This is a genomic window from Streptomyces sp. NPDC041205 (assembly GCF_055591765.1).
This window is the reverse complement of record NZ_JBVIZH010000001.1, coordinates 945,960-1,003,630: the sequence shown is the minus strand read 5'-3', so window position 1 is coordinate 1,003,630 and position 57,671 is coordinate 945,960. Positions and strand designations below refer to the sequence as shown.

Below are 57,671 nucleotides of genomic sequence, written 5' to 3'. Positions count from 1 at the left end.
GGGGCCGCGTAGCCCGTCGGCTCACGCCTGGAGACACAGTGAAGGCCCCGGAGCGAATCATCGCTCCGGGGCCTTCACTGTCGGCCGAGGGTCACGTTTCCACGGCGAGGCGGGTCCGACAGTCACTGGCGGGCGGGTGGGGAGAAGCCCCGCCGGGGCGACGGTTGCCGCCCCGGCCGAGGCCCACGGCCAGTTACGCCGACTCCAGCTCCTCCGCCGGGTCCGCGTCCATCGCGGCCTCCGCGGCGTCCACCGTGTCCGTGGACTCGTCGCGCTGGGCGGGGATCTCCGCCTCCTGGCGGGCCGCCGCGCGGGCGCGGCGGGCGTCGGACTTGGCGCACAGGGCCAGGGCCGCCGCGTTGAAGCGGACGATGGAGGGCGGGTCGGACGGGCCGAGGAGGTGCTCCTTCAGCTCGGCACGGGCCTCCGCGTACACGTCCTGCTCCGGGGTGCGCACGGCGTCCAGGAGGGCGGGCACGCCGTCCGCCTCGGGCGCGAGGATCGTCGCGGCCCGCACGGTCGGGAAGCCGGCCCGGAAGTCCGCCTCGGACATCCCGGAGGTGTTGGCCACCGCGTACGGCTTCTCGCTGCTCAGCCAGTCCGAGACGACCGAGGAGACATCGCTGATCAGCAGGTCGGCCTGGTTGAAGCAGGAGAAGATCGCCGGGCGGGACTCGGTGATGATCTGGTGCTCCCACTCGGGCAGCGAGGCCCAGTACGCCGACTCCCACGCCGCGGTCGCCTCCGCGATCGCGGCCCGGCTGTCGCCGTCGGGCGTGCCCTGGAGCATCATCCGCTCCTGCTCGTCCACGCTCCGGCGGAACTTCTTGGCGGTGAGCAGGTTCAACGCGTCCGTGCGGGCCGCGAGTTCGGCCGCGGCCTCGGGGCCGGGTCGGGCGCCGGAGCGCTTCGCGGCGGCCTCGCGGATCATGGCCTTGATGCGCTCGTTGGCGGCGCCCGCGGCCGGGTTCTGCGAGCCGGTCATCGGGTGCGGCTTGTAGATGAGGCGCACGGCGGGGTCGGCGAGCAGGTGCCGGACGATGTTCTCGCCCGCGAGCACGACCGAGGTGTTGCCGGGGTTGCCGTCCCAGCCCTCCCAGGTCGGGGCGTAGAGAACGGTCGTGTACGCGCCCGTGGGCGGGCCCGCGTACGGCCGGATCGGCGAGAGCTGGGGGCGGCCGACCTCGACCACGTCCTTGTCCTCGACGCCGATGTCGGCGAGCTGGTAGCGGTCGCGGGCGGCGGGACCGGCGACCCACACCTCGTCGTACGCCTTCGCGTACGGGTTGCAGGACGACAGCTTGTCGCTCTCGCCGTGGTTGATGAAGGCGTGCTTGAGCGAGGGGATGCGCAGGACCTGGGAGGTCTTCGCGGCGTTCGCCGGGTGCAGCATCATCTTCAGCGTCGACGTCTCCAGGGAGAACATCGTGGCGACCTTCGGGAAGCAGATGATCGGCACGTCCGTGGAGTCGATCTTCTGGACCATGAAGCGCTCACGCAGCACGATCAGCGGGTTCCCGTCGAGCTGGGAGAGCGTGGAGAGCCACATGTTCGCCTGGTACGCGGACGTGGTGCCGCCGGAGAAGTACATGGCGACCGTCGGCTGGTACTGGGCCAGCCACTGGTCGAGCCACTCCATGACGGCCTGGTCGTTCTTCGCCCGCTTCTTCGGCAGCAGCCAGGTCGCCAGGTACGCGGCGCCGCCACCCATCAGGACGACGGAGACGCCGAGCCCGGCGCCGCCCCAGTACGCGTCGGTGGTGGCCGCGGTGAGCAGCAGGCCGACCGTCGCGGGCACCGAGAACGTGAGCAGGCGGCGCGCCTGCTGGCGGGCCAGGATGCGCGGCGGCGCGGCGCTCAGGTGCAGCGCGGAGGCGTCGATGTTGCGGGTGACGATCGGCAGCGTACGGGCCCGGCGCACCATGACGGCGACGGCCTGGCAGAAGAAGTGCAGGGCGTAGAACGCGAGCAGCGTGACGGTCAGCGGCGACTGCTCGGCCAGCGGCTCGATGCCGTCGATGCGCAGCAGGCCGACGAGGACCAGCATGTCGCGCAGGAGCTGCCGGACGGTGACATCGAAGCGGATCTTGCCCAGGAGGGAGAGCAGACCCGGCTGCTTGTACTGCAGATAGATGTCGAGCGCGAGGTTCGCCGCCGCCGCGGCGACGAACACCGGGACGTACGGGACGAGCGCGGAAACGAGCTGTGCCGTGAAGAGCGCGACCATCGACAGCAGGGCAGTGAGCTGTACGACGCGGCGGCGGGGGGCGAGTCCGGCGGAGGGCACGGGCTTTGGCTCCTGGCGGGGGGCGTAACGGATGGGGGAGGGCGTTACGGGGCACTGCGAGGCAATGCCGGGTAAGCCGGTCATGCGGGGTCCGGACGTGTGGACGACACTCATCCGGATTAGTGGAAGACCCCTGACCGTATGACGCTCGGTGCCTCCGTAGCAATCTTCCGTGACGCTAATCACCGTATAAAGGGGCAAAGGTAATGGAACTCGGAGGCCTGAATTCGGCCTCTTGACGACTTAGGTCCCGCCGGGCAGGCCCTTGGGCCCTGGTACTCGCCCGCCGCCCGCACCCGCCCGTCCGTCCGGCGAAACGCACGGGCGCCCCGGCCGCGTCCTCACGTACATTGCTGGTCCACAGCACATGGGGACCATTGGGGAAGTACGTGACAAGGGCCGTGACAGGGGCAAAGGGACGGACGGACGTCGCGGGGGCCCACCGGGTCGTCGTCAAGGTGGGGTCGTCGTCGCTGACCACCGCGTCGGGCGGGCTCGACGCCGACCGCGTGGACGCGCTCGTCGACGTACTCGCCAAGAGCAGAAGCGGCGGGGAACGCGAGGTCGTCCTCGTCTCCTCCGGCGCCATCGCCGCCGGGCTCGCCCCCCTCGGCCTGCGCCGCCGCCCCAAGGACCTGGCCCGCCAGCAGGCCGCCGCCAGCGTCGGCCAGGGCCTCCTCGTCGCCCGCTACACCGCCTCCTTCGCGCGCTACGGCGTCCGCGTCGGCCAGGTCCTGCTCACCACCGACGACACCAGCCGCCGCGCCCACCACCGCAACGCCTCGCGGACCCTCGACAAGCTCCTCGCCATGGGCGCCCTGCCCGTCGTCAACGAGAACGACACGGTCGCCACCGACGAGATCCGCTTCGGCGACAACGACCGCCTCGCCGCCCTCGTCGCCCACCTGGTCCGCGCCGACCTCCTGGTGCTCCTGTCGGACGTCGACGGCCTGTACGACGGCGACCCGGCCGCCCCCGGCACCGCCCGCGTCGCCGAGGTCGCGAGCCCCGCCGACATCGCCCACGTCAAGATCGGCAGCGCGGGCAAGGCGGGCGTCGGCACCGGCGGCATGGTCACCAAGGTCGAGGCCGCCCGGATCGCCGCGGCCGCCGGCATCCCCGTCGTCCTCACCTCCGCGAGCCAGGCCGCGGACGCCCTCGCGGGCCGCGACACCGGCACGTACTTCCACCCCACCGGGCGCCGCTCCGCGGACCGCCTGCTGTGGCTCCAGCACGCCTCCGCGCCACGCGGCTCCCTCACGCTCGACGACGGGGCGGTACGCGCGGTCGTCGAGGGCCGCAAGTCGCTGCTTCCCGCGGGCATCGCCGCGGTCGAGGGCGAGTTCATCGCGGGCGACCCGGTCGAGCTGCGGGACACCGCGGGCCGCGCCGTCGCCCGCGGCCTGGTGAACTTCGACGCCAAGGAACTACCGCGCCTCTTCGGTCGCTCCACCCGCGAGCTGGCCCGCGAACTCGGCCCCGCCTACGAGCGCGAAGTGGTGCACCGCGACGACCTGGTGGTCCTGCATCCCTGACCCGCCCCGGGCCGTGCACCACCGGCCCACGGGGCAGTGCACCATCCACCCCGCCCGACGGTGCATCCCTAGTCCCGCCCGCCTCGGAGACACCAGCGCAAATCAGGCCGAAAACAGGCGCGAACGCCGTGTCACGGCTGGCTCGCCCGAGGTGAAACTCCGCAAAACCGCCCCGCGGGACCGCTTGTCCTGCTCAACTTTGTTGCAAGGCAGTTCCGCACGACCGTTGCACAACCGCACCACCACCGGTTGAAATCACTGGCTGAAGGAGGCCGTCGTGAGACGAGTGCGCCCAGGGGCGGCGTCCCGCGGGTCGGCTGAGCGTGCGTTGACGAGCGTCGCCGCGGGGGCGGCGTACGGCGGCGACGTGGCCGAGGGCCACGACCGGGAGGCACGCGAGAGCCAGGCACGGGAAGGCGACGGCGGCGAGCCGGCCGACGCGCCCCGCCTCTGGCACGTCACGCTGAGCGTCTCCGGCGCCAAGGCACCCCTCCAGGAGGTCCGGCGGAGCCTGGAACAGCTCGCCCACGACCACCCCTTCCTGCTCACCAGCCGCTACGCCCAGGACCACGCGGAGATCCGCTACTGGGAAGAGGCCCGTGACCTGCACGACGCCGCCGCGGTCGCGCTGCGCCTGTGGGGCGAGCACCGGCAGAGCGCGCAGTTGCCGCCGTGGGAGATCGTCGGCCTCGAAGTCATCGACCGCGACACGTATCACCACCGGATCGCGGAGGGGTACGGGCCGCTGCCCGCGACGCCGGTCGGCGTCCACCCCTTTTAGGGCCTGCCTTCCAGGGCCCGTCCGGCGCGTGGGCGAGGAAGACACGGGGCGCGACGAAGCGCGTGGTCGATTCCAGCCATCTCCGGCCCGGCGCCCACCACATTCCGCGGGCACGTCCCGCGGCACGTCCCAGGGGGCGTCTCGTACTGCGGAACAGCGTCTGGACGCCCTCCGACGCGCCGTTACGCTGCCCTCATGACCGCGCTCTCGCCCTACGACAACATGTCCCCGGTCGCCCAGGCCGCCTACCGGTCCCGCGCCGCCGCGGCCACCCTCGCGCCGCTGCCGCGCGCCGAGAAGGACGACGCGCTGCTCGCCATCGCCGACGCCCTCGAAGTGCGCACCGCGGAGATCGTCGCGGCCAACGCCAAGGACATCGCGAAGGCCCGCGAGGCCGGCACCAGCGAGGCGATCGTCGACCGCCTCACCCTCACCCCCGAACGCGTCCGCGCCATCGCCTCCGACGTGCGCCACGTCGTGGCCCTGCCCGACCCCGTCGGCGAGGTCGTCCGCGGCTCCACGCTGCCCAACGGCATCGACCTGCGCCAGGTCCGCGTCCCCCTCGGCGTCGTCGGCATCATCTACGAGGCCCGCCCGAACGTCACCGTCGACGCCGCCGCGCTCTGCCTGAAGTCCGGCAACGCGGTGCTGCTGCGCGGCTCGTCCTCAGCGTACGAGTCCAACACCGCGCTGGTGCGGGTCCTGCGCGACGCCGTGCACGGCGCCGGACTGCCCGCCGACGCCGTCCAGCTCGTCCCCGGCGAGGGCCGCGAGTCCGTCCGTGAACTGATGCGCGCCCGCGGCCTCGTCGACGTCCTCATCCCGCGCGGCGGCGCCTCCCTGATCAGGACCGTCGTCGAGGAGTCCACGGTCCCCGTCATCGAGACCGGCACCGGCAACTGCCACGTCTACGTCGACGCGCACGCCGACCTCGACATGGCCGTCGACATCCTCATCAACTCCAAGGCCCAGCGCGTCAGCGTCTGCAACGCCGCCGAGACCCTCCTCGTCCACGCCGACATCGCCGACGCCTTCCTGCCCCGCGCCCTCGACGCCCTCGCCGACGCCGGCGTCACCGTGCACGCCGACGAACGCGTCCAGACCTACGCCCCCGGCTCCAAGGCCACCGTCGTCCCGGCGACCACCGAGGACTGGGAGACCGAGTACCTCTCGTACGACATCGCCGCCGCCGTCGTCGACTCCCTCGAACAGGCCGTCGAGCACATCCGGCTGTGGACCTCCGGGCACACCGAGGCCATCGTCACCACCTCGCAACAGGCCGCGCGCCGCTTCACCCAGCTCGTGGACTCCACCACGGTCGCCGTGAACGCCTCCACGCGGTTCACCGACGGCAGCCAGTTCGGCTTCGGCGCCGAGATCGGCATCTCCACCCAGAAACTGCACGCCCGCGGCCCGATGGGGCTGCCGGAACTCACCTCCACGAAGTACATCGTGACCGGCGACGGCCACGTCCGGTGACCGTCGGGCGCGGCGCGCGTCACGTCGTGTGACCGCCGTGGGGGAGTGGGGCGTTGAGGGTCACAACCCCAGAATCGCCTTTGCGTCTGCCCAAATTGACCCGTCCAGGTCTACCCTGGACGGGTGCCGGAGGACGTGGGGGGTTCGCCGTTTCCCGACGGCTGGGAGCCCGACGACGACCGCGACCACGGGGATGCGGACGAAGAGTTCGCCTCCGTGGTCTTCGACGAGGATTTCGTGCGCGCCGCCGAGATCCATGAGCCCACCGCGGTGGAGCGGCTGCTCGCCGCCGCCCAGGCACGCGCCGAGGCGTCCGAGGCCGAGGCCCGCAGGGGCCGCGCCCGCCGCCGCGGCCCCCACGGCGCCGACGGCCCAGGACCGGACGACGACAGCGACGACCACCCCTACGGGGGCTACGGCACGGGCGAGTTCGGCCGCGACGGCGACCTCGACGACTACGACGACCTCGGCGACCCCGAGTTCCTCCAGGACGGCCGCGGGCGCTACGGCCGCCGCGGCGCCAAGGTCCGCTGGCACCGTCCGGTGGCCTGGATGCTCGCCCTCCTCCTCGGCATAGGCATGGTCGCCTTCGCCTTCGCCGCGGTGTACCGGGGAGCGGCGTCCGGCCGCCAGGACCGGATACCCCCGCCCGCCACCACCGAGGTCGAACAGAACGCGGGCCCCGGCGACTCCGCCGGCCCCTCCGCGTCGGCGGAGTTCGGCCAGTCCCCGGTCCCCGCCGAGCCCCGCACCCCCTGAGCGCCGGGCGCATCCGCCCAGGCCGGCCCCACCGCGACCGCCCGCGCACGCCGGCGCCCCCAACTGGGCAAGCGGCGTGAGGAGTTGTCGGAAGTTGTCGCGTACCAGGGCGTTTACCTGACGGCCCGGAGACCTACCCTGGAGGTATGGGCGGGCCAGGAGAACCACCTGCGGGGACACCCGAGGGCACTCCCGGTGGTGAGGACGAGTACCGATCCGTCGTCTTCGACGAGTCGTTCGTGCGCGCTGCGCGGCTGCAGGAGTTCTCCGCGCGGGAACGGATGGGCGATCACGCGCGCGCCGTGCGCCGCAGGCCCACCGCCCACCGCCGCCTCTCCCGGCAGGTCGTCGTCCTCGTCGTCCTCATCGCCGTCGCCTTCGGCACCGCGATCTACATGGGCGTACGACACCCGTACGGCACCCCGGCCGCCAAACGCCCCGACCCCCTGCGGATGACCGTCATACCGCTCGCCCCCCAGGGCCGCGTGCCCGGCTCCGCGAAGGTCGCCGACCTGTTCGCCAAGAGCCCCGCGGCGCAGTTCCGCATCGGCGCCGGCGGCATCAACCTGCCCGCGGCCCGCCGCACCGCCCATTTCTCCGAGGGCCAGGTCGTGTCGGCGCTCGCCACCGCCAAGGACTACCTCGTGCAGTCCGCACTCGACCCCGAGGTGCTCATGGGGCGTGCCGTGCGCCCCGCCCGCATCCTGCTCGACCCCGGCCAGCTCGACCAGTTCGACCGCAGCTTCGCCCGCCCCGCGGCCGACGGGCGGCACGCCTCCACCGGCTGGCTGGTCCGCTTCGACCAGGCACGGACGGCGCTCGCCGACCCCGGCGTGCGCGTCCAGGGCAGCCTGCGCGCCTCCGAGACCGACAAGGACACCCTCGAGGTCGCCTCGGACCACACCTTCGTCTACGCGCTGCGCCCGGCCCGCGCCGACGCCCACGCACCGGCATCCCTGTTCACCGTCCGGCGCGAGCTGCACTTCCGCTTCGACCGCGACGACCTGCGCATGCACCAGACCGAGCTGCTCGCCTCCTACGTCCAGGCCGGACCGCTCGCCTGCGCCGCCGACACCACCCGGCAACTGCGGCCGCTGCTCGCGGGCGAGAAGGCGAAGGCGGGCGGCCCCGCGGGCACCGACCCGTACGCGACGGGGGACGCCACGGCGCTGTGCGGGACCCTTGCGGCGTCCGCCCAGCCTTCGCTGTGAGTGGTCCTCGGACGGGCCGTGAGCGCTCGTCGCCGGACAGCGGGTTGTCGGACGGCTAGTTGTCGGACGGGCGGTCCGAGGTGCCGTTGGACGGGGAGCCGCCGTCGCCGCCGCTCTGGCCGCCCTGCCCGGTGAACTTCCCGCGCAGCTTGCCGCCCAGGTCGCCCGCGCCGCCCGCGATGTCGTTGACCAGCTTCATCAGCGGGTCCTTGCTGGTGCGGACGTTCTCCGCGTACGACGAGGCGGACTGGCGGAAGGAGTCGCTGACCGACGTGTCCTTGTCCTCCTCGCGGCGCGGATAGTGGCCGTCCATGATCCGCTGGTAGTCGCGGGTCGCGGCCCACTTCTTCAGCTCGGCGGCGCGCACGGTGGTGAAGGGGTGCGAACGCGGCAGCACGTTCAGGATCTTCAGGACGGAGTCGCGCAGGTCGCCGCCCGCCTCGTACTCCTCGGCCTGCTCCAGGAACGCGTCCACGTTCATCTCGTGCAGGTGGTTGCCGCCCGCGATCTTCATCAGGCCGCGCATCGACGCCTGCAGGTCCTGGCCGACAAGCAGGCCCGCGCGGTCCGCCGACAGCTCGGACTTGCGGAACCACTCGCGCAGCGCGGTCACGATCGCCATGATCGCGACATTGCCCAGGGGAATCCACGCGACCTTGAGGGCGAGGTTGGTGAGGAACAGCAGGATCGTGCGGTACACGGAGTGGCCGGAGAGGGCGTGGCCCACCTCGTGGCCCACCACCGCGCGCATCTCCTCCTCGTCGAGCAACTCGACCAGGCCGGTCGTCACCACGATGATCGGCTCGTCCAGGCCGATGCACATGGCGTTCGGCTTCGGGTCCTGCTGGACGTACATCGCGGGGACCTTCTCCAGGTCCAGGATGTAACAGGCGTCCCGCAGCATCGTGTGCAGGTGCGCGAACTGGGCGTCGGACACCCGCACCGAGTCCGAGAGGAACAGCAGCCGCAGGCTGCGCTCCGGCAGCAGCCCGCTGAGGGCCTTGAAGACCGTGTCGAAGCCGCTGAGCTTGCGCAGGGCCACCAGGGCCGAGCGGTCCGCCGGGTGTTCGTACGCCCGCGAGGAGATGCCGGGGAAGCGCCTGCGCTGCCGGCTCGGCACGTTCTCCTGTCCGTCCCCCGTGCCGTTGTTGGTGCCGTCGTGGTTGCCGTGGGTCATGCCGCATCCCCCATGTCGTGTCCTCGTTCCTGCCCCCGAGGTGGGGCCCAGCCTAGGCGGAGATACCGTGACAGGGCAGCGCACAGAAGGAGTCATCCGCCATGGAGCACATCTCCGCAGCTCACGCCCTCGCCCTGGCCGCAGGCAGCCAGGACGAGCCAGGCCTCGGCAACCTGCTGCGCGTCGTACTGATCGTGATGGTGGTGGGCTGCGTCCTGGTGGGCTGGCTGCTGCTGCGCGGGTACCGCAAGGACTGAGGCCGGTCGGCATCCGGTGGGCCCCCGGCAGGGCGCCGTGGCCGCACCCAGGGGCCCCGCATACGATGTGCCCAAGTCTTTACCCCGATCCCACACCGGATAGGTCCTGCTGACGATGAGCTTCCACAGCACCGCCGCCCAGTTGGTCACTCTCGCCTCCGAGGGCGGCGAGCACGCCGACGAGCACGCGAGCATCAGCCCCTACGTGACCGGCGGCGGCGCCTTCGTCGTGCTGCTCCTGCTGCTCTGGATCACCACCCGCTTCAACCGCGACCGCTGAGCCGCCCTGGCCCGGCCCCGGGCGGCTGAGACCGGGGCCCCTCGGCGGGGCCGGTAGTGTCTGCACCCATGGGAGAGCAGGACATGCCTACCGGCCCGCAGGGCGGCCCGGGCTCCGGCCCGGCCAGTGCCGCCAAGCGCCGACTCGGCGTCATGGGCGGGACGTTCGACCCGATCCACCACGGACACCTGGTGGCGGCCAGTGAGGTCGCCGCACAGTTCCACCTCGACGAGGTCGTGTTCGTGCCGACCGGGCAGCCGTGGCAGAAGAGCGACAAGAACGTCTCGCCGGCCGAGGACCGCTATCTGATGACGGTCATCGCGACCGCCGAGAACCCGCAGTTCTCGGTGAGCCGCATCGACATCGACCGCGGCGGCGCCACGTACACCACGGACACCCTGCGCGATCTGCGCCGCCTCAACCCCGAGACCGACCTCTTCTTCATCACGGGCGCCGACGCGCTCGGCCAGATCCTCACCTGGCGCGACACCGAAGAGCTGTTCTCGCTGGCGCACTTCATCGGCGTCACCCGGCCCGGCCACACCCTGGCCGACCCCGGCCTGCCCGAGGGCGGCGTCTCCTTCGTGGAGGTCCCCGCCCTGGCGATCTCGTCCACGGACTGCCGTACGCGAGTCGCCAAGGGGGATCCCGTCTGGTACCTGGTACCGGACGGTGTGGTGCGTTATATCGACAAGCGCGAGCTGTACCGCGGCGACTGAGCCGAGAGGGGCACCGGTGAACGACCGACAGTACGACCCCTACGCGGGCCAGGACCCGTACGCGGGTCAGTACGCGGGTGACGCGGCGGACCAGTACGAGGTCGTCGGGTACGACGAGTACGGGCGGCCGGTGTACCAACTGGTGCAGCAGCCCCAGGTGCCCCCGCAGACGGCGCCCGGCTACGACACGTACGCCGCGCAGCGGCAGCCGCAGGGGTACGGCTACGACCCGTACGCGGCGGAGGGCTCGACCGGGCAGCAGGCGGCGGTGCCGCCGTCGGCGTACGACACCCGGGAGCAGACCGGGTGGGTTCCGCAGCAGCAGTCGTACCAGTCACAGGCGTCCCAGCAGCCGCAGCATGCGCAGCCGCAGCAGTACGCGCAGCAGCCGTCGCATCAACAGCCGTCGCACCAACAGCCCTCGCATCAACAGCCGTCCCCCGAGCAGGAAGCCGGGCCGGAGCGGGCGCACGAAGGTGACGAAGCGCCCGAGTACCGCACCGAACAGTTCTCGTTCATAGAGGAACCGGACGAGGAATCCGAAGACGTCATCGACTGGCTGAAGTTCACCGAGAGCCGCACCGAGCGCCGCGAGGAGGCCAAGCGGCGCGGGCGCTCGCGCGTGGTCGCCCTCGTCGTCGTGCTCGCGCTGGCCGTCGTCGGCGGCGTCGGCTATCTGTGGTCCGCGGGCAAGCTGCCCGGCGGCTCGGACGAGAAGTCCGGCGGGCAGGCCGCCGCCGGGCCCCAGAAGCGCGACGTGATCGTCGTCCACCTGCACAACACCAAGGGCGGCGGCACCTCCACGGCGCTGCTCGTGAACAACACCACCACCAAGCGCGGCAGCACCGTCCTGCTCCCCGACTCCCTGGCCCTGACCGGTGAGGACGGCAGCGCGACGACGCTCGCCAAGTCCGTCGAGGACGACGGCTCGACCGGCACGCGCGAAGAGATCGACACGGCCCTCGGCACCCACGTCGAGGGCACCTGGCGCCTGGACACCCCCTACCTCAACAACCTCGTCGAACTCGTCGGCAACATCGACATCGACACCGACGCCGACGTCCCCGACCCGAAGTCGAAGAAGAAGGGCGAGGCGCCGCTCGTCAAGAAGGGCGAGCAGCAGACCCTCAGCGGGCCGATGGCCGTCGCGTACGCCACCTACCGCGCCTCCGGCGAGGCCGAGACCGCGCAGCTCACCCGGTTCGGACAGGTCATGCAGGGCGTGCTGCGCAAGCTGTCGTCCGACCCGCAGGCCGCGACCGTCACCGTGCAGTCGCTCGCGCAGATCCTCGACCCGTCGCTGAAGGAGAAGGACCTCGGCACCTTCCTCGCGAAGCTCGCCGACCGCGCCAAGGGCGGCGACTACGCCACCGCGCTGCTGCCGGTCCAGGACGACGGCACGCTGACCGAGAAGGCCAGCACGAGCGTGGTCAAGGACGTCCTCGGCGGCGCCGTGAAGAGCCCCGAGCAGGGCGCGGCCGTACGGGTCGGCGTGCGCAACGCCACCGGCGACAAGGACTCCACGGAGAAGGCCCGCATCGCGCTGGTCAACGGCGGCTACACCTTCGTCGACGGCGGCTCCGGCACTTCCGCGTCGGCGTCGTCGCAGGTCACGTACGCCGACGCGGGCAAGAAGGCGGAAGCGCAGGAGGTCGCCAAGACCCTCGGCCTGCCCGCCGGAGCGGTCCGCAAGGGCAAGACGGCCCCGAACGCGGACGTGTCCGTGGTGCTCGGCGGGGACTACTAGGCCGGGTCGGCGCGGGGGCCCTTCCCGGGTGGGGAGGGCGCCCGCGGTGCTCCCGGGGCGGGCCCGGACCGGTCCTGGCCTGCTCCCCGAGCAGTCCCGGGGTGGTCCCGGAGTGGTCGAAACAATCTTCTGGGGGCCCATGGGCGGTCCGTGAGACCCTTGACGGGTATTGCCCATCTGAAGGAAAGCTCTCTAGTGACCGCCACGGACCGCTCCACCGAGCTCATCACCGTCGCCGCCCAGGCGGCCGCCGACAAGCTCGCGCACGACATCATCGCGTACGACGTCAGCGACGTGCTGTCGATCACGGACGCCTTCCTGCTCGCCTCCGCGCCCAACGACCGCCAGGTCAAGTCGATCGTCGACGAGATCGAGGAGCGCCTCAACAAGGAGCTCGGCGCCAAGCCGGTGCGCCGCGAGGGCGACCGCGAGGCCCGCTGGGTCCTCCTCGACTACGTCGACATCGTCGTGCACGTCCAGCACAGCGAGGAGCGTGTCTTCTACGCGCTCGAGCGCCTGTGGAAGGACTGCCCCGAGATCGAGCTGCCCGCCGAGGCCAAGGCCACCCGCGGCAAGGCCGCCGAGTACGCCGACCGGCAGCAGGCCGCCGAGGAGGCCGGAGCCCTGCGCGAGCTGGGCGGTGAGCTGCGGTGAGCAACCGCGGCTGCCGGATCATCCTGTGGCGGCACGGCCAGACCGCGTGGAACCTGGAGCGCCGCTTCCAGGGCACCACGGACATCGAGCTGACCGACGTCGGCCTCGGCCAGGCCCGGCGCGCCGCCCGGCTGCTCGCCTCCCTGAAGCCGGACGCGATCATCGCGTCCGACCTCAGGCGGGCCGCGGCCACCGCCGCCGAGCTGGCCGCCGTCACGGGCCTCGACGTCACCCACGACGAGGCCCTGCGCGAGACCTACGCCGGGGTCTGGCAGGGGCTGACCCACGACGAGATCATCGCCCGGCACGGCGAGCAGTACGCCGCGTGGAAGCGCGGCGAGCCGGTGCGCCGCGGCGGCGGTGAGCTGGAGACCGAGGTGGCCGACCGCGCCGCCCCGGTCGTGCTGCGGCACGCGGAGAAGCTGCCCGACAACGGCACGCTGGTCGTCGCCAGCCACGGCGGCACCATCCGCACCACCATCGGGCGTCTCCTCGGCCTGGAGCCGCACCACTGGGAGGGCCTGGGCGGGCTCTCCAACTGCTGCTGGTCGGTCCTCGGCCAGGGCGCGCGCGGCTGGCGCCTGCTCGAGCACAACGCGGGCACGCTGCCCGAGCCGGTGCTCGGCGACGACGACTAGCCTCCGGCGTGTCCCGGCGGAAGCCCAGGTCACCGGTGCCGGGGACCGGATTTCGCATTCGGGCAGGTCGCAGGCTAAAGTTCTTCTTGTTCGCCCGCCGAGCGGGAAGAACACCAGGGGCTATAGCTCAGTTGGTAGAGCGCCTGCATGGCATGCAGGAGGTCAGGAGTTCAATTCTCCTTAGCTCCACTCACACGAGAAGCGGCGTGTGCTCACGGAAAACGTGAGCCGCGTCGCTTTCGTCATGTCCGGCACACGTTCTCTTTGGTGCACCTGCTCCTTCTCTCCGGCGCACCTGCTCCCCGGCACGCCCTCTCCCTGGCGTCCCTTCTCTCCGGTGCCCCCGTCTCATACGGACACGTCGTCGCGGCGCAGCTCGCGCAGCCGGGCCGTCCGGTCCTTCGTCTCCTCGTCGTCCGGCGTGTACGCCACGATGCGGCAGTCCGGCATGCCGTTGATCGACAGCGACACCGACGTCATCCGCAGCTCACCGACCGCCTCGTGCCAGAACGTCTTCACCCGCGGCCCCGGCGGCACCACGTAGCCGCTCGCCCACAGGCGCGCGAACTCCGGGCTGGCCAGGGACAGTTCCCGGATGAAGTTCTCCCAGGCGGGCTCGCCCACATGCCGGCCGTACTCCCCGCGCAGCGTCGCCACCATCACCGGCAGCTCCGAGTCCCGGAAGACCAGCGGGCAGTGCTTCTCCGGCACGACGAACAGCGTCCACAGCACGTTCTCCACGCCTATCGCCTCGATGGGCGGGACGAGGAAGAGGTCTCTGTAGGCGGGGTTGGTGGCGAGGATGTCGTAGCGCGCGTTGTACACCACGGCCGGGTGCGGGTCCAAGGCGTCGATGATGCCCTGCACTTCCGGGCCCACCGTCTGCGCGGCCGCCTCGTGCCGCGCGGCGTACGGCACCTCCGCCAGGTGGTACAGATGCTCGCGCTCCGCCTTGTCCAGGCGCAGCGTGCGCGCGACGGCGTCCAGGACCTGGGCGGAGGCGTTGATGGGGCGGCCCTGCTCCAGCCACGTGTACCACGTCACACCGACGCCGGAGAGCTGCGCGACCTCCTCGCGGCGCAGGCCGGGCGTGCGGCGCCGGGGGCCGGGCGGCATGCCCACGTCGGCAGGGGTGACAAGGGCCCTGCGGCCCCGCAGGAACGCGGCCAGCTCGGGGCGGCGGCGGGCGGGCGCCGGTGCGGGCAGGGTGCCGGGCGTGGGGGCGGGCAGGGTGCCGGGCGCGGCTGGGACCGGCGCGTCAGCCGGTGCGGTGCCCGCTGCGCGTGCCGTGCGTGTGGACGGCACCGTGTGTGTGGACTGTGCCGTGCGTGGTGTCCCCGTCATGTCCATCGTCGTCACGTCCCCCATCGTCCGTCCCCGCCGTCGACCTTGCCAGGTGCTGCCAGTACCAGCATCAGCGGGCTCTCACTACCTGTACCCGCCCGCGACCACGCTCGGGGCATGACGACTACGACCCCACCCGCGGCGACCTCCGCCTCAACTCCTGGATCCAGTAAAGCCCCTGGCACTGACATCCGCCCCGGACGGCTCCTCGCGGCCGTGCTCACCGCCCAGTTCATGGCGCTGCTCGACGTGTTCATCGTCAACGTCGCCGCACCCACGATCCGCGAGGAACTGCACGCGTCCGGCGCCGGACTGCAACTCGTCATCGCCGGCTACACCATCACGTACGCCGTCCTGCTGATCACCGGCGCGCGCCTCGGCGAGCGGCTCGGGCACCGCCGTGTCTACCTCGTCGGGCTCGCCGTCTTCACGGCCGCCTCCCTCGCCTGCGGGCTGAGCCAGAGCACCGGTCAGCTGATCGCGTTCCGGCTGCTGCAGGGCGCGGGCTCCGCCGTCCTCATCCCGCAGGTGCTCAGCCTCATCCAGCGGAACTTCACCGGCGAGGCGCGGATGAAGGCACTCGGCGCGTACTCGGCGGTCCTCGCCACCGGCGCCGCGGCCGGTCAGGTCGTCGGCGGCGTCCTCGTCAGCGCCGACCTGTTCGGCACCGGCTGGCGCCCGGTGTTCCTGGTGAACGTGCCGGTCGGCGTGGCCCTGCTGTTCGTCGCCGCCCGTGTGCTGCCCCGCGACGACCGGGGCGACGCGGGCCGGGCGCGCGGGCTCGACCTGCCGGGGCTCGTGCTGCTCGGCGCGGCCGTCTCGGCGTTCACGGTGCCGCTGGTCCTCGGCGAGCAGGAGGGCTGGCCGCTGTGGACCTGGGTGTCCCTCGGCGCCGCCGCCGTGCTCTTCGCCCTGTTCTGCTGGTACGAGGCGCGGCTCGCCCGGCACGGCGGGGCGCCGCTGATCTCGCCGCGGGTCCTGCGGGTGCCGGGCATGGGCCTCGCCGTGTTCCGGCTCGCCGCGGTGATGGCGGTCAACTCCGGATTCCTGTTCGTGCTGTCCCTGCACGTACAGGGCGGCCTCGGCTACAGCGCGCTGCGCGCGGGGCTGACGTTCGCCCCGTCCGCGATCGTCTTCGGAGTGGTCGGTCTGACCTGGCGCAAGTGGCCCGCGGCGCTGCAACGGGCACTGATCCCGGGCGGGTTCGCCCTCGCGGCCCTGTCGTGCCTCGCGGTGGGCCTGCTGCTGCGGAACGGCGACGACGGCGGGCTGTGGCTGTACGTGGCGTTCGTGGGCGGCGGCATCGGCCTCTCGCTCGGATTCAGCCCGACCCTCACGCGCGCGCTCGCGACCGTACGGCCCGAGGACGCGGCGGACGCCAGTGGTTTCCTCGCCACTGTCACCCAGCTCGGACAGCTCACCGGCGTCGCGGTCTTCGGCGCGATTTTCCTCGCCGGGATTGAGTCACAGGGGGCTCCTGGGGCGTATTCATCCGCGGACGCGCTCCTGGTGAGCTTCTACGCGCTCGCCGCGGCGGCCGCCCTGGGGGCCGTGTCCGGACTGGTACGTATGCGTCGCTGACCGTCTCGCCGTGGTCGTGGCAGAATCGACGGGGCCGGAAGGGGACTGCACCAAAGCGCCGACGGTGACCCGACGGGAGGGAGAGCGCGATGCCTGCGAGCATCCTCGAAGAGGCCGGGGGCCTCTTCGAAGTGGCGGACATACAGGTCGGCGATGCCGCGCTCCTCCACTGCCCTTCCTGCGGTTCGGCCCACGTGGCTCAAGTCCTCGGTGACAACGGCGGAGTCAGTTACGTGTGCACCGCCTGCGGCCACAGCTGGAGCTGATCGATGGGTGCACACAGGCGTAAATGCGACTGGTGCGGCAGCGGTACGCCGATCGTCCGCGACATGGAACCGGTCAACCCGGACTACCAGTACTGGTGCGAGGAGTGCGCGCGGGCGCTGATCATAAAGGGCGACCCCATCGAGACGTACCGCGAACTCGAAGGCGAGCCGATCTACGGCCGCCTGCTCGACGAGCACTGCACCCTCAAGCGCTTCTACTCGTTCGCCACCGCCTGAGGCGCCCGCGAGCGCCCGAGCCTCCCGCGCGGCCGCCCCGGCCTCCCGCGCGGCTGCCCTGATCCCGTGCGCGGATACCCCAGAGCGACGGCCGCGGCGACGGCGAGGAAGCCGACGGCGGCCAGCGGATAGCTCGCCGACAGCGTCATCTCGCCAAAATCCTGGGCGAGTTCACGCCGCCCATGGCCGTGCGGCACCCACCACAGCGCGTACGAGCAGAACACCAGCGCAAGGCCGCCCGTCACCGCCCACCGCCCCCGGCCGCCCCACCGCGCCGCACGCGTCCACAGCAGCAGCGCCATCGGCACGCACCACACCCAGTGGTGCGACCACGACACCGGGCTGACGAGCAGCGCGGTCGCCGCGCAGGCGACCGCGCCCCAGGCCCGCTCCCCGCGCGCCGCCGCGGCCACCGCCACGGCGAGTCCGGCCACGCAGACCACCACCGCCCCTGCCGCCCACCAGGCGCCCGGTTCCGGGGTGTGCAGCAGCCGTGCGAGCACCCCGCGCACCGACTGGTTCGCGGTGTTCTCCGCCCGCCCGGCCCTGCCCGCCTCGAAGACCACCCGGGTCCAGAAGTTCCGGGAGTCCTCCGGCAGCACCACGGCCGCGGCCAGCGTCGCCCCCAGGAACGCGGCGGCGGCCACGCACGCGTGCCGCACGGCGGGCCGCCACGCGTCCCGTCGTACCCCCGCCACGGCACCCGCCAGGAGCAGGAAGAGCGCGAACAGCCCGGGCGTCAGCTTGATGGCCGCCGCGATCCCGATGCCCACACCCGCCCACCGGTGGTCCGGGCGCCGCGTGAGCCCCCACAGCACCAGCACGGCGAGCAGCAGATTCACCTGCCCGTAGCGCAGCGTCGTCCACACCGGCTCCGCCCAGACAGCCACCGCCGACACCCACAGAGCGGTCTCCACGCGCGCGTACCGCCCCGCTCCGACCAGCTTCAGGGACAGCCGCACGAAGGCGAACAGGAGCAGCAGGTTCCCGAGCGTGGCGAGCGGGCGCAGGTCCGCCGGCTCCAGCAGCGTCAGCGGCGTGAACAGCAACGCCGCGAACGGCGGGTACGTCATGGGCAGGTCGTACGCGGTGGCGCGCATCGCGTACAGGTCGGCGCCCGAACGCGCGGCCTGGCCTTCCGCGCGGTAGACCATCAAGTCGATCATCGAGACGTCGGCCGCGCGCTGCGCGGCCCAGAAGAGGACGAAGGAGAGCAGGCACGCCCCGGCGGCCAGGGGCACACGGCGGCGGATGACGGCGACGGCGATCACGGACACGAGGCCGGACCGTAGTGACCTCGGGTGTCCGGGACGGAAACGATTTGGTGGACCACGGGGGTGACCGTGTAATGTTTGCGGAGCCGCCGGGGAAACCGGGCGGAGCAGCAACAAGGGGCTATAGCTCAGTTGGTAGAGCGCCTGCATGGCATGCAGGAGGTCAGGAGTTCAATTCTCCTTAGCTCCACAGCAGATGAGCGGGCCACCCGGATCGGGTGGCCCGCTCTTTCGTGTGCCCTGGGTCTTTGCGGGGTGGGCTCGGGCCCGTACGGGGTGGGCTCGGCCCGTACGGCGAGGATCTGAGCCCGTCCGGGGAGAGCCTGGGCCTGTACGGGGAGGACCGGGGCACGCACCCCAGGCTCTCCCCGTACAGGCCGCTCAGTCCGTCCTCACCGCCCGCTGCCCAGCGCCCTGCGCCCGCGGCCCCGCGGCAGCATCGGCAGGCCCGCCGACGGCGCCCGCGCCGGGATCGCCGCGGGGGCCTCCTCGATGCGCAGGGCCAGTGCCGGGCAGCGGCGCACCGCGCGCTGGGCCCGCGCTTCGGAGTAGCGCGGCACGGCGGCCTCCGCGACCGCGGGGAAGCCGTCCGGGCCCAGCTGGATCAGCTCGGGCACGATGTCCGCGCACAGGCCGTGGCCCTGGCACAGCGTCCAGTCGACGGCGAGCTTGCGGCCGCTCGACGCCTCGCCCTGGGGGCTGTCGTCCTGGAGCGGCAGGACGCCCGCCACGGGGCGCCCGCACCCGTCGCCCAGGACATGCGCGGCGAGATCGTCCGTGAACGCCGCGATCGTCGACTCCAGGAACGCCGCCGAGCCGTCCGGATGCTTGCACGCACCCCGCCGCTTCACTGCCCGCGTCACCTCGCGCAGTGCCTCCAGGGCGGTGGGCCCGCCACCGTCCAGGACGTCGGCGAGGCCCCGTGCGGCGGCCGGGAGCCCCAGGTAGCAGGGCCCGCACTGTCCGGCGCTCTCCGCCGCCAGCCAGTTCGCCACGTGCAGCGCCTCGCCCAGCGGACACGTGCCCGGGCCGAGCGGCAGGATCGCGCCCGCGCCGAGCGCGCCCCCGCAGGCATCCAGGGCCGCCCGGGACACGACCGCGTCGTGCGCGGTGACCGCGTCCAGCCACTTGCCGTGATAGCCGCCCGTGAGGACACCCTGCGGCAGCGGGGGAGCGCCGGCGAGCTGCAGAACGTACCGGAGGGGCACGCCCGTTGGGACCTCCAGGACCATCGGCCGGGCGACGGCCCCGGAGAGCGTCAGGAGCACGGTGCCCGGCTCGTCGCGCAGGCCGGTGCGCCGGTAGCGCTCCGCGCCGATGCGGGCGGCGACGGCCAACTGCGCGAAGGTCTCCGCGTTCGACAGGAGCGTCGGCGCGCCGCCCACCCCGGAGTCGGACGTGCGCACCTTGCGCCCCGGGGGCAGCGGCGGCCCACCGTCCGCGGAGCGCACCAGGGCCGAGGACTCGCCGGTGACCATGCGCACGGGATTGCGCTGCACGCGCGCGCGGAGGACCGACCCGCGCCGGTTGCTCAGTCCGCGCTCGGCGAGCGCCGCCTGCATCGAGGCCTCCGTGGAGTCCCGGGTCACGCCGACGACGAGCGTGCGCGCGCCCAGCGCCTCGGCGGCGAGCAGCGCGCCGTCCAGGATGAGGTGCGGGGCGCGGTTGATCAGCACGGTGTCCTTGCGGCACGCGGGCTCGTCCTCGCTGCCGTTGATGACGACCACAGGGCGCACGCCCCGGCGGATCGCGGCCTCGGCGACGGCCCGCAGCTTCTTGGCGAACGGGAAACCCGCGCCGCCGCGGCCACGCAGCGAGATCTGCTCGGCCAGCGTGGCGAGCTGCTCGCCCGCGATGGGTTCCAGCGGGCCGTGCACCTTCAGGTGCATGGCCAGGTCGAGCCGCTCGACCAGATCGAAGCCCGAGGTCAGCAGCGGAAGCCCGACGACGCGGACTTCGGGGACATCGGGCAGTGACGCGTTCACTTGCTGCCTCCGGTGGACGCGTTCCAGGGTTCGCCGCTGCTGGGCGCCTGGAAGGGGCCGGGTAGCTGTTGGGTGGCGGGGCCGTCGTCGTACACGGGGTCGTGCGCGGGGCGCACGGGATGCGCGGGGTCTTGCACGGGCGGGTGGTAGGCGGGCTGCGGGCCGGTGTCGTACGAGGCGCCGTACGGGTCGGTGTCCCCGGAGCCGAAACCCCTGTCTCCGTAGTCGTGCTGGGTGTCCTGGGAGTCGCGGCGGCCGTCACCACTGCCTGTGGGCCCGTAACCGGCGTCCAGGGAGTCGTATCCGCTCGCTACGGAGTCGTAGTCGTTGTCTACGGAGTCGTACGGCAACGGGGCCGAGGGGGCCTCGGCGGGAGGGGGCGGGGAGGGGGCCGGCCAGCGGGGGGTCATGGTGGGCAGGACCTCGGTCGGCTGGAGGTCCAGGGGCAACGACGAGTCGGGCCCCGAGGGGGCGGCCAGCGCGCGGTAGGCGGCGGCGATGCCGACGACCGGGGGCTGGTCGGCCGAGGTGGCGGCGCGGCCCGACGAGGTGCCGGGCAGCGGCGCCGACGCGGTGTCCCGGGTGGGTGCGGGGGTCTCGCGGCGGGCGCGGTCGGGCGCGGGCCGGGCGTCGGGCGCGGGCCGGGCGTCGGGTTCGAGGAGGGCGAAGATCCGGGCGGCCACCTTGCGCTTGACCGGACGCGGCGCCGCGCGCAGCGCCACCGCTCCGGCGACCGCGATCAGGCACAGGCAGTACAGGGCCACCACCCACGGCTTCGGCGGGCGGCCCGCGTACAGGCCGTGGATCAGGGCCGCGCACCAGGCCGGGTAGGCCAGCGTGTGCAGCGCCCGCCACCGGGACGCGACCTGGACCGGCGAGGCGAAGGCGCTGCGCAGGGCACCGGTGACGCTGGTGGTGATCATCAGGAGTCCGGCGAGCGAGCCCAGGCCGATGAGCCCGTCGCCTCCCGTGAAGCCGAGCCCGAAGGGCACCAGGGCGCCCACCGCGGACACATGGTCGAGGGCGAGCTTCACGGTGCCGTGCAGCAGCAGGAAGCCCACGGACGCGACCGCCGTGGCCCGGTGCACGGCCTGGGCGAGCAGCCGCTGGCGCGAGCGCAGGAAGAGCCGGTCGGAGGCGACCAGGCCCCACATCACCGACGCCGTCAGGGAGACCAGCGACAGGACGCCGGTGGTGAAGTCGAGAGCGGCGCGGAAGTCGTCGCCGCCCGCGAACACGAGCAGGGGTATCAGCAGCAGCGCGGCCGTGGTGACGATGCCGCGGGCCGCTCTGCCCGGCGCGCGGAAGGAGGGAAACGCCGGTGGTGCGGGCGGCGGGAAGGGCGCGGACGCCGGGGCGGAGCGCCGCGGCGAGGGGGAGCGCCGCGGCGGCGTCGCGGGCGACGGGGGGCTTCCGCGGCTCTTGCGGTGCGGGTTCAGAGGGTTCATGGGGGCGACTCCGAAATGGTTCGGTCGCCGCATGCTAAGTCGAGCCATACCGATGGGTACGTGGTTTGAGTTATTGCGTTGTTATCAAAGCGCGACTCGATCTTGGTGTTGCCCCGATAGTGGTCGGTACGCGGAGTAACCCTTGGCCAGGGGTGGGGTTCCCGGGCTCCCCGGGGATGCGCCACGGCTCTCCGGGGGATACGGACAAAGCGCGTGGCCCGGCTCCGAAGCGCTGCGGTACCCTGACGCCATGCGTGCCGTACGCCTTCTGCTTAGCGGGCCGCGCTGATCAGTCCCGACCGCCCAGTGAGCGCGGTCGGAATCGGCGCGGCGTCCCCTCCTGTGCGAGGGGCATTTTTATTTGGCCGTCCGGTCATTTCCGCAGGCAGAGACGATCGATGGAGCTTTGAGGACCATGAGCGAGACGAATTCCTCCGCCACTGCTGAAGGCGCGGCGGGCGCGGGAGGCGCCCCCGCCGCCGAGGCAGCCGCCCCGCACCGCTACACGGCAGCCCTGGCGGCCGAGATCGAGGCACGCTGGCAGGACTTCTGGGACGCGAACGGCACGTACGAAGCACCCAACCCGAGCGGCGACCTGGCCGGCGACCCGGCCCTCGCCGCGCGCCCCAAGAAGTTCATCATGGACATGTTCCCGTACCCCTCGGGTGCGGGCCTGCACGTCGGCCACCCCCTGGGCTACATCGCCACCGACGTCTTCGCCCGCTTCCAGCGCATGACGGGCCACAACGTCCTGCACTCCCTGGGCTTCGACGCCTTCGGCCTGCCCGCCGAGCAGTACGCCGTGCAGACCGGCACGCACCCGCGCGTGTCCACGGAAGCCAACATCGAGAACATGAAGGCACAGCTGCGCGCCCTGGGCCTTGGCCACGACAAGCGCCGCTCCTTCGCGACGATCGACCCGGACTACTACAAGTGGACCCAGTGGATCTTCGTGCAGATCTTCAACTCCTGGTACGACGACGAGGCGAAGAAGGCCCGCCCCATCGCCGACCTGATCGCCCAGTTCGACAGCGGTGAGCGCGCCGTACCGGACTCCACGCGCGCGTGGAGCGCCCTGGACGCCCAGGAGCGCGCCGACGTCCTGAGCGGCTTCCGTCTGGCGTACGCCTCCGACGCCCCCGTCAACTGGTGCCCGGGCCTGGGGACCGTCCTCGCGAACGAGGAAGTCACCGCCGACGGCCGCTCCGAGCGCGGCAACTTCCCCGTCTTCAAGGCCAAGCTGCGCCAGTGGAACATGCGCATCACCGCCTACGCCGACCGCCTGCTCGACGACCTGGACGCGCTGGACTGGCCCGAGGCCATCAAGCTGCAGCAGCGCAACTGGATCGGCCGCTCCGAAGGCGCGCGCGTCGACTTCCCCGTCGGCTCCGAAGGCGACGCCATCACCGTCTTCACCACCCGCCAGGACACCCTGTTCGGCGCCACCTACATGGTCCTGGCGCCCGAGCACGAACTGGTCGACACCATCGTCCCGGCCACCTGGCCCGAAGGCACCCACGACGTGTGGACGGGCGGCCACGCCACCCCCGCCGAGGCCGTCGCCAAGTACCGCGCCTTCGCCGCCGCCAAGTCCGACGTCGAGCGCCAGGCCGACGCCAAGGAGAAGACCGGCGTCTTCACCGGCGCGTACGCGACGAACCCCGTCAGCGGCGAGCAGGTCCCGGTCTTCATCGCCGACTACGTCCTGATGGGCTACGGCACCGGCGCCATCATGGCCGTCCCCGCGCACGACTCCCGCGACTTCGCCTTCGCGCGCGCCTTCGAGCTGCCGATGCGCTGCGTCGTGGAGCCCGCCGACGACCGCGGCACCGACCCGTCCACGTGGGACGACTCCTTCGACTCCTACGAGGCGAAGATCATCGGCTCCTCCGGAGACGACGTCACCCTGGACGGCCTGGTGGTCGTCGAGGCCAAGGCCCGCATCACCGAGTGGCTGGAGCGCAAGGGCATCGGCCGGGGCACCGTCAACTTCCGCCTGCGCGACTGGCTGTTCAGCCGCCAGCGCTACTGGGGCGAGCCCTTCCCGATCGTCTACGACGAGGACGGCGTGGCCCACTCGCTGCCCGAGTCCATGCTGCCCCTGGAACTCCCCGAGGTCGACGACTACAGCCCGCGCACCTTCGACCCGGACGACGCCGACACCCAGCCCGAAACCCCGCTGTCGCGCAACGAGGACTGGGTCAACGTCACCCTGGACCTGGGCGACGGCGCCGGCCCGCGCCGCTACCGCCGCGAGACCAACACCATGCCCAACTGGGCCGGTTCGTGCTGGTACGAACTGCGCTACCTGGACCCCCACAACGACCAGCAGCTGGTCGCCCCCGACGCCGAGCGCTACTGGATGGGCCCCCGCGAGGGCCAGCCCACCGGCGGCGTCGACCTGTACGTCGGCGGCGCCGAGCACGCCGTACTGCACCTGCTGTACGCCCGCTTCTGGTCGAAGGTCCTGTTCGACCTGGGCCACATCTCGTCCGCCGAGCCGTTCCACAAGCTGTTCAACCAGGGCATGATCCAGGCCTACGTCTACCGCGACAGCCGCGGCTTCCCGGTGCCCGCCACCGAGGTCGAGGAGCGCGACGGGAAGTTCTTCTTCGAAGGCGAGCCGGTCAAGCGCGAGCTGGGCAAGATGGGCAAGTCCCTGAAGAACGCCGTCACTCCGGACGAGATGTGCGAGGAGTACGGCGCCGACACGCTGCGCCTGTACGAGATGGCGATGGGCCCCCTGGACGTCTCGCGCCCCTGGGACACCCGCGCGGTCGTCGGCCAGTACCGGCTGCTGCAGCGCATGTGGCGCCTGATCGTCGACGAGGCCACCGGCGAGCTGACCGTCACCGACGCCGAGCCCGACGAGGACACCCTGCGGGCGCTGCACAAGGCGATCGACGGCGTGCGCCAGGACCTGGACGGCATGCGGTTCAACACCGCCATCGCCAAGATCACCGAGCTGAACAACCACCTGACCAAGGCGACGGGCCCCGTGTCGCGCTCCGTCGCCGAACGCCTGGTGCTGCTGGTCGCCCCGCTGGCCCCGCACATCGCCGAGGAACTGTGGCGCAAGCTGGGCCACACCGACTCGGTCGTCCACCAGGACTTCCCGGTCGCCGACCCCGCGTACGTCGTGGACGAGACCGTGACCTGCGTCGTGCAGATCAAGGGCAAGGTCAAGGCCCGCCTGGAGGTCCCGCCCGCCATCTCCGATGAGGAACTGGAGAAGGCGGCCCTGGGGGACGAGCGCGTGGTCGCCGCGCTGGCCGGCGCGGACATCCGAAAGGTCATCGTGCGAGCGCCGAAGCTGGTGAACATCGTTCCGGCGTGAGGGGCGATTCGGTCTGACCGGGGTGGTGTGGTCGGGCCGAGCGGATCGGCGGAGCAGGTCGGCGGAGCCGATCGGTGAGCTGACCGGCTGAGCTGATCTGTCGGGCCGACTGGTCCGGCGCGGTCGGTGAGCGGCGGGCCCCCAGGGGCCCGCCGCTTTTGGTCGTGGCGGGTCGGCGGCGGGTCGGCGGCTGCATGGCGGCGGGCCGGGGCGGGTAGCGGCTGGCCGCCGCGGACCTGGGTGACCGGTCAACTGCGGGTCGGGCGACGCGCATCGGGGTAGTCCCCTACGGGCAGCTTGGGGGTTCCGCTGGAACCCTCAGGAGGCCTGCTGCGTTTACCGTGGAGGAGACGGAGAGATCGGCGCCGTCGGCATCACCTCGCACCACCCCGCACCACCCCTCGCACCACCCCGAACCGCCGGGGACCGATTCGCCGGGCCGAAGGAGAAGCATCGTGGAAGCCGTGATCGCAGTGGTCGCGCTGCTCTTCGTGCTGTTCCTGGCGTTGGGAGCGTATGCGGTGGTCAAGGCGGTCGGCGCGGCCCGCCGCGGCATGGACCGCACGATCACGCAGGCCCGCCGCACGGTGGAGGACACCACGCTGCGCGCGCGGACCTTCGCCCAGCCAGGCGCCGTCGGTGAGCTGGCCCAGCTGCGGCTGCGGCTGCGCACCTCCATGCGGGCCACCCAGGACTCGCTGCGCGCGGGCGTCGCCGAGGACTCCTCGCTGCACGAGTCCCTGGCGCTCTTCCAGCGCCTGAGCGCCCACGGCCACGAGCTGGACGACGACCTCAAGCGCCTGGAGCGGGAGCCCGACCGCATCGAGCTCAGCCAGCGCCTGCCCGCCCTGAAGGAGCGCACCGAGCAGATCGTCAAGGCCGCCGACTCACTCCGCTGGGCGGCCCGCGACCGCGCCCACAAGTTCGCGGACGACGACCTGGACCTGCTCAGCGAGCAGATCGACATGGAAGCGGGCGCGCTGCGGCACTGGACGGCCGGACCGTCCGACGACCAGCCCCTCACCTCCTGGTCCGACCCCGCGACGGCCCCGCGGACCGACCAGGCCAAGACCGCGTCCGACTCCGCGGCGGCCGACCTGAACAAGCCGTCCCGGCCGGGGGAATCCGCCCGCGCGGCCGACGGGGACCGCGCCGCCCAGGAGCCGACCAGGCCCGCCATCACGCCGCCGGCACCGCAGCCGACGTACCCCTGGCAGAAGAAGCCCAAGCCCGAGAGCACCACCTGACCCGCGGGGCCCGCCGCCAAGGCCACGGCCGGACCGCCCCTTAGGCATCCCCGGAGCCCCGTCGGAGCACGTCGCCCCCGTCGCCCGCGTGCAGGGGTCGGACTGCCGCACCAGGGTTCCTGCGGGTAATCTCCAGCTCATGTCCCGCCATGTCGCGATCGTCACCGATTCAACGGCCTACTTGCCGCAGCGGACGATGGAGCGGCACGACATCACCGCGGTGCCGCTGACGGTCGTACTCGGCAATCAGGCACTCGAAGAGGGCACCGAGATCTCCGCCCGCTCGCTCGCGCTGGCCCTGCAGAAACGCCACCCCGTGACCACCTCGCGCCCCAGCCCCGAGGTCTTCGCCCAGACCTACCGCAAGGTCGCGGAGGCGGGCGCCACCGGCATCGTCTCGCTCCACCTGTCGGCCGAGTTCTCCGGAACGTACGACGCCGCCGTCCTCGCCGCCCGCGAGGCACCCGTGCCGGTCCGCGTCGTCGACACCGGCATGGTCGCGATGGCCCTCGGCTTCTGCGCCCTCGCCGCGGCCGAGACCGCCGACTCGGGCGGCACGATGGACGAGGCGGTGTCGGCCGCGGAGAAACGGGCCGCGGCGACGTCCGCGTACTTCTACGTCGACACCCTCGACTACCTGCGTCGCGGCGGCCGCATCGGCGCCGCCCAGGCGCTCCTGGGCTCCGCGCTCGCCGTGAAACCGCTGCTCTCGCTGGACGACGGTCGCATCGAGATGCTGGAGAAGGTCCGCACGGCGTCGAAGGCGATCGCCCGTCTGGAGGAGATCGTGATCGAGCGGGCCGGGGCGCACGAGGTGGACATCGCCGTGCACCACCTCGCGGCGCCCGAGCGCGCGGCGACCCTCGCGGAACGCCTCCGGGACCGTGTCCCGGGCCTCGTCGACCTGCACGTCAGCGAGGTGGGCGCGGTGATCGGGGCGCACACCGGGCCCGGGCTGCTCGGGGCTGTGGTCTCGCCTCGGTGAGGTGGGGTGACCTGGTCCCGGTGAGGCGGTCTCGTCTCGGTGGGGTCTGGTCTCGCCTCCGCGTGGGCGAGGTTCACTCGTGCGAGTGACGGTGTTATCCACAACTGCTGGGTAATCCCCGGGAATTGAGCAAGATCAACAAGTTTCCGTGGCGGTGCCTAGCGTTTTCGGCATGGGACTTGGATCAGCTTCGGAGACGGTAAGCGGCGGTGCGGTGGGCTCGCCGGGCGACGGCGCGGCAGGCTCGCTGGGCGACGGTTCGGCAGGCCCGACGCACAGCGGCCCGGGGCGGGCCCCGGGCTCGGGCGGGCGCGCACAGGAACACCGCGTGGCCGTGGGGCACGCGACGCGACGCCACGCTCGGCGCCGGGCCCGACGCAGGCGCGCGGCGGCGGAGGCCATGCGGCTGCGGGCCGAGGCGCTGTTCGCTGAGCCGGGCGTGAGGGGAGGAGGGCGGGGGCGGGCTCCGACGTTGCCTCTGGCGCCTGTGACGCCCGAGCGTGGGTGGCGTCGAACTCCCGATTGGGTTGGGAGTGTTGATGGTTGGAGTGGTGGGGGTGCTGGGGGTGTTGTGGACCCGGCGGGCCCGGATCGCCGGGTGGACCCTCTGGACGCGGTGGACGCGGTGGACGCGGTGGACGCGGTGGACCGGACGGGCCGGGTGGGCCCCGTTGGTCCGGTGGACCCTGCGGGAGAGACGGGTGCGGCGGCGGAGGAGGGTTCCGGGGCCGATGCCCGAACGGGGCCGTCGTGGCGGGTGCGGGCCGGGCTCGCCGTACGGGAGAGGCTGCCGCTCTGGCTCCGATTGCGGTGCGGCCTGGAGCGGCGGAGCGTCATCGCGCTCGGCCTGGTCCTGACCGTGGCCGCGGTCTTCGCGGCGCAGCACTTCTGGACCGGGCGGACCCAGCCGGTCCGGGCACCGGACGTGGTGGGCGAAGCGGCGGGGCCCGGCGGAGAGCCAGGACCATCACCGTCGCCCGGGACGCCGCCCGCGCCCGATGGAGGGCTCCCACAGGGCGCGCCGGGCGACGCCACCGGTGCGGGGAGCGGCGCGGGCGCGGCGGCAGGCGTCGTCGTGGACGTCAGGGGCAAGGTCCGCAGCCCTGGTGTGCAACGACTGCCGGGAGGCTCCCGCGTGGCCGACGCGCTGCGGGCGGCGGGCGGGGTCCGCCCCGGTACGAAGGCGGACGGGCTCAACCGGGCTCGGCTCCTCATCGACGGCGAGCAGATCGTGGTGGGCGGCCCCGTCCCACCGGAGCCGGGCTCCGCGCCAGCCGTCCCACCGGGGTCCGGCCCCGGACCGACGGCCGGGGGCACGGCGGCCGGGCTGACAGGGGGCGCCGGCGCGGCGGCAGGACCCGTCGGGCTCAACACCGCCACCGCCGAGCAACTGGACACCCTGCCGGGGGTGGGCCCGGTCCTGGCGCAGCACATCATCGACTACCGCACGGAGCACGGGGGATTCCGCTCGGTGGACGAACTCCGGGAAGTGAACGGCATCGGCGAGAAGAGGTTCGCCGATCTGCAGAACCTTGTGCGGCCATGAGGCGCACGGGGATGGCGACGAGGCGGATGGCGGGTACGGCGGCGAGGGACGCGAGGGCGGAAGCGAGGCGCGAGGGGACGAGGGGTGCGGCGACGAGGGGTGCGGCGACGTTCATGAGGCGCCGGGCGACCACCCCCGGCGGGCCTGATGCCCGCCCCAGCGCGCCCGACCGGCATCAGGACGGCCCCTCCGACCCACGCCACCACGACTCTGCCGACCCGCGCCACCACGCCCCCGCCGCCCCGCGACAAGAGGGCCCCGCCGACCTTCGCCTGGTGCCACCCGCCCTCGCGGCCTGGGCAGCGGCGGCCCTCGCGCTGGACGCCCCACCCCGCGTGGTGGTCGGCGCGGTCGTGGTCTGCGTGGCGGTGGCCGGAGCGCTTCTGGTGACGTGGACCGCATGGGGATGCGGGGCCGGGCAGGCCCGCGCCGGGGGTGTCCACGCCCCGACGGGAGGGCGCGCCCCCGCACGAGTAGGGGAAGGCCACGCCGGAGCAGGGCGCGCCGACGTCCAGGGAGGCCGCGCCGACGCCCAGGGAGGGCGTATCCGGACCCAGAGAAGGGGCCGACTCGCGTGGGGCCGGGTGAGTGTGGCCGCGATCCTGCTGTGCGCCGCGGCGTCGGCTGCCTCAGCCGGGCTGCACGGGGCGGACCTGCACCGCGGCCCGGTACCCGAACTCGCAGAGCGATACGCCGAGGTGACGGCGGAGGTGGAGGTGACATCGGACCCACGCCGTACGCGCCCCCGGGTGACCGGCGACCGCGCGGCTCCGCCGTCCATCGTGCTGAACGGGGAGGTCGTCCGAGTCAAGGAAGCCGACGGTACGACGAGCGGGACGCGGGCGCCGGTGCTGGTCATCGTGCGCGAGGAGAGGAAGGAGGAGAAGGAGACAGGCCAGCGGGAGAAGCCGGGAGAGAGGGGCGACGCGGGCTCGGGGCAGGGGACCTGGCGGGCGGATGACGGACGTGGCCCGGACACTGCTTCCGGTGATGTCGGCCCGGCCGGAGTCGGCGGCCCATCGGAAGGCGTACGTGCCGGGGCCACGGACGTGCGGCCGCGAGGATCGCCGTGGCTGGACCTGTTGCCGTCCACGCGGCTGCGGGTGCGCGGAAGCCTCGCGGTGCCGTGGTCGGACAGCGAGCGGATCGCGGCCGTCCTGCGGGTGCCGGAGGGGCGGGCGCCGCAGGTCGTCGAGGCGCCGTCGGCGACGCAGCGGTTCGCGGGGGACCTGCGGGCGGGGCTGAGGGAGGCGACGGACGGGCTGCCGGATGATGCCCGCGCGCTGTTGCCGGGGCTGGTGATCGGGGACACCTCGCGGGTGCCGCCGGACCTGGACGAGGCGTTCCGAGCGACCGACCTCACTCACCTTCTCGCGGTCAGCGGAGCGAACCTCACCATCGTCCTGGCGCTGCTCATCGGGCCGCCCGGCACGGCCCACCGGGCGGAACGGCGCGGGCTCGCGCCGAGGTTGGGCATCCCGCTACGGACGACGGCGCTGCTCGGCGGAGGGCTGACGCTCGGGTTCGTCATCGTGTGCAGACCGGAGCCGAGCGTGCTGCGGGCGGCGGCCTGCGGTCTGATCGTGCTGCTGGCCATCGGCACGGGCCGGCGCAGATCACTGCTGCCCGCGCTGGCCACGGCGGTGCTGCTCCTGGTGTTGTACGATCCTTGGCTGTCGCGGAGTTACGGCTTCCTGCTGTCCGTCCTGGCGACGGGGGCGCTGCTCACGCTGGCGCCGAGGTGGAGCGCGGCGATGCGACGGCGGGGCGTACCGGGGCGGCCGGCCGAGGCGCTGGCGGCCGCGGCGGCGGCGCAGGCGGTGTGCGCGCCGGTCGTGGCGGTGCTCGCGGCGCGGGTGAGCCTGGTCGCGGTGCCGTGCAACCTGCTCGCGGAGTTCGCCGTCGCGCCCGCCACCGTGCTGGGGTTCGCGGCGCTCGCGGTGGCGCCCGTGGCGATGCCGGCGGCCAAGGCGCTCACGTGGTGCGCGAGTTGGCCCGTGGGCTGGATCGCTGGAATCGCCCGGACAGGGGCGGCGCTGCCAGGGAACGGCATCGACTGGCCGGGCAGTTGGAGCGGCGCGTTGCTGCTCGCGATCGTCACCGTCGCCGTGGTCCTGGCCTGCCGCAGGCTCGCCCGGCATCCGTGGCTGAGTGCGGGATGCGTGCTGCTGCTCCTGCTGACGGTCGTTCAACCCCCGCCGCTCACCCGGGTCATCGCGGGCTGGCCGCCGCAGGGGTGGCGTCTGGTGATGTGTGATGTGGGGCAGGGCGACGCAACCGTGCTCGCGGCGGGCGGGGGCGCCGGGGTGGTCGTCGACGCGGGGCCCGATCCCGTTCTCGTCGACCGGTGTCTGCGCTCGCTCGGCGTCACGCGGGTGCCGTTGATCCTGCTGACGCACTTTCACGCGGATCATGTGGCGGGGCTGCCCGGGGTGCTGCGGGGGCGGTCGGTGGGGGCGATCCAGACGACGGGATTCCAGGAGCCGTCGGGGCAGGCCGAGTTCGTGCGCGGACAGGCGGCCGCGCGGGGGATTCCCCTGACGCGGGCCGTCGCAGGGGAGCGGAGACGTGCCGGGCCGCTGGAGTGGCAGGTGCTCTGGCCGCCACCTGCTCCGGGGGTGCGGCCGGAGGGGCCGAACGACGCCAGCGTCACCCTCCTCGCCCGGGTCGCGGGGCTCACCCTGCTCCTCCTCGGCGACCTGGAACCACCGGCCCAGCGGGCCCTGTTGCGCACTCCGGCGGGCGCCGCGCTGCCACGGGTGGATGTGCTGAAGGTCGCGCATCACGGGTCGGCGTACCAAGACCCGTTGCTGTTGCGACGGGTGGGACCACGGCTCGCGCTGGTCTCGTGCGGCGAGGACAACCCGTACGGACACCCCTCGCCCCGGACGGTCGCGGCGCTGCGTGCCGGGGGCGCACAGGTGCTGCGGACAGACACGAGCGGCGCCATCGCGGTGACCGGAGGGCGGGCCGGGGCGCGGGCGCAGCCACCGGGGAGAGGCCCGGCTGCGGGCGAGGACGAGGCGGCCGAGCTGGGGGTGACGACGCGCAGGTGAGGTGGGGGCGGGGCGTCGCCCTGGCCGTGTGGGTGAGGCCAGGGCGACGGGGCGGGGGGAGGGGAGGGGGAGGGGGAGCCCCCCGGAGGGGAGGGGAGGGGGAGGCGAAGTGGGGCGGAACTGTTAATTGGGGCTAGCGGGACAGTGCAGGCGCTCCCGGTCAATTCCGCAATGTTCTTGTTGAAGTGGTTGCGTTTGCATCGAATGCCGCAACGGTGATCGAATGCCTTTTTGTTGCAGGTGTTGTCAAGGTGTGCGGGGTGTGTCGCAGTGTTCGGCCGTTGGCTGGGAAACCGTTGGGGCCGGGGCGGGCGGTCCGGGCCGCTGTCGGCGATGACGGTGCCGACCGGCGCGGGGGTGCTCAGTTGCCGGGTGCTCGATCCCGTCAATGAGGCGGTGCGGCACGCGGAGCTTTCGGTCAGCGACACCATGGGCCGCAAGATCGTCAGTGGTGGGACGGATCCGTTCGGGTCGTTCGTCGCGACGGTTCCGGCGGGGGAGTACCGGCTCGCGGTGTCGGCGGAGGGGTTCACGCCGTACCGGGCGAACGTCACGGTGGGCGAGGGCGCGCACGCGTCGATGGGAGATGTGACGCTGCAGGTGGCGCCGCTCCCGGGGCTGCCGGAGTCCGGGGACTGGGACATCGACCCGATGCACTCCTCGATCGCGTTCACGGCGCGGCACATCGGGCTCGCGCGGATCCACGGCCGGTTCAACACGTTCGCGGGGGCGATACGTCTCGCCGAGCGGATGGAGGACTCCGCGATGCATGTCGTGATCGACGCGTCCTCCATCGACACGGCCGTCAAGATGCGCGACGACCATCTGCGGTCGAGTGACTTCCTGGACGTGGCACGGTTCCCGACGATGGAGTTCTACAGCGACAAGTTCGTGCACAAGGGTGGTGCGCGCTGGGCGATCACGGGCGCCCTGTCGCTGCACGGTGTGACGCGGACGGTCACCCTGGACACGGAGTACCTGGGGGTCGGGCACGGGCTCGAGGGGGAGACGCGGGCCGCGTGCCGGGCGACGACCGAGCTGCACCGCGACGACTTCACGATCACGTGGCAGACGATGCTCGCCCGGGGGATCGCGGCGGTCGGCGCCAGCATCACCATCGAGCTGGACATCCAGGTCCTGCCCAAGGCCTGACCCGAGGCTCGCCGCTCCCTGCTCCGCACCGACCCGGCGGACGCCTGCTCCGCACCGACCCGGCGCACACCTGCTCCACGCCGACCCGTCAGACAAGGCCTAGGGTGCCTCCAGCCAACCCTCGAACTCGGCCGCCAGCGCGTCCAGTTCCTTCGGGTCGAGGCGGCGCTCGGGGTCCTCGACGACCACCAGCCACTGGGCGTCCTCCGCGTCGTCCTCGCCGGCCAGTGCGTCCCGGACGAGCTGGGGTTCGTCGGGGATGCCGAAGCGGTCGGGGAGCTCTTCGGCGAGCTGTTCCGCGGCGTCGCGGTCGGGCAGCACCAGGACATGTCGTACGTCGGTCACCTGCCCATTCTCCGATACGGCGACGTCGGGCTGCGCCCCGCGTCCGGCCCGGTGGTCCCGGCCCCCCGCCCTCGGACCCGCCCGGTGGTCCCGGCCCCCCGCCCTCGGACCCGCCCGGCGGTCCTGGCCCCCTGTCCTCGGCCCCGCCCCCCGCTGCGCCCGCCGGATGCCGCCTCGACCGGAGCTGTCAGTGGTGCGTGGGATGCTTGACCGCGATGGCCAGGAAGAACGCAAACGACAATCCGCTCGCTCCTGTCACGGTCGCCGTGGGGCAGGAGGACCTGCTGCTCGACCGCGCCGTGCAGGAGGTCGTCGCCGCCGCGCGGGCCGCGGACTCCGACACCGACGTCCGTGACCTCACCCCCGACCAGCTGGGGCCCGGCACACTCGCCGAGCTGACCAGCCCGTCGCTGTTCGCCGAGCGCAAGGTCGTCGTCGTACGCAATGCGCAGGACCTGTCGGCGGACACCGTCAAGGACGTGAAGGGGTATCTGGGGGCGCCCGTCGAGGAGATCACCCTGGTGCTGCTGCACGCGGGCGGGGCCAAGGGCAAGGGGCTCCTCGATGCCGCGCGCAAGGTGGGGGCGCGGGAGGTGGCCTGCCCGAAGATGACCAAGCCCGCGGACCGGCTGTCCTTCGTGCGGGGTGAGTTCCGGGCGCTGGGGCGGTCGGCGACGCCCGAGGCGTGCCAGGCCCTGGTCGACTCCATCGGCAGTGATCTGCGGGAGCTCGCGTCCGCCGCGGCGCAGCTCGTCGCGGATGTCGAGGGCACGATCGACGAGGCGGTCGTCGGGCGGTACTACACGGGGCGGGCGGAGGCGTCCAGCTTCACGGTGGCCGACCGGGCCGTGGAGGGGAGGGCGGCGGAGGCCCTGGAGGCGCTGCGGTGGTCGCTCGCGACCGGGGTCGCGCCCGTGATGATCACTTCCGCGTTGGCGCAGGGGGTGCGGGCGATCGGGAAGCTGTCGTCCGCGCGGGGTGGGCGTCCCGCTGATCTTGCTCGTGAGCTGGGGATGCCGCCGTGGAAGATCGATCGGGTGCGGCAGCAGATGCGGGGGTGGACGCCGGACGGGGTTGCTGTGGCGCTTCGGGCCTGTGCGGAGGCTGACGCGGGCGTCAAGGGGGGTGGGGACGACCCCGCGTACGCCTTGGAGAAGGCCGTCGTCGCCGTTGCCCGGGCGGCTCGGCTTCGCCGGGGGTAGGTTTTCCCGCTCTGGGGGGCGGTGTGGGCACCGCCGGGATGGTTCGTGGGGGTGCTCGCCGTTGCGGCGGGATTTTCTTTCCCCCGAGCCCGCCCCTTCCCGAAACCGGGGCTCCGCCCCGGACCCCGACAGCCCCCGCCCCTTCCCGAAGGCCCGGCGACCCCGCCCTTTCCTGAAACCCGAAGCCCCGAAGCCGACCCGAAGCCCCGAAGCCGACCCGAAGCCCCGAAGCCGACCCGAAGCCCCGAAAACCGAAGAACCCCGCGCACCACCCTGGGGAAGGGCAGCGCACGGGGTCTTCGGTTCAAGCTCTTCAAAGATCCACACCCGCGTGGCGAACGCAGGCCGCGTGTGGATCGGGGTGCCGGTCGGGAGCGGATGAGAGAGGGCCCGCTCTGGTCCTCCCGGCGGTTACATCACTGGTCGGCCTTAGAGGGACGCGGCCTTCGAAGCAAGCGCCGACTTCTTGTTGGCGGCCTGGTTCTTGTGGATGACGCCCTTGGAGACGGCCTTGTCGAGCTGGCGCGAAGCCTCGCGGGTCAGCTCGGTCGCCTTCTGGGTGTCACCGGAGGCAACGGCCTCGCGGGCCTTGCGGATCGCGGTCTTCAGCGAGGACTTGACGGCCTTGTTGCGCTGGCGCGCCTTCTCGTTGGTCTTGTTCCGCTTGATCTGGGACTTGATGTTCGCCACGAAAGAGCCTTCTCAGGTTCAGGTACTGCTGATTTCTCTGACATGTGCCACGCGGCCGAGAGGGCTGAGAGACACAGCTGCCCACGTTACCAGTCGCCCCGCGACCGGCCCAAACCGATCCTCGCGGCCCACCCGTGGGACGATGGAGGCTACGTATCGATCCGACCCGAGGCATAAGGCGCCTCAAGAGACAGGACCCTGCGTGCCCGCGACCCCTAAGAATGTGCCCGCGCCGAGCCGTACCGACCCGGCTCTGATCCGCAATTTCTGCATCATCGCGCACATCGACCACGGCAAGTCCACGCTTGCCGACCGCATGCTGCAGCTGACCGGTGTGGTCGAGCAGCGGCAGATGCGCGCCCAGTACCTCGACCGTATGGACATCGAGCGCGAGCGCGGCATCACGATCAAGTCCCAGGCCGTGCGTCTGCCCTGGGCCCCGACCGAGGGCCCCGACGAGGGCACGACGCACATCCTGAACATGATCGACACCCCCGGCCACGTGGACTTCACCTATGAGGTCTCCCGTTCGCTCGCGGCCTGCGAGGGCACGGTCCTCCTGGTCGACGCGGCCCAGGGCATCGAGGCGCAGACCCTCGCCAACCTGTATCTGGCGATGGAGAACGACCTCAAGATCGTTCCGGTGCTCAACAAGATCGACCTGCCGGCGGCCCAGCCCGAGAAGTTCTCCGAGGAGCTGGCCAACCTCATCGGCTGCGACCCGGACGACGTGCTGAAGGTCTCCGCGAAGACCGGGCTCGGCGTGGAGGCGCTGCTCGACAAGGTCGTCGCCGAGGTCCCGCCGCCGGTCGGCGTCGCCGACGCGCCCGCCCGCGCGATGATCTTCGACTCGGTGTACGACTCGTACCGGGGCGTGGTGACGTACGTACGAGTCGTCGACGGTCAGCTCAACAAGCGTGAGCGGATCCGGATGATGTCGACGGGCGCGACGCACGAGCTCCTGGAGATCGGGACGAACTCGCCCGAGATGCTCGCCGCCGACGGGCTCGGCGTGGGCGAGGTGGGTTATCTCATCACCGGTGTGAAGGACGTCCGCCAGTCCAAGGTCGGTGACACGATCACCTCCCTGCACAAGGGCGCCACGGAGCCGCTCGGCGGCTACAAGGACCCCAAGCCCATGGTCTTCTCGGGGCTCTATCCGCTGGACGGCTCCGACTACCCGGAGCTGCGCGACGCCCTGGACAAGCTGCAGCTCAACGACGCCGCGCTGGTGTACGAGCCGGAGACCTCCGCCGCGCTCGGCTTCGGCTTCCGCGTCGGCTTCCTCGGCCTGCTGCACCTGGACGTGATCCGGGAGCGCCTGGAGCGCGAGTTCGGGCTCGACCTGATCGCCACCGCCCCCAACGTGGTCTACCGCGTGATCATGGAGGACGGCACCGAGCACGTCGTCACCAACCCGAGCGAGTTCCCCGAGGGCAAGATCGACGAGGTGTACGAGCCCGTCGTGCGGGCGACCATCCTCGCCCCGTCCGAGTTCATCGGCTCGATCATGGAGCTGTGCCAGAACCGGCGCGGCACGCTGCTCGGCATGGACTATCTGTCCGAGGACCGCGTCGAGATCCGGTACACGCTGCCGCTCGCGGAGATCGTCTTCGACTTCTTCGACCAGCTGAAGTCCAAGACGCGCGGGTACGCCTCGCTGGACTACGAGCCCACGGGCGAGCAGTCCGCGCAGCTCGTCAAGGTCGACATCCTGCTGCACGGCGACAAGGTCGACGCGTTCTCGGCGATCACGCACAAGGACGCGGCGTACGCGTACGGCGTGCGGCTCGTCGCCAAGCTGCGCGAGCTGATCCCGCGGCAGGCGTTCGAGGTGCCCGTGCAGGCCGCCATCGGCTCCCGGGTCATCGCCCGCGAGACGATCCGCGCCATCCGCAAGGACGTCCTCGCCAAGTGTTACGGCGGTGACATCTCGCGCAAGCGCAAGCTGCTCGAGAAGCAGAAGGAAGGCAAGAAGCGGATGAAGATGGTCGGCTCCGTGGAGGTCCCGCAGGAGGCCTTCATCGCGGTGCTGTCCAGCGACGAGGGCTCGGGCAAGAAGAAGTAGCCCCCGGCGCGATCCGGAAGTGTGGTGAGGAGCGCCTGCCCGGCGACCGGGCAGGCGCTCCTCGCGTCTCGCCCTCACCCGGCGGGTGGATCTGCTGTGAGGTGGAACCTGTAGGAAGTGACAGGCTGCAGCCCCTTACGCACATGGCGTCCGGCCTTTACTCTGATCACTGCTCGTAGGTTACTCGCAAGTTAAACAAGTGCCCGGAGAGGCACGGGAGCGAAGCGACCGCAGTCATGTAGCCAGTAGAACGCACCGTCAGGACGCACCGTCGCGGGCCCGGAGGATGTCGTGAGCGACACACAGACCTTGATCGAGAACCGTCCGCCTTCCGTGGCGCACCTCTTCCTGGAGCGGGTCGCGGCCACACCCGACGCCGAGGCCTACCGCTATCCCGTCCCGGCCGCGTCCGGCGAGGGGCCGGACGACTGGCGGGCGCTGAGCTGGGCGGAGGCCTCCGAGCGGGTCTTCGCCATCGCAGCCGGCCTCGTCGACCTGGGCCTGAACCCCGAGGACCGGGTGGCGCTCGCCTCCGCGACCCGCGTCGAGTGGATCCTCGCCGACCTGGGCATCCTGTGCGCCGGGGCGGCCACGACGACGGTGTATCCGCAGACCAACGCCGAGGAGTCGGCGTTCATCCTCGGCGACTCCGGCAGCCGCGTCCTGATCGCGGACAACGCCGAACAACTGGCGAAGGCGCGGGAGCAGCGGGCGAACCTGCCCGAGCTGAAGCATGTGGTGGTGTTCGACGCCGAGGGCGTCGAGCCCGCGGCGGACGACCCCGAGGGCTGGGTGCTGACGCTGGCCGAGCTGGAGGCCCGCGGCGCCGCCTATCTGGAGAAGAACCCGCAGGTGGTCAAGGAGCGGATCGACGCGATCAGGTCCGATCACCTCGCGACCATCATCTATACGTCGGGGACCACGGGCCGCCCCAAGGGTGTGCGGTTGCCGCAGGACAACTGGTCGTACATGGCGAAGGCCATCGCGGCCACGGGGCTGCTCACGGCCGACGACGTGCAGTACCTGTGGCTGCCGCTCGCGCATGTCTTCGGCAAGGTGCTGACCAGCGGGCAGATCGAGCTGGGGCACGTCACCGCCGTCGACGGCCGCGTGGACAAGATCATCGAGAATCTGCCGGTGGTGCAGCCCACGTACATGGCCGCCGTGCCGCGCATCTTCGAGAAGGTCTACAACGGCGTCGCGGCCAAGGCGCGGGCCGGTGGCGGTGCGAAGTACAAGATCTTCCAGTGGGCGGCGGAGGTCGCCCGGGAGTACGCGAAGACCAGTCAGGACAACTTCCGCAGGACCGGCGTGGCCTCGGTGCCGTTCGGGCTCGGTGCCAAGCACACGGTCGCCGACAAGCTCGTCTACAGCAAGCTGCGGGAGGCCTTCGGCGGGCGCCTTCGGGCCGCGGTGTCCGGGTCGGCGGCGCTCGCGCCCGAGATCGGGTACTTCTTCGCTGGCGCGGGCATCCACATCCTGGAGGGCTACGGCCTCACCGAGACCTCCGCCGCGTCCTTCGTGAACCCCGGCGAGGCGTACCGCACCGGCACCGTCGGCAAGCCGCTGCCCGGCACCGAGGTGCGGATCGCGGACGACGGCGAGATCCTGCTGCGCAGCCCCGGTGTGATGGAGGGCTACCACGGTCAGCCCGAGAAGACGGCCGAGGTCCTGGAGTCCGACGGCTGGTTCCACACCGGCGACATCGGGGAGCTGTCGCCCGACGGCTATCTGCGGATCACCGACCGCAAGAAGGACCTGATCAAGACCTCCGGCGGCAAGTACATCGCGCCCGCCGAGGTCGAGGGGCAGTTCAAGGCCGTGTGCCCGTACGTCTCCAACATCCTCGTGCACGGTGCCGACCGGAACTTCTGCACCGCGCTCATCGCCCTCGACGAGCCGTCGATCATGGGCTGGGCCGAGGAGAACGGCCTCGGCGGCAAGTCCTACGCCGAGGTGATCGCGGCCCCGGCGACGGTCACGCTCATCGAGGGGTACGTGAAGCAGCTGAACGACGGCCTGCAGCGCTGGCAGACCGTCAAGAAGTTCAAGCTGCTTCCCCGCGACCTCGATGTCGAGCACGGCGAGCTGACGCCCAGCCTGAAGCTGAAGCGGCCGGTCGTGGAGCGCGAGTACAAGTCGCTGATCGAGGAGATGTACGCGGGCTCGCGCGAGGCGTGAGCGCACGCGGGCGCGCGGGGTGGTGACCGCGCGCGGGGGCGGGCGGGCCCCAGCGCCCGCGTGCCCCCAGGGCTCATGTGCCCCGCACGCGCCGCATCTCCCGCAGCAGTTCCTCCATCTGCGCCACGTGGTGACGCAGTTCCAGTACGTCGGTCAGGCTGCTCGCCGCCATATGCCGCTCGATCGCGGACAGCCGTTCGGACAGTTCGTCGAACTGCACCTGCTCGCGCGCCAGCATGCGCTCCAACTGCTGGTTCTTGCGGTGCAGTTCGAGGAAGACGGTGACCTTGGCGCGCAGCACCCAGGGGTCGAAGGGCTTGGTGAGGTAGTCCGCCGCGCCGGTCGCGTAGCCGCGGAAGGCGTAGCCCGCGTCGTTGTCCGTGCCGGTCAGGAAGATGATGGGCACGTCCTTGGTCTGGTCGAGGCGCTTGATGTTGGACGCCGTTTCGAAGCCGTCCATGCCTGGCATCCGCACGTCCAGGAGGATCACGGCGAACCGCTGTCGCAGCAGCGCCTTCATCGCCTCCTCCCCGGAACGGGCCCGCACGAGCGGCTCGTTGAGGGAGCCCAGGACCGCTTCCAGGGCCATCAGGTTGTCCTCCATGTCGTCGACCAGGAGGATGCTGGCGCGGTTGTCGGTCGGCGCCTCTGTGCTCATGGTGACAAGTGCCTCACTCAGTCGTGGGCGGCGCGGCAGGCTCCCCCTGCGTACCGGGCTGCTCCGAGTCAACGAATTCACGGGGTTCAACGAGGTCGATCTGGTCGATGGGGGCGACGAGATCGACGGGGCTGAGGGGGTCGGCTTCCATCTGGTCGGAGTCGGGTGGCGTCGGGTGCTCCGGGGCGGCGGGGTCTTCGAGGGCCGTGCTGGCCTGTTTGTAGAACGAGGCGCCCTCCGGGTCCAGGAGCGCGCAGACGGCCATCAGGAGTTGGTCCACGTCCACCGGCTTCGGTACGTAGTCGGTGGCGCCCTGCGAGATGGCCTTCTCGCGGTCGCCGGGCATCGCCTTCGCGGTGAGGGCGACGATCGGCAGGCCGGTCCAGCGGGGGGTGCGGCGGATGGCGGCGATGGTTTCGTAGCCGTCCATCTCCGGCATCATGATGTCCATCAGGATCAGGTCGGTGTCGGGGTTGCGCTCAAGCGTCTCGATTCCCTCGCGGCCGTTCTCGGCGTAGAGCACGACCAGGCCCACGCGGCTGAGGACATGGGTCAGGGCGAAGACGTTGCGGATGTCGTCGTCGACGATGAGCACCCGGCGGCCCGGCAGTATCCGGCCCGCGCGCCCCTCCTTCCACACCTCCAGTTTGGTCGGCGCCGGCCAGTTGTCGTCGGTCTCCGGCAGGGTGTGCGTGGTCGACGAGGTGGTCTCGTCCTGCGGGGCGGGGGCGGGCGAGGTGCGCGCGGAGGCGTACGCCGCGGCCGCCGCGCCGTGGCCGGGGTGCACCACGGGCACGTACAGCGTGAAGGTGGAGCCCTCGCCGGGCCTGCTCTCGGCGGTGATGCGGCCGCCGAGCAGACCGGCGATCTCACGGCTGATGGACAGGCCGAGTCCGGTGCCGCCGTACTTGCGGTTGGTGGTGCCGTCGACCTGCTGGAACGCCTCGAAGATCACCGGGAGTTGTTCGGGCGGGATGCCGATGCCGGTGTCCTGGACGGAGAAGCTGATCAGGTCGCCGCGGTCGCTCAGGAGCGGGTCGGGTGAGTGCGTGACGTGCTGCACGCGCAGCTCGACGCGGCCGTTCGCGGTGAACTTGACCGCGTTCGACAGGAGGTTGCGCAGGATCTGCTGGAGCCGCTGTTCGTCGGAGAACATCTCCCGCGGCACGTTGTGGCCGACCGTCACGTCGAAGGCGAGGCCGCGGTCGATGGTGAGCGGCCGGAACGTGGCGTGCACATAGTCCAGGACCTTGATCAGCGGGAGCTTCTTGGGGCGTACGTCCATGCGGCCCGCCTCGATCTTCGACAGGTCGAGGATGTCGTTGATCAGCTGGAGCAGGTCGGAGCCCGAGCGGTGGATGGTGGTCGCGAACTGCACCTCCTGGTCGGAGAGGTGGTTGTCCGGGTTGTCGGAGAGCAGCCGGGCCAGGATGAGCAGGGAGTTCAGCGGGGTGCGCAGCTCGTGCGACATGTTCGCGAGGAACTCCGACTTGTACTGCGAGGACGTGGCGAGCAGCGCCGCCTTCTCCTCCAGTTCGGCGTTGGAGCGGCGCAGCTCGGCCTGCTGGCGCTGGAGTTCGTCGGAGCGCTCCTGGAGCTGGGTGGCGAGCCGCTGGGACTCGCTGAGCAGGGACTCGGTGCGGGAGTTGGCGATGATGGTGTTGATGGCGACGCCGATGGTGTTCACGAACTGGTCGAAGAACGCCAGGTGGACGTCGGAGAAGCGGGAGAACGTGGCCAGTTCGATGACGCCGAGCAGCTTGTCCTCGAACAGGATCGGGATGATGACGACACTGGCCGGGGACGCGTCCCCGAGCCCTGAGTGGATCTTGATGTAGTCGGGCGGCACCTCGTCGAGGAGGATGCGCTTCTTCTCCAGGGCCGCCTGCCGTACGAGTCCGTGCGCGGGCATGCCGCCGGTGTCGACGAGGAAGCCCTCCTCCTCGGTGGCGCTGCCCTGCGCGGAGCCGTACCCGGCGATGAAGGCGAGACCCTTGGCGGGCGCCGTCTGCAGCGGCACGGTGCCGTCCGCGTCCGGGTCGGCCAGGAAGAACGCGCCGTACCCGGCGTTCACCAGCGGCGTCAGCTCGCGCAGGATCAGGTCGGCGACCTCCATGAGGTCCCGGTGGCCCTGCATCAGGCCGGCGAGGCGGGCGAGGTTGGACTCCAGCCAGTCCTTGGCGCGGGTGGTCTCGCGCAGGTTGGACACCATCAGGTTGATGTTGTCCTTCAGCTCGGCGACCTCGCCCCGGGTCTCCACGGTGATGGAGCGGGACATGTCGCCCTGCGCCACCGCGGAGGCGACTTCGGCGATCGCGCGGACCTGCGTGGTCAGATTCAGCGCCAGTTCGTTCACGTTCGTGGTCAGGCGCTTCCAGGTGCCGTACACGCCCTCGACCCGGGCCTGACCGCCGAGCTGCCCCTCGGAACCGACCTCGCGGGCCACGCGGGTGACCTCCGAGGAGAACGACGACAGGGTGTCCACCATCGTGTTGATGGTGGTCTTCAGCTCCAGGATCTCGCCGCGCGCGTCCACGTCGATCTTCTTGGACAGGTCGCCCTGCGCCACCGCCGTCGCGACCTGCGCGATGTTGCGGACCTGCCCGGTGAGGTTGTCCGCCATGTAGTTGACGTTGTCGGTGAGGTCCTTCCACACGCCGGACACCCCGAGCACCTGTGCCCGGCCGCCCAGCCTGCCGTCCGTGCCGACCTCGCGCGCCACCCGCGTGACCTCGTCGGCGAAGGCGCGCAACTGCTCCACCATCGTGTTGACGGTGTCCTTCAGCTCCAGGATCTCGCCGCGCGCCGTCACCGTGATCATCTTCGACAGGTCGCCGTTGGCGACGGCCGTGGTGACCTGGGCGATGTTGCGCACTTGGGAGGTGAGGTTCGACGCCATGAAGTTGACGTTGTCCGTCAGCTCCTTCCAGACGCCGCTGACGCCCCGCACCTGCGCCTGACCGCCGAGGTTGCCCTCGGTGCCGACCTCGCGGGCGACACGCGTCACCTCGTCGGCGAAGGCGGAGAGCTGGTCGACCATCGTGTTGATCGTCGACTTCAGCTCCAGGATCTCGCCCTTGGCCTCCACGGTGATCTTCTTCGACAGATCGCCCTGGGCGACGGCCGTCGACACGAGCGCGATGTTGCGGACCTGCGAAGTGAGGTTGTCCGCCATGAAGTTGACGTTGTCGGTGAGGTCCTTCCACACCCCGGACACCCCGCGCACATGGGCGCGCCCGCCGAGGTTGCCCTCGGTGCCGACCTCGCGGGCGACACGCGTCACCTCGTCGGCGAAGGCGGAGAGCTGGTCGACCATCGTGTTGACGGTGTCCTTCAGTTCCAGGATCTCGCCGCGCGCGTCCACGGTGATCTTCTGGCTCAGGTCGCCGTTGGCGACGGCCGTGGTGACCTGGGCGATGTTGCGGACCTGGGAGGTGAGGTTCGACGCCATGAAGTTGACGTTGTCGGTGAGGTCCTTCCACACCCCCGACACACCGCGGGCCTGCGCGCGCCCGCCGAGCCGCCCCTCGGTGCCGACCTCGCGGGCGACACGCGTCACCTCCGCCGCGAACGCGGAGAGCTGTTCGACCATCGTGTTCACCGTGAGCTTCAGCTCAAGGAGTTCACCGGTGGCCTCGACGGTGACCGTGCGCGTCAGGTCGCCCTGCGCCACGGCCGTGGTGACCAGCGCGATGTCGCGGACCTGTGCGGTCAGCCGGGAGGCCATCGTGTTCACGGCCTCCGTCACGTCCCGCCAGCTCCCGGACAGACCGCGGACCTTGGCGCGCCCGCCGAGCCTGCCCTCCGTGCCGACCTCGCGGGCCACCCGCGTCACTTCGCCCGTGAAGAGTGACAACTGGTCGACCATCGTGTTGACGGCGCGCCCCAGGCGGCGCAGATCACCGCGCAGCTCCCGGGACCCGTCGTGCAGGTCGACGCGCTGGGTGAGGTCGCCGCCCGCGACCGCGTTCAGGACCCTGGTCGCGTTCGTGGCCGGTGCGACCAGGGAGTCCAGGAGAGAGTTCACCTCGATGATCCGGGTGGCCCAGCTGCCCTGCCCCGGGCTCGCCGTGAACCGGGTGTCGAGACGGCCGTGCCGGACCATCTCCCGGCGTACGCGGAGGAGTTCGCCGTCGAAGTGCGTGGAACGGTCCACCAGTTCGTTGAACACCGTGACCAACTCGGCGACCAGGCCTGAGCTGGTGTGCGGGGCCTTGGTGAATTTGCCGTCGCGCGCGGCCCGCATGGCGGCGAGCAGGGCGCGCAGATCGGCGGCGGACGCGCCCGAGGGGTCGCCGAGGATCGCCTCCGGCACGGAGACGGGGCCCGGGTCCGGCGTGCGGGTGGACTTGGGCGGGCGTTTGGGTGACCGCTCGGCCGGGGCCGGGGCCGGGGCCGGGGCCGGGGACGGCGCCGGGGCGGCGACGGTGGGTGGCGCTCCGGCCGGAGCGGGGACCTTGCGTGCCTTGCCGGGCGTGGGCGTCTTCCTGGGCGAGGGCGCCTTCCTGGACGTGGACGCGTCGCCGGACGCGGACTGCTCCCCGGCCCGGGGCGGCTCCGCGGACGGGGACGGGATCTTGGCGCGGACAGAGCGCCCGGGGCGCTGTTCGGCCGCGTGAACCGAGTGGGAGCACTCCGGCGCAGGGGGCGTGAGCAAGGGGACGAGCGCTGGTGGCGTGGATGCGCGCGGGGTGTCAGGGGCCGCCGAGCCAGACCCCTTTGGGGCGTCAAGTCCCGCTATGACAGGGGCGGTTGGTGGTGACAGAGGGTCAGGGGGGCGCGGGTGCGAGGACGCTGGGGCGCGACCGACGCTGCCCGCGTCGGCTGGCCGGATCTCGCCGGACGCCACGGCTGCCGCCGGAGGCCGGAATCGGCCACCCGGATCCGCGACGGCCGGTGGGGGCGTTGGGCCGGGAGCCGCGGCGGCACCCGGGGCCGAAATCCGCGCAGGAGTGTCCGTATCGGCGGATGACGGAATCTGACCGCGTCCGAGCGCGGGCGTAGCACTGTTCTCACTCATGGTGGCCCACTTCGGTAACTCGGTGCTTATGGGCCCAGTCAGTCTGTCACTCTGTCCGTGTCGCCTGAGGCGTATTCGTCCGAACTGCTCAGGAGCCGCACTGTGGGGGCCATTCCGATGCAACGGGAGACTGCTTTTCGTGCTTCCGCCCAGCCCGCGGCGCGCCCCGGGCCACTGGCCGTGGTGCGCACGACCCTGCCAGGAAACCCGCTGGCGCCCGCCGCGGCCCGCCGGTTCGTCCGGGCGGCGCTCGCCGACTGGGCCGACCTCGGGGCGCCCGCCGCGACCGGCGTCACCGACCGGCTCGCCGACGACTCGGTGCTGCTGGTCAGCGAGTTGGTGACGAACGCCGTCGTGCACGCGGGCACCGCCGTCGACGTCCTGTGCCGTTTCGACGAGGGCGACGCGGGCGAGAGCGCCGACGCCCTGGTCATCGAGGTGTCCGACCACCACCCGGCGCGCGCCGTGCGCGGCGAGCCCCGCGGCCCGCAGCCCGGCACCCCCGAGTACGGCCGCGGCCTGCAGCTCGTCGCCACCCTCTCCGAGTCCTGGGGCATCACCTACCGCTCCGGCGCCAAGACGGTCTGGGCCCGGCTGCCCGTCGAAGGGCTCCCCCTCATGCAGGAGATCGAGACGTACGCCGGTGAACAGGTCCGGCACCGCGGCCTGCGCTCCGCCGAGATCCTCGCGCCGCTGTCCAGAAGACCCACCCACGAAACCGAGTGGATCAACCGCGGCGCGCTCACCTTCCTCGCCGAGGCCTCCGACCTGCTCGCCGGACAGTTCGACGAGAACCTGGTCGCGGCGCTCGCCGGGCAGCTGCTCGTACCGCGCCTCGCGGACTGGTGCGCGGTCTGGCTCGACGACGAGGCCGAGGGCCCCGGGCGCACCGCCGAAGGCCGCGCCCCCGGCACCCGCCTCGCGCGGGTCTGGCACACCAGCGAACAGCGCATAGAGGAGCTGCGGAGGCTCCTGGAGAAGGAGCCGCCGCGGCTGACCGAGGCGGTGGGCTCCGGCGCGGTGGCCGTGCTGTGGCCCGGGGACGCCCTGGGCGGCGGGGAGTCGGGCGGCGCGGCGCTGGCGTACCGCCTGGTGGCGGGCGGCCGGAAGCTCGGCACCTTGGTGATCGGACGGGCCGGCCTCGTGCGCTTCCCGGACGAGGCCACCGGGCTCGTCGAGGACTTCAGCCGCCGCGTCGCGCTCGCCATCAGCGCCGCCCGCCGCTACCAGCGCCAGGCCACCATCAGCCAGGTCCTCCAGCGCGGCCTGCTTCCGAGCGCCGTCGCGGAGATCCCCGGCGTGGAGAGCAGCGTCGTGTACGAGCCCCGGGAGCAGGGCGGGCCGGGCGGTGACTTCTACGACGTGTTTCCCGCCGGGCACGGCCGCTGGTGCTTCGCCCTCGGCGACGTCCAGGGCAAAGGGCCGGAGGCGGCCGTCGTCATCGGGCTCGCCCGGCCCTGGCTGCGGCTGCTCGCCCGCGAGGGCTACCAGGTCGCGGAGGTCCTCGACCGCCTCAACCAGCTCCTCCTCGACGACGCCACGGAGGCCGCCGACGCCGCCGCGGCCGTCCTCGCCCTCGCCGGCGGCCAGGACGAGCCCACCGACGGCCCCACCTCCCGCTTCCTGTCCCTCCTCTACGGCGAGCTGGTGCCCTTCGAGGGCGGCGTGCGGTGCACCGTGGCGTGCGCCGGGCATCCGCTGCCGCTGGTGCTCGGCGCCGACGGGCAGGTGCGGCCCGTGGCCGCGCCGCAGATGCTGCTCGGGGTCGTCGACGACGAGACGTACACCAGCACCACCTTCGAGCTGCGCACCGGTGACACGCTGCTGTGCGTCACCGACGGGGTCACGGAGCGGCGCTCCGGGCTGCACCTCTTCGACGACGGCGACGGGCTCGCCAAGGCGCTGGCGGGCTGCGCGGGCCTGGACGCGGGGCTCGTCGCCGAGCGCATCCGCCGTCTGGTGCACGAGTTCTCCCAGCGGCCGCCGGACGATGATCTGGCGTTGCTGGTGCTGAAGGCGGAGTGAGGGGCGGGGGCCTTCGCGGGGCGCCCCAGGCCCACCCCTTTCCCGAAACCGGGGCTCCGCCCCGGACCCCGCTCCTCAAACGCCGGAGGGGCTGTAGGTGGCGGGGCGCCGAGGGCTCGGGGTGTCCGGGGTGGCTGGCGCCGGAGGGGCTGTGAGTGGCGGGGGTGTGCCGAGGCCCCGGGGTGTCCGGGGTGGCTGGCGCCGGAGGGGCTGTGAGCGGCGGAGGTGCGTCGAGACCTCGGGGCGTCCGGGACAATGGCAGACATGCCTTCCGTACTGCCCGATGGTGAGCCCATGCCCGAGGACGGGGCGCTGCCCGCCTCCGCCCTGCTCGGAGCGGGTGAGCGGCCGCTCGGGTTCTACCTGCACGTGCCGTACTGCGCGACCCGCTGCGGCTACTGCGACTTCAACACCTACACCGCCACCGAGCTGCGCGGCAGCGGCGGCGTCCTCGCCTCCCGCGACAACTACGCCGACACCCTCGTCGACGAGGTCCGCCTCGCCCGCAAGGTCCTCGGCGACGACCCGCGCCCCGTCCGGACCGTGTTCGTCGGCGGCGGTACGCCCACGCTGCTCGCCGCCGAAGATCTCGTACGGATGCTCGCCGCCGTACGCGACGAGTTCGGGCTCGCCGACGACGCGGAGATCACCACGGAGGCCAACCCGGAGTCCGTCGACCCGGCCTATCTGAGCGCCCTGCGCGAAGGCGGCTTCAACCGGGTCTCCTTCGGCATGCAGAGCGCCAAGCAGCACGTCCTGAAGATCCTCGACCGTACGCACACGCCCGGGCGGCCCGAGGCCTGCGTCGCCGAGGCGCGCGCCGCGGGCTTCGAGCACGTCAACCTCGATCTCATTTACGGCACCCCCGGGGAGACCGATGACGACTGGCGGGCCTCTCTGGACGCCGCCATCGGGGCCGGGCCCGACCATGTGTCGGCGTACGCGCTGATCGTCGAGGAGGGCACGCAGCTCGCCCGGCGGATCCGGCGCGGAGAGGTGCCCATGACCGACGACGACGTGCACGCGGACCGGTATCTGATCGCGGACGAGGTCCTCGGCGGCGCCGGGTTCGACTGGTACGAGGTGTCGAACTGGGCCACGTCCGAGGCGGGGCGGTGTCTGCACAACGAGTTGTACTGGCGGGGCGCCGACTGGTGGGGGGCCGGGCCGGGGGCCCACAGCCATGTGGGGGGTGTGCGGTGGTGGAACGTGAAGCATCCCGGGGCGTATGCCGCCGCGCTCGCGGGGGGTCGGTCGCCCGGGGCCGGGCGGGAGGTTCTCTCGGACGAGGACCGGCGGGTCGAGCGGGTGCTGCTTGAGCTGCGGCTGCTTGAGGGGTGCCCGTTGGGGCTCCTGAAGGAGGCCGGGCTTGCCGCGGCCCGGCGGGCGCTGGCCGACGGGTTGCTGGAGGCCGGCCCCTTCGCGGCAGGGCGGGCCGTCCTCACCCTGCGGGGGCGGTTGCTTGCCGACGCCGTCGTGCGGGATCTGGTCGACTGAGCGTTCTGTATGGGGCTGCGCCCCTGTCCCCCCGTCGGCGCTTCGCGCCTCGTCCTCAAGCGCCGGACGGGCTGATGCCTCCTCGTCCGGCGCCTGGCAGGGGCTGATGCCTCCTCGTCCGGCGTCTGGCAGGGGCTGATGTCTCCTCGTCCGGCGTCTGGCAGGGGCTGATGTCTCCTCGTCCTGCGCCTGACAGGGGTCCGGCTATGGAGCCGTCACGAAATCGATCAGCTCCTCGACCCTGCCCAGGAGCGCGGGCTCCAGGTCCTTGTAGCTGTGGACCGAGCGCAGGATGTGCTGCCAGGCCGCGCCGGTGTTGGGGGGCCAGCCGAGGGCGTGGCACACGCCTGTCTTCCAGTCCTGGCCGTGGGGGACACGGGGCCAGGCCCTGATGCCGAGGGAGGACGGCTTCACGGCCTCCCACACGTCGATGTAGGGATGGCCGACGATCAGGGCGTGGTCGCTGCTGACGGACGCGGCGATCCGGGACTCCTTGGAGCCGGGGACCAGGTGGTCGACGAGGATGCCGAGGCGGGCGTCGGCGTCGGGGGCGAACTCGGCGACGATGGCGGGCAGGTCGTCGATGCCCTCCAGGTACTCGACGACGACCCCCTCGATGCGCAGGTCGTCGCCCCAGACCTTCTCGACGAGCTCGGCGTCGTGCCGCCCCTCCACATAGATCCGCCCCGCCCTGGCCACCCGCGCCCGCGCCCCCGGCACGGCCAGCGAGCCGGAGGCGGTGCGTGCGGGCTGCCGGGGTGCGGCGGTCGCCGTCGGCCGGACCAGCGTGACCACCCTGCCCTCCAGGAGGAAGCCGCGCGGCGCCATCGGGAACACGCGGTGCTTGCCGAAGCGGTCCTCCAGGGTCACCGTCGGCCCCTCGGCCGTCTTCTCGCAGCGGATCACCGCGCCGCAGAAGCCCGTGGTGACCTCCTCCACGACCAGGTCGGCCTCGGCGGGCACCTCGGGGACGGCGGCCGGCTTCTTCCAGGGCGGGGTCAGGTCCGGGTGGTAGCTGCGCATGGGCCAGACGTTATGGCATGCCGTCAGGCGACACCGAACCGCCGGGCCAGCTCGTCGCGTTGGCGGCGTACGAAAGCGGCGTCGACGACGGCCCCGTGCCCGGGCACGTACACCGCGTCCTCGCCGCCGAGGTCGAGGAGCCGGTCGAGGGCGGCGGGCCAGTGCCGGGGGGCCGCGTCCGGGCCGGCCTGCGGTTCGCCGGACTCCTCGACCAGATCGCCGCAGAAGACGACCTCGGGCTCGCCCGGGCCGCCGGGCACGAGGACGGCGAGGTCGTGGCCGGTGTGCCCGGGGCCGACGTTGGCGAGCAGCACCTGGAGCCCGCCGAGGTCCAGGGTCCACTCCCCGCACACCAGGTGGCGGGGGTGGACGAGGAGGTCGGCGGCCTCGGCCGCGGCGGCCGGGTCGAGGCCCTGGGCGACGGCGTCGGCGCGCAGGCCGTCGCGGTCGTGCTCCAGGACGGTGTCGAGGCCGACGGCGCCGAACACCTCGACGCCCGCGAACGCGGCGGCGCCGAGCACATGGTCGAAGTGGGGGTGGGTGAGGGCGAGATGGGTCACACGCCGGTCGCCGCCGAGCAGCCGCCGGGCGTCGGCGCGCAGCCGGGAGCCCTCGCGCAGGCTGGACCCGGCCTCGATCATGAGGGCGGCGCCGGTGCCGACGACGAGCCCGGCCGTGCAGTCCCACACGGGCAGCCTGCACCGCCCCACGCGCGCGGCGAGCCGTTCCCAGCCCGCCTCCTCCCAGGCCGGGGCGGGGGCGGGGGAGGGCGTGACCGTGTCCATGGGGGTGACGCTAGCGCCGCCGGGGCGCGGGGGCAGGACGGGGGCGGGCGGCGGCACCCGTCGGCGCGGCGTGGCACGGCGGCGGCACCCGTCCGCGGGACCTGGGGCGACAGCGGCGGCGTCCGTCGGCGTGACAAGGCAGGACAAGGGCGGCACCCGTCGGCATGACAACGAGGTCGGCCCTTGCCGGGCCTGTACCCACCGGCCGTACACTGACTCGGTGAAGGCTGGCACTCGCCCGGGGTGAGTGCCAGGGCGAGGGGCCACCACCGGGGGCTCGGGACGAGGGACGGCAGCTGGAGGTGCGCGATGCTCAGTGAACGCAGGCTGGAAGTGCTGCGCGCCATCGTCCACGACTACGTGGGCACGGAGGAGCCCGTCGGCTCCAAGGCGCTCACCGAACGCCACCACCTCGGCGTCTCCCCGGCCACGGTCCGCAACGACATGGCCGCCCTGGAGGAGGAAGGGTTCATCGCCCAGCCGCACACCAGCGCCGGGCGCATCCCGACCGACAAGGGGTACCGCCTGTTCGTGGACCGGCTCGCGGGCGTCAAGCCGATGACGGCGCCGGAGCGGCGCGCGATCCAGAACTTCCTGGACGGCGCGGTCGACCTGGACGACGTCGTCGGGCGCACGGTGCGGCTGCTCGCGCAGCTGACCCGGCAGGTCGCGGTGGTGCAGTATCCGTCGCTGACCCGCTCCACGGTGCGGCACGTGGAACTGCTCTCGCTGGCCCCGGCCCGCCTGATGCTGGTCCTCATCACCGACACCGGGCGGGTCGAGCAGCGCATGATCGACTGCCCGGCGCCGTTCGGGGAGACGTCCCTCGCGGATCTGCGGGCGCGGCTCAACAGCCGGGTCGCGGGCCGCCGCTTCTCGGACGTGCCGCAGCTGGTGCAGGACCTGGCCGAATCCTTCGACAAGGACGACCGGGGGACGGTGACCACGGTCCTGTCCACCCTCCTCGAAACGCTGGTGGAGGAGACCGAGGAGCGGCTGATGATCGGCGGCACCGCCAATCTCACCCGCTTCGGACATGACTTTCCCCTCACCATCAGGCCGGTCCTCGAGGCCCTGGAGGAACAGGTCGTCCTCCTCAAGTTGCTTGGTGAGGCGACGGATTCGGGCATGACCGTCAAGATCGGGCACGAGAACGCCCATGAGGGGCTCAGCTCCACGTCGGTGGTCTCCGTCGGCTACGGTTCGGGGAGCGAGGCAGTGGCCAAGCTGGGCGTGGTCGGACCGACCCGCATGGACTATCCGGGAACGATGGGAGCAGTACGCGCAGTGGCACGTTACGTCGGACAGATCCTGGCGGAGTCGTAAGTGGCCACGGACTACTACGCCGTACTAGGCGTGCGCCGCGACGCTTCCCAGGACGACATCAAGAAGGCCTTCCGGCGGCTCGCACGCGAGCTGCACCCGGACGTCAATCCTGACCCGAAGACGCAAGAGCGCTTCAAGGAGATCAACGCCGCGTACGAGGTGTTGTCGGACCCGCAGAAGAAGCAGGTCTACGACCTCGGCGGGGACCCGCTGTCCCAGGCCGGTGGCGCCGGTGGCGCGGGCGGCTTCGGAGCGGGTGGCTTCGGCAACTTCTCCGACATCATGGACGCGTTCTTCGGTACGGCGTCGCAGCGCGGGCCGCGTTCGCGCACCCGGCGCGGCCAGGACGCCATGATCCGCCTGGAGATCGACCTCGAAGAGGCCGCCTTCGGCACCACGAAGGACATCCAGGTCGACACGGCCGTCGTCTGTACGACGTGTTCCGGCGAAGGGGCCGCGCCCGGCACCTCCGCGCAGACCTGCGACATGTGCCGCGGCCGCGGCGAGGTGTCCCAGGTCACCCGGTCCTTCCTCGGCCAGGTCATGACCTCGCGGCCCTGCCCGCAGTGCCAGGGCTTCGGGACCGTCGTGCCGACGCCGTGCCCCGAGTGCGCGGGCGACGGACGGATCCGGTCCCGCCGCACGCTCACCGTGAAGATCCCGGCCGGTGTCGACAACGGCACCCGGATCCAGCTCGCCGGTGAGGGCGAGGTCGGGCCCGGCGGCGGTCCCGCCGGTGACCTGTACGTGGAGATCCACGAGCTGCCGCACGCCGTCTTCCAGCGGCGTGGGGACGATCTGCACTGCACCGTCACGCTGCCGATGACGGCGGCCGCGCTCGGCACGAAGGTGCCGCTGGAGACGCTGGACGGCATGGAGGAGGTCGACATCCGGCCCGGCACGCAGTCCGGGCAGTCGATCCCCCTGCACGGGCGGGGCGTCACCCACCTGCGGGGCGGGGGGCGCGGTGACCTCATCGTGCACGTCGAGGTGCTCACGCCCTCCAAGCTCGACCCCGAGCAGGAGCGGCTGCTGCGGGAGCTCGCGCAACTGCGCGGCGAGGAGCGGCCCACGGGGCAGTTCCAGCCGGGGCAGCAGGGGTTGTTCTCGCGCCTGAAGGACGCGTTCAACGGACGCTAGCGCTGTGACCGGCCCGGGGCGGGCGTGGAATCCACGCCCACCCCGGGCCGACGCGCGTCCGCACCCGGACCCCGGACAAGGCGCCCCCGCCGGACGTGGCACGATGCCGGTATGTCCTCCGCGTTCACCGATCTCTGTCGCTATCCGATCGTGCAGGCCCCGATGGCGGGCGGCGGGTCCACCCCGCAGCTCGCGGCGGCTGTCGCCGAGGCCGGGGGGCTCGGCTGCCTGGCCGCCGGGTACAAGACCGCCGACGGGATGTACCAGGAGATCAAGCAGGTCAGGGGCCTGACGGCGCGGCCGTTCGGGGTGAACCTGTTCATGCCGCAGCCCGAGTACCCCGGTGCAGGCCCCGGCTCCACCGGAGCGGCTGGCGCCGCGCCCCTCGATGCCGCCGTGGAGGTCTACCGCAACCAGCTCGCGGGCGAGGCCACCTGGTACGAGACGCAGCTCGGCGACCCCGAGGGCAAGCGCGACGACGGCTACGACGCGAAGCTCGCGATCCTCCTCGACGACCCGGTGCCGCTGGTGTCGTTCACCTTCGGCTGCCCGACCCGGGAGGTCGTGCAGGCCTTCGACCGCGTCGGCACCCGTACGGTCGTCACCGTCACCACGCCCGAGGAGGCCCGCGCGGCCCAGCGGGCGGGCGCCGACGCCGTCTGCGTCCAGGGCATCGAGGCGGGCGGCCACCAGGGCACGCACCGCGACAACCCGGAGGCGGACGGCTCCGGCATCGGCCTGCTCAGCCTGATCACGCAGGTCAGGGAGACGGTGCCGCTGCCCGTGATCGCCGCGGGCGGCCTGATGCGCGGCAGTCAGATCGCCGCGGTCCTCGCCGCGGGCGCGGACTTCGCGCAGCTCGGCACGGCGTTCCTGGTCACGCCCGAGTCGGGCGCGCAGCCGCTGCACAAGCAGGCCATGACGAACCCGCTGTTCGGGCACACCGAGCTGACCCGGGCGTTCTCCGGCCGCCCCGCGCGCGGCCTGGTCAACCGCTTCATGCGCGAGCACGGCCCGTACGCCCCGGCCGCGTACCCGCAGGTCCACTATCTGACGGCCGGACTCCGCAAGGCCGCGGCGAAGGCCGGTGACCCGCAGGCCATGGCGCTGTGGGCGGGCCAGGGCCACCGCCTGGCGCGGGCGCTGCCCGCGGGCGAGCTGATGGAGGTCCTGGTCGCCGAACTCGACGAGGCGAAGGCCACGTTCGCCGCGCGGGGTGCGGTGTGACGGCGCCGGTCTTCGTCGTCGAGGACTTCCGGGGCGCGGCCCCGGCAAGCGCGTACGTCCTGGACGGCCCCGAGGGGCGGCACGCCGTGTCCGTGAAGCGGCTGCGCGCGGGCGAGGACGTCGTCCTCACCGACGGCGCCGGACGCTGGGCGCACGGCGTCGTCGCGGACACCGAGGGCAAGGACCGTCTGACGGTGTCCCTGGACGCCGACGGCGTACGCGAGGAGGGCGCGCAGACGCCCCGGATCACCGTCGTGCAGGCGCTGCCCAAGGGCGACCGGGGCGAGCTGGCTGTGGAGACGATGACGGAGACCGGTGTGGACGCCGTCGTGCCCTGGGCCGCGTCCCGCTGCATCACGCAGTGGAAGGGCGAGCGCGGCCAGAAGGCGCTCGGCAAGTGGCGGGCGACGGCACGCGAGGCGGGCAAGCAGTCGCGCCGCGTGCGCTTCCCCGACGTCGCCGACCTCGCCACGACCAAGCAGGTCGCGGCGCTCCTCGCGGACGCGGACCTCGCCGCCGTCCTGCACGAGGAGGGCAGCGAGCCGCTGGCCACCGCCGAACTGCCCGCGACCGGCCACATTGTTCTCGTCGTCGGCCCCGAGGGCGGCGTCGCCCCGGACGAGCTGGCGGCGTTCGCGCGGGCGGGTGCCAAGCCCTACCGGCTCGGGCGTAGCGTGTTGCGCACGTCGACCGCGGGCACCGCCGCGACGGCCCTCCTCCTCGGCCGGACCGGACGCTGGTCCTGAACCCCGCCCGAAAGGCATCCCCGTGGAACTCGCCCAGGTACGCCTGCTCGTCACCGACTTCCCCGCCTGCTACCGCTTCTACGCCGACGTCCTCGGCCTGAAGCCCCAGTCGGGCGCGGCGAGCGGACCGTACGAGAAGTTCAGCCCCACGACGGGCTCCGCGGGCATCGCCCTGCAGGACCGCACGATGATGGCCGAACTCCTCGGCGAACTGGCCGAGTCGGCGACCGGGCACCGCTCCCTGGTGGTGCTGCGCGTCGACGACCTGGACGCGTACTGCGAGCGCATCACCGGGCGCGGCGCCGAGCTGACGCACGGGCCCGCGCCCATGACGGACCGGATGCGGGTGGCCCACCTCAAGGACCCCGAGGGGAACCTGGTGGAGCTCCAGGAGTGGCTGCTGCTGCGCACGGATCGCGCCTGAGCGCACGGAACGGGGCTGCTGACGGGGGCGGTTACTGGCCAGATGGCCGCAAGCGGTCTACCGCCGCGCCGTCCACGGTGGCACGCTGCCGCTCATGGGGGCATTGAGGCGAATACCGCGCACACGGCGGGCGCGCAGCGTTCTCGTCGCCGTGACGGCCATGGCGGCTGCCGGTCTCGGCCTGACCGCGTGCGATCCCGTCGAGGGAGACATGAGTACGTCCGCCGTCGCGATCACCACCGACAAGATGGGCACGCGGGAGCTGGAGCGCCAGCACGCCGAGGTGGACTGGCTCACCTGCACGGCGTCGTTCGTCGGCCGGGACAAGAAGGCATCGGAGTCCGACGAGCCGCGGGAGGCGGAGGTCGACTGCCGCGGCCAGTCCGACGACGACAAGGTCATCACGATCAAGGGCCGGGTGACGGAGGTGCGCAACGGCGCCTGCGTGCGCGGGAGTCTGACCGCGAAGGTCGGCCGCGAGGAGTGGTTCCGCGTCGACGCCCTCGGCAACTGCGATCACGCGCCCGACGACGACGGCGACGACGACCAGGGCAACGACGACACCGGTAACGACGACACCGGTAACGACGGCAACGGCAATGACGGCAACGGCAATGACGGTCATGACGGCAACGGCAATGACGGGCATGACGGCAACGGCAACGACGACAACGCCGGGCACGAGAAGCCCGATCCCGGGCCCACCGCCACCGTCACCGTGACCGAACAGCCCGACGAGGAACCGGGCAAGTGATCCAAAACGCCCCCGCCCCGCGCCGCGCCTGCTTAGGCTGACCGTGTGACTCAGCCTGCCTACCTCCGGTTTCCGCACCTGCGCGGCGAGTTGATCGCCTTCACCGCGGAGGACGATGTCTGGCTCGCCCCACTCGACGGCGGTCGCGCCTGGCGGGTCAGCGCCGACAACGTACCCGTGACCCAGCCACGGATCTCCCCGGACGGCACCACCGTCGCGTGGACGTCCACGCGCGACGGCGCCCCCGAGGTGCACATCGCGCCCGTGGCCGGCGGCCCCACCCGGCGCCTGACCTACTGGGGCAGCGGGAAGACGTCCGTGCGCGGCTGGACGGCCGACGGCCGGGTCCTCGCCATCAGCACGCAGGGCGAGGCCTCGCTGCGCCGCACCCGGGCGCGCGCGGTGCCGCTCGACGGCGGGCCCGCCGAGCTGCTGCCGTACGGCCTCGTCGGGGACCTCGCGTACGGCCCCGGGGGCCAGGTCCTGCTCCTTTCCGCGCCGATGGGGCGCGAGGCCGCCTGGTGGAAGCGGTACCGGGGCGGCACGGCGGGCAAGCTGTGGATCCGGCGGGGCGCCGACGAGGCCGACCCCGAGCCCGGCTTCGCCCGGCTGCACGCCGACCTCGACGGGAACATCGAGTACCCGCTGTGGGTCGGCGACCGCGTCGCCTTCCTCAGCGACCACGAGGGCGTCGGCGCTGTGTACTCCTCGCTGCCCGACGGCACCGACCTGCGCCGCCACACGCCCGTTGGGGGAGGCTTCTACGCCCGGCACGCCGCCACCGACGGCACCCGCGTGACCTACACCGCCGCCGGTGAACTCTGGCTCCTCGACAGCCTCGCCGACGTCGCCGACGCCGAGCCGCGCCGCCTGGACATCGTCCTCGGCGGGCAGCGCACCGACCTCCAGCCGCATCCGGTGAGCGCCGCCCGCTGGTTCGGGGCCGCCGCGCCCGACCACACCGGGCGCGGCAGCGCGGTCTCCGTGCGCGGCGCCGTGCACTGGGTCACGCACCGCGAGGGGCCCGCCCGCGCGCTCGCCGCCGAGCCGGGGGTGCGGGCACGGCTGCCGCGCACGTTCCGGGTGGACGGCGAGGAGCACGTGGTGTGGGTGACGGACGCCGAGGGCGACGACGCCCTGGAGTTCGCGCCCGCCACGGGCCTCGCGCCCGGCGCGACGCCGCGGCGGCTCGCGGCCGGACAGCTCGGCCGGGTCCTCGCGCTCGCCATGGCGCCCGACGGCAGCCGGGCGGCCGTCGCCGCGCACGACGGGCGGGTGCTGTTCGTGGAGCGCGAGAGCGGCGAGGTGCGCGAGGTGGACCGCGCCGAGCACGGCGAGGCCACCGGGCTCGCGTTCTCGCCCGACTCGGCGTGGCTCGCCTGGTCGCACCCCGGGCCGCGGCCGCTGCGCCAGCTGAAGCTCGCCAACACCGCCGACCTGTCCGTGGCGGAGGCCACCCAGCTCAGGTTCCGGGACTACAGCCCGGCGTTCACCCTCGACGGCAAGCACCTCGCGTTCCTGTCCGCGCGGGCCTTCGACCCCGTCTACGACGACCACGTCTTCGACCTCGCGTTCGTC

The 57,671-nt window shown here is 72.3% G+C and carries 44 protein-coding genes and 2 tRNA genes (1 of these 46 only partly in view); 34 read left to right on the top strand and 12 right to left on the bottom strand.

What is annotated here, in order from left to right:
* Nucleotides 1-193 precede the first annotated feature (193 nt).
* On the bottom strand, nt 194-2,287 hold the full coding sequence (locus ACZ6BG_RS04440) for a hypothetical protein (RefSeq protein ID WP_468996754.1): 2,094 nt from the start codon (nt 2,285-2,287) through the stop codon (nt 194-196).
* Between the two features lie 401 nt (nt 2,288-2,688).
* Here ACZ6BG_RS04440 and proB point away from each other — a divergent pair, with 401 nt between their 5' ends.
* The 5 genes from proB to ACZ6BG_RS04415 all read left to right on the top strand — a co-directional run bounded on the left by proB (nt 2,689) and on the right by ACZ6BG_RS04415 (nt 8,052).
* Nucleotides 2,689-3,822: a glutamate 5-kinase gene (gene proB / locus ACZ6BG_RS04435; RefSeq protein WP_468996752.1), complete on the top strand. Its 1,134-nt coding sequence runs from the start codon at nt 2,689-2,691 to the stop codon at nt 3,820-3,822.
* Nucleotides 3,823-4,099: 277 nt separating this feature from the next.
* Entirely contained in the window at nt 4,100-4,603 is a 504-nt protein-coding gene (locus ACZ6BG_RS04430; RefSeq protein WP_468996750.1) for a hypothetical protein, read from the top strand.
* 195 nt (nt 4,604-4,798) lie between these two features.
* Entirely contained in the window at nt 4,799-6,082 is a 1,284-nt protein-coding gene (locus ACZ6BG_RS04425) for a glutamate-5-semialdehyde dehydrogenase (RefSeq protein ID WP_468996748.1), read from the top strand.
* Nucleotides 6,083-6,205: 123 nt separating this feature from the next.
* Nucleotides 6,206-6,841 carry an SCO2584 family spore wall biosynthesis protein gene (locus tag ACZ6BG_RS04420; RefSeq protein ID WP_468996746.1) on the top strand — a complete coding sequence of 212 codons (636 nt, stop codon included), beginning with the start codon at nt 6,206-6,208 and terminating at the stop codon, nt 6,839-6,841.
* Nucleotides 6,842-6,987: 146 nt separating this feature from the next.
* A complete protein-coding gene (locus tag ACZ6BG_RS04415) occupies nt 6,988-8,052 on the top strand; it encodes an SCO2583 family membrane protein (RefSeq protein ID WP_468996744.1) in 1,065 nt (354 codons plus the stop codon).
* Between the two features lie 55 nt (nt 8,053-8,107).
* Here the strand turns inward: ACZ6BG_RS04415 and ACZ6BG_RS04410 are convergent, their stop codons facing one another.
* Nucleotides 8,108-9,229 carry a M48 family metallopeptidase gene (locus ACZ6BG_RS04410; protein WP_468996742.1) on the bottom strand — a complete coding sequence of 374 codons (1,122 nt, stop codon included), beginning with the start codon at nt 9,227-9,229 and terminating at the stop codon, nt 8,108-8,110.
* 101 nt (nt 9,230-9,330) lie between these two features.
* Between ACZ6BG_RS04410 and ACZ6BG_RS04405 the strand changes: the two genes are divergently transcribed.
* From ACZ6BG_RS04405 to ACZ6BG_RS04375, 7 genes are all read left to right on the top strand, one after another.
* Nucleotides 9,331-9,486, top strand: coding sequence for a hypothetical protein (locus ACZ6BG_RS04405; protein ID WP_468996740.1), 156 nt, complete (start codon nt 9,331-9,333; stop codon nt 9,484-9,486).
* A 115-nt stretch (nt 9,487-9,601) separates the two neighbouring features.
* Nucleotides 9,602-9,766, top strand: coding sequence for a hypothetical protein (locus ACZ6BG_RS04400; RefSeq protein WP_468996738.1), 165 nt, complete (start codon nt 9,602-9,604; stop codon nt 9,764-9,766).
* A 68-nt stretch (nt 9,767-9,834) separates the two neighbouring features.
* The gene (nadD, locus tag ACZ6BG_RS04395; RefSeq protein WP_468996736.1) at nt 9,835-10,485 is read left to right on the top strand and encodes a nicotinate-nucleotide adenylyltransferase; all 651 of its coding nucleotides are present in this window, start codon (nt 9,835-9,837) and stop codon (nt 10,483-10,485) included.
* A 16-nt stretch (nt 10,486-10,501) separates the two neighbouring features.
* On the top strand, nt 10,502-12,232 hold the full coding sequence (locus ACZ6BG_RS04390; protein ID WP_468996734.1) for an LCP family protein: 1,731 nt from the start codon (nt 10,502-10,504) through the stop codon (nt 12,230-12,232).
* 195 nt (nt 12,233-12,427) lie between these two features.
* Nucleotides 12,428-12,886: a ribosome silencing factor gene (gene rsfS, locus ACZ6BG_RS04385; RefSeq protein WP_030362627.1), complete on the top strand. Its 459-nt coding sequence runs from the start codon at nt 12,428-12,430 to the stop codon at nt 12,884-12,886.
* Nucleotides 12,883-13,524: a histidine phosphatase family protein gene (locus tag ACZ6BG_RS04380; RefSeq protein ID WP_468996732.1), complete on the top strand. Its 642-nt coding sequence runs from the start codon at nt 12,883-12,885 to the stop codon at nt 13,522-13,524. The genes rsfS and ACZ6BG_RS04380 overlap by 4 nt, the downstream gene beginning before the upstream one ends.
* 116 nt (nt 13,525-13,640) lie before the next feature.
* Nucleotides 13,641-13,713: transfer RNA gene (locus tag ACZ6BG_RS04375), tRNA-Ala, on the top strand.
* 159 nt (nt 13,714-13,872) lie between these two features.
* Here ACZ6BG_RS04375 and ACZ6BG_RS04370 read toward each other — a convergent pair.
* The gene (locus ACZ6BG_RS04370) at nt 13,873-14,892 is read right to left on the bottom strand and encodes a helix-turn-helix transcriptional regulator (protein WP_468996730.1); all 1,020 of its coding nucleotides are present in this window, start codon (nt 14,890-14,892) and stop codon (nt 13,873-13,875) included.
* Nucleotides 14,893-14,985: 93 nt separating this feature from the next.
* Between ACZ6BG_RS04370 and ACZ6BG_RS04365 the strand changes: the two genes are divergently transcribed.
* The 3 genes from ACZ6BG_RS04365 to ACZ6BG_RS04355 all read left to right on the top strand — a co-directional run bounded on the left by ACZ6BG_RS04365 (nt 14,986) and on the right by ACZ6BG_RS04355 (nt 16,952).
* The gene (locus ACZ6BG_RS04365; protein WP_468996728.1) at nt 14,986-16,449 is read left to right on the top strand and encodes an MFS transporter; all 1,464 of its coding nucleotides are present in this window, start codon (nt 14,986-14,988) and stop codon (nt 16,447-16,449) included.
* An 89-nt stretch (nt 16,450-16,538) separates the two neighbouring features.
* Complete coding sequence (locus ACZ6BG_RS04360) at nt 16,539-16,715, top strand: hypothetical protein (RefSeq protein ID WP_468996726.1); 177 nt, start codon at nt 16,539-16,541, stop codon at nt 16,713-16,715.
* Nucleotides 16,716-16,718: 3 nt separating this feature from the next.
* A complete protein-coding gene (locus ACZ6BG_RS04355) occupies nt 16,719-16,952 on the top strand; it encodes a hypothetical protein (RefSeq protein WP_016643127.1) in 234 nt (77 codons plus the stop codon).
* Here the strand turns inward: ACZ6BG_RS04355 and ACZ6BG_RS04350 are convergent.
* Nucleotides 16,931-18,229 (bottom strand): glycosyltransferase 87 family protein, encoded by a 1,299-nt coding sequence (locus ACZ6BG_RS04350; RefSeq protein WP_468996725.1) that lies wholly within the window; start codon nt 18,227-18,229, stop codon nt 16,931-16,933. The two genes, ACZ6BG_RS04355 and ACZ6BG_RS04350, sit on opposite strands and share 22 nt — an antisense overlap.
* A 114-nt stretch (nt 18,230-18,343) precedes the next feature.
* Between ACZ6BG_RS04350 and ACZ6BG_RS04345 the strand changes: the two genes are divergently transcribed.
* A tRNA-Ala gene (locus ACZ6BG_RS04345) sits at nt 18,344-18,416 on the top strand.
* Between the two features lie 202 nt (nt 18,417-18,618).
* Here ACZ6BG_RS04345 and ACZ6BG_RS04340 read toward each other — a convergent pair.
* Complete coding sequence (locus ACZ6BG_RS04340; RefSeq protein ID WP_468996723.1) at nt 18,619-20,211, bottom strand: NADH-ubiquinone oxidoreductase-F iron-sulfur binding region domain-containing protein; 1,593 nt, start codon at nt 20,209-20,211, stop codon at nt 18,619-18,621.
* A complete protein-coding gene (locus tag ACZ6BG_RS04335) occupies nt 20,208-21,659 on the bottom strand; it encodes a cytochrome b/b6 domain-containing protein (RefSeq protein WP_468996721.1) in 1,452 nt (483 codons plus the stop codon). Before ACZ6BG_RS04335 ends, ACZ6BG_RS04340 begins: the two co-directional genes overlap by 4 nt.
* 415 nt (nt 21,660-22,074) lie before the next feature.
* Between ACZ6BG_RS04335 and leuS the strand changes: the two genes are divergently transcribed.
* The 6 genes from leuS to ACZ6BG_RS04305 all read left to right on the top strand — a co-directional run bounded on the left by leuS (nt 22,075) and on the right by ACZ6BG_RS04305 (nt 32,982).
* Entirely contained in the window at nt 22,075-24,996 is a 2,922-nt protein-coding gene (gene leuS / locus ACZ6BG_RS04330; protein WP_468996719.1) for a leucine--tRNA ligase, read from the top strand.
* Between the two features lie 455 nt (nt 24,997-25,451).
* Nucleotides 25,452-26,243 carry a hypothetical protein gene (locus tag ACZ6BG_RS04325; protein WP_468996716.1) on the top strand — a complete coding sequence of 264 codons (792 nt, stop codon included), beginning with the start codon at nt 25,452-25,454 and terminating at the stop codon, nt 26,241-26,243.
* 139 nt (nt 26,244-26,382) lie between these two features.
* Nucleotides 26,383-27,228, top strand: coding sequence for a DegV family protein (locus ACZ6BG_RS04320; protein WP_468996715.1), 846 nt, complete (start codon nt 26,383-26,385; stop codon nt 27,226-27,228).
* Nucleotides 27,229-27,826: 598 nt separating this feature from the next.
* Entirely contained in the window at nt 27,827-28,774 is a 948-nt protein-coding gene (locus ACZ6BG_RS04315) for a ComEA family DNA-binding protein (protein WP_468996713.1), read from the top strand.
* A 113-nt stretch (nt 28,775-28,887) separates the two neighbouring features.
* Nucleotides 28,888-31,830 carry a ComEC/Rec2 family competence protein gene (locus ACZ6BG_RS04310; RefSeq protein ID WP_468996711.1) on the top strand — a complete coding sequence of 981 codons (2,943 nt, stop codon included), beginning with the start codon at nt 28,888-28,890 and terminating at the stop codon, nt 31,828-31,830.
* 270 nt (nt 31,831-32,100) lie between these two features.
* Nucleotides 32,101-32,982, top strand: coding sequence for a YceI family protein (locus ACZ6BG_RS04305; protein WP_468996709.1), 882 nt, complete (start codon nt 32,101-32,103; stop codon nt 32,980-32,982).
* Nucleotides 32,983-33,081: 99 nt separating this feature from the next.
* Here the strand turns inward: ACZ6BG_RS04305 and ACZ6BG_RS04300 are convergent, their stop codons facing one another.
* Nucleotides 33,082-33,327, bottom strand: coding sequence for a hypothetical protein (locus ACZ6BG_RS04300; RefSeq protein WP_468996707.1), 246 nt, complete (start codon nt 33,325-33,327; stop codon nt 33,082-33,084).
* 215 nt (nt 33,328-33,542) lie between these two features.
* Here ACZ6BG_RS04300 and holA point away from each other — a divergent pair, with 215 nt between their 5' ends.
* Complete coding sequence (gene holA, locus ACZ6BG_RS04295) at nt 33,543-34,529, top strand: DNA polymerase III subunit delta (protein WP_468996704.1); 987 nt, start codon at nt 33,543-33,545, stop codon at nt 34,527-34,529.
* Nucleotides 34,530-34,958: 429 nt separating this feature from the next.
* On the opposite strand, the gene rpsT is transcribed toward holA, so the two are convergent.
* Nucleotides 34,959-35,219 carry a 30S ribosomal protein S20 gene (rpsT, locus tag ACZ6BG_RS04290; protein ID WP_030357727.1) on the bottom strand — a complete coding sequence of 87 codons (261 nt, stop codon included), beginning with the start codon at nt 35,217-35,219 and terminating at the stop codon, nt 34,959-34,961.
* A gap of 202 nt (nt 35,220-35,421) precedes the next feature.
* Between rpsT and lepA the strand changes: the two genes are divergently transcribed.
* Both lepA and ACZ6BG_RS04280 read left to right on the top strand, forming a co-directional pair.
* Nucleotides 35,422-37,287 carry a translation elongation factor 4 gene (lepA, locus tag ACZ6BG_RS04285; protein WP_468449676.1) on the top strand — a complete coding sequence of 622 codons (1,866 nt, stop codon included), beginning with the start codon at nt 35,422-35,424 and terminating at the stop codon, nt 37,285-37,287.
* A gap of 291 nt (nt 37,288-37,578) precedes the next feature.
* Nucleotides 37,579-39,468 (top strand): AMP-dependent synthetase/ligase, encoded by a 1,890-nt coding sequence (locus ACZ6BG_RS04280; RefSeq protein WP_468996699.1) that lies wholly within the window; start codon nt 37,579-37,581, stop codon nt 39,466-39,468.
* Nucleotides 39,469-39,541: 73 nt separating this feature from the next.
* On the opposite strand, the gene ACZ6BG_RS04275 is transcribed toward ACZ6BG_RS04280, so the two are convergent.
* Nucleotides 39,542-40,126 (bottom strand): response regulator, encoded by a 585-nt coding sequence (locus ACZ6BG_RS04275; RefSeq protein WP_468996697.1) that lies wholly within the window; start codon nt 40,124-40,126, stop codon nt 39,542-39,544.
* Between the two features lie 13 nt (nt 40,127-40,139).
* Nucleotides 40,140-44,372: a HAMP domain-containing protein gene (locus ACZ6BG_RS04270; RefSeq protein WP_468997920.1), complete on the bottom strand. Its 4,233-nt coding sequence runs from the start codon at nt 44,370-44,372 to the stop codon at nt 40,140-40,142.
* Nucleotides 44,373-45,263: 891 nt separating this feature from the next.
* Here ACZ6BG_RS04270 and ACZ6BG_RS04265 point away from each other — a divergent pair.
* Both ACZ6BG_RS04265 and hemW read left to right on the top strand, forming a co-directional pair.
* The gene (locus ACZ6BG_RS04265) at nt 45,264-47,171 is read left to right on the top strand and encodes a SpoIIE family protein phosphatase (RefSeq protein ID WP_468996694.1); all 1,908 of its coding nucleotides are present in this window, start codon (nt 45,264-45,266) and stop codon (nt 47,169-47,171) included.
* 264 nt (nt 47,172-47,435) lie between these two features.
* Nucleotides 47,436-48,668 (top strand): radical SAM family heme chaperone HemW, encoded by a 1,233-nt coding sequence (hemW, locus tag ACZ6BG_RS04260; protein ID WP_468996692.1) that lies wholly within the window; start codon nt 47,436-47,438, stop codon nt 48,666-48,668.
* A gap of 204 nt (nt 48,669-48,872) precedes the next feature.
* Here hemW and ACZ6BG_RS04255 read toward each other — a convergent pair whose 3' ends face one another.
* Nucleotides 48,873-49,691, bottom strand: a complete 819-nt coding sequence (locus ACZ6BG_RS04255; RefSeq protein ID WP_468996691.1) for a DUF3097 domain-containing protein — start codon at nt 49,689-49,691, stop codon at nt 48,873-48,875.
* A 23-nt stretch (nt 49,692-49,714) separates the two neighbouring features.
* On the bottom strand, nt 49,715-50,476 hold the full coding sequence (locus ACZ6BG_RS04250; RefSeq protein WP_468996689.1) for an MBL fold metallo-hydrolase: 762 nt from the start codon (nt 50,474-50,476) through the stop codon (nt 49,715-49,717).
* 309 nt (nt 50,477-50,785) lie between these two features.
* On the opposite strand from ACZ6BG_RS04250, the gene hrcA reads away from it, so the two are divergent.
* From hrcA to ACZ6BG_RS04215, 7 genes are all read left to right on the top strand, one after another.
* A complete protein-coding gene (gene hrcA, locus ACZ6BG_RS04245) occupies nt 50,786-51,802 on the top strand; it encodes a heat-inducible transcriptional repressor HrcA (protein ID WP_380857027.1) in 1,017 nt (338 codons plus the stop codon).
* Nucleotides 51,803-52,942 carry a molecular chaperone DnaJ gene (gene dnaJ / locus ACZ6BG_RS04240; RefSeq protein WP_030357717.1) on the top strand — a complete coding sequence of 380 codons (1,140 nt, stop codon included), beginning with the start codon at nt 51,803-51,805 and terminating at the stop codon, nt 52,940-52,942.
* Nucleotides 52,943-53,053: 111 nt separating this feature from the next.
* Nucleotides 53,054-54,169 (top strand): nitronate monooxygenase, encoded by a 1,116-nt coding sequence (locus ACZ6BG_RS04235; RefSeq protein ID WP_468996685.1) that lies wholly within the window; start codon nt 53,054-53,056, stop codon nt 54,167-54,169.
* Entirely contained in the window at nt 54,166-54,915 is a 750-nt protein-coding gene (locus ACZ6BG_RS04230; RefSeq protein WP_468996682.1) for a 16S rRNA (uracil(1498)-N(3))-methyltransferase, read from the top strand. Before ACZ6BG_RS04235 ends, ACZ6BG_RS04230 begins: the two co-directional genes overlap by 4 nt.
* Nucleotides 54,916-54,937: 22 nt before the next feature.
* Nucleotides 54,938-55,339, top strand: coding sequence for a VOC family protein (locus ACZ6BG_RS04225; protein WP_468996680.1), 402 nt, complete (start codon nt 54,938-54,940; stop codon nt 55,337-55,339).
* A gap of 211 nt (nt 55,340-55,550) precedes the next feature.
* A complete protein-coding gene (locus tag ACZ6BG_RS04220; RefSeq protein WP_468996677.1) occupies nt 55,551-56,093 on the top strand; it encodes a hypothetical protein in 543 nt (180 codons plus the stop codon).
* A 45-nt stretch (nt 56,094-56,138) separates the two neighbouring features.
* A protein-coding gene (locus ACZ6BG_RS04215; RefSeq protein ID WP_468996675.1) for a S41 family peptidase crosses the window boundary here: on the top strand, nt 56,139-57,671 show its start. 1,713 nt of this gene lie beyond the right edge of the window; only the first 1,533 of its 3,246 coding nucleotides appear in the window; the start codon lies at nt 56,139-56,141; the stop codon falls past the right edge of the window.

What these genes read in the sequence shown, in the direction of transcription:
- ACZ6BG_RS04425 (WP_468996748.1), top strand. Translation starts at nt 4,799, where the DNA reads ATGACCGCGCTCTCGCCCTACGACAACATGTCCCCGGTCGCCCAGGCC.
- ACZ6BG_RS04415 (WP_468996744.1), top strand. Translation starts at nt 6,988, where the DNA reads ATGGGCGGGCCAGGAGAACCACCTGCGGGGACACCCGAGGGCACTCCC.
- ACZ6BG_RS04410 (WP_468996742.1), bottom strand. Translation starts at nt 9,229, where the DNA reads ATGACCCACGGCAACCACGACGGCACCAACAACGGCACGGGGGACGGA.
- ACZ6BG_RS04405 (WP_468996740.1), top strand. Translation starts at nt 9,331, where the DNA reads ATGGAGCACATCTCCGCAGCTCACGCCCTCGCCCTGGCCGCAGGCAGC.
- ACZ6BG_RS04400 (WP_468996738.1), top strand. Translation starts at nt 9,602, where the DNA reads ATGAGCTTCCACAGCACCGCCGCCCAGTTGGTCACTCTCGCCTCCGAG.
- nadD (WP_468996736.1), top strand. Translation starts at nt 9,835, where the DNA reads ATGGGAGAGCAGGACATGCCTACCGGCCCGCAGGGCGGCCCGGGCTCC.
- ACZ6BG_RS04370 (WP_468996730.1), bottom strand. Translation starts at nt 14,892, where the DNA reads ATGGGGGACGTGACGACGATGGACATGACGGGGACACCACGCACGGCA.
- ACZ6BG_RS04365 (WP_468996728.1), top strand. Translation starts at nt 14,986, where the DNA reads ATGACGACTACGACCCCACCCGCGGCGACCTCCGCCTCAACTCCTGGA.
- ACZ6BG_RS04360 (WP_468996726.1), top strand. Translation starts at nt 16,539, where the DNA reads ATGCCTGCGAGCATCCTCGAAGAGGCCGGGGGCCTCTTCGAAGTGGCG.
- ACZ6BG_RS04355 (WP_016643127.1), top strand. Translation starts at nt 16,719, where the DNA reads ATGGGTGCACACAGGCGTAAATGCGACTGGTGCGGCAGCGGTACGCCG.
- ACZ6BG_RS04335 (WP_468996721.1), bottom strand. Translation starts at nt 21,659, where the DNA reads ATGAACCCTCTGAACCCGCACCGCAAGAGCCGCGGAAGCCCCCCGTCG.
- leuS (WP_468996719.1), top strand. Translation starts at nt 22,075, where the DNA reads ATGAGCGAGACGAATTCCTCCGCCACTGCTGAAGGCGCGGCGGGCGCG.
- ACZ6BG_RS04320 (WP_468996715.1), top strand. Translation starts at nt 26,383, where the DNA reads ATGTCCCGCCATGTCGCGATCGTCACCGATTCAACGGCCTACTTGCCG.
- ACZ6BG_RS04310 (WP_468996711.1), top strand. Translation starts at nt 28,888, where the DNA reads ATGAGGCGCCGGGCGACCACCCCCGGCGGGCCTGATGCCCGCCCCAGC.
- holA (WP_468996704.1), top strand. Translation starts at nt 33,543, where the DNA reads ATGGCCAGGAAGAACGCAAACGACAATCCGCTCGCTCCTGTCACGGTC.
- ACZ6BG_RS04275 (WP_468996697.1), bottom strand. Translation starts at nt 40,126, where the DNA reads ATGAGCACAGAGGCGCCGACCGACAACCGCGCCAGCATCCTCCTGGTC.
- ACZ6BG_RS04270 (WP_468997920.1), bottom strand. Translation starts at nt 44,372, where the DNA reads ATGCGGGCCGCGCGCGACGGCAAATTCACCAAGGCCCCGCACACCAGC.
- ACZ6BG_RS04265 (WP_468996694.1), top strand. Translation starts at nt 45,264, where the DNA reads ATGCAACGGGAGACTGCTTTTCGTGCTTCCGCCCAGCCCGCGGCGCGC.
- hemW (WP_468996692.1), top strand. Translation starts at nt 47,436, where the DNA reads ATGCCTTCCGTACTGCCCGATGGTGAGCCCATGCCCGAGGACGGGGCG.
- ACZ6BG_RS04255 (WP_468996691.1), bottom strand. Translation starts at nt 49,691, where the DNA reads ATGCGCAGCTACCACCCGGACCTGACCCCGCCCTGGAAGAAGCCGGCC.
- ACZ6BG_RS04250 (WP_468996689.1), bottom strand. Translation starts at nt 50,476, where the DNA reads ATGGACACGGTCACGCCCTCCCCCGCCCCCGCCCCGGCCTGGGAGGAG.
- hrcA (WP_380857027.1), top strand. Translation starts at nt 50,786, where the DNA reads ATGCTCAGTGAACGCAGGCTGGAAGTGCTGCGCGCCATCGTCCACGAC.
- ACZ6BG_RS04235 (WP_468996685.1), top strand. Translation starts at nt 53,054, where the DNA reads ATGTCCTCCGCGTTCACCGATCTCTGTCGCTATCCGATCGTGCAGGCC.
- ACZ6BG_RS04220 (WP_468996677.1), top strand. Translation starts at nt 55,551, where the DNA reads ATGAGTACGTCCGCCGTCGCGATCACCACCGACAAGATGGGCACGCGG.